This is a genomic window from Mesorhizobium album (genome assembly GCF_033977205.1).
Lineage (GTDB): Bacteria > Pseudomonadota > Alphaproteobacteria > Rhizobiales > Rhizobiaceae > Mesorhizobium > Mesorhizobium album.
The window spans coordinates 1-57,671 of record NZ_JAVIIW010000036.1 but is presented as its reverse complement, the minus strand read 5'-3'; the positions used below and the strand labels follow the sequence as shown (position 1 = coordinate 57,671).

Annotated in this window: 45 protein-coding genes (1 of these 45 running past the window's edge); 20 read left to right on the top strand and 25 right to left on the bottom strand. The window is 63.8% G+C overall.

Annotated features, from left to right (window positions below; all coding sequences use genetic code 11):
- The 3 genes from RFN28_RS25310 to RFN28_RS25300 all read right to left on the bottom strand — a co-directional run.
- Nucleotides 1-227 carry the 5' portion of a DUF4170 domain-containing protein gene (locus RFN28_RS25310; protein WP_320289908.1) on the bottom strand. It extends 19 nt beyond the left edge of the window, so only the first 227 of its 246 coding nucleotides appear in the window; its start codon is at nt 225-227; its stop codon lies off the left edge, out of view.
- A 75-nt stretch (nt 228-302) separates the two neighbouring features.
- A complete protein-coding gene (locus tag RFN28_RS25305; RefSeq protein WP_430678833.1) occupies nt 303-1,097 on the bottom strand; it encodes a 3'(2'),5'-bisphosphate nucleotidase CysQ in 795 nt (264 codons plus the stop codon).
- Nucleotide 1,098: 1 nt separating this feature from the next.
- The gene (locus RFN28_RS25300; protein WP_320289906.1) at nt 1,099-2,442 is read right to left on the bottom strand and encodes a TldD/PmbA family protein; all 1,344 of its coding nucleotides are present in this window, start codon (nt 2,440-2,442) and stop codon (nt 1,099-1,101) included.
- A 192-nt stretch (nt 2,443-2,634) separates the two neighbouring features.
- Between RFN28_RS25300 and RFN28_RS25295 the strand changes: the two genes are divergently transcribed.
- Nucleotides 2,635-3,051, top strand: coding sequence for a VOC family protein (locus tag RFN28_RS25295; protein WP_320289905.1), 417 nt, complete (start codon nt 2,635-2,637; stop codon nt 3,049-3,051).
- A gap of 64 nt (nt 3,052-3,115) precedes the next feature.
- On the opposite strand, the gene RFN28_RS25290 is transcribed toward RFN28_RS25295, so the two are convergent.
- On the bottom strand, nt 3,116-4,381 hold the full coding sequence (locus tag RFN28_RS25290) for an NAD(P)/FAD-dependent oxidoreductase (RefSeq protein WP_320289904.1): 1,266 nt from the start codon (nt 4,379-4,381) through the stop codon (nt 3,116-3,118).
- Between the two features lie 3 nt (nt 4,382-4,384).
- Nucleotides 4,385-5,773 carry an aminotransferase-like domain-containing protein gene (locus RFN28_RS25285; RefSeq protein WP_320289903.1) on the bottom strand — a complete coding sequence of 463 codons (1,389 nt, stop codon included), beginning with the start codon at nt 5,771-5,773 and terminating at the stop codon, nt 4,385-4,387.
- A 297-nt stretch (nt 5,774-6,070) separates the two neighbouring features.
- Here RFN28_RS25285 and RFN28_RS25280 point away from each other — a divergent pair, with 297 nt between their 5' ends.
- From RFN28_RS25280 to RFN28_RS25265, 4 genes are read left to right on the top strand one after another with little or no spacing between them, the layout of a single operon-like run.
- On the top strand, nt 6,071-7,252 hold the full coding sequence (locus RFN28_RS25280) for an ABC transporter ATP-binding protein (protein ID WP_320289902.1): 1,182 nt from the start codon (nt 6,071-6,073) through the stop codon (nt 7,250-7,252).
- Nucleotides 7,249-8,298, top strand: coding sequence for an ABC transporter substrate-binding protein (locus tag RFN28_RS25275; RefSeq protein ID WP_320289901.1), 1,050 nt, complete (start codon nt 7,249-7,251; stop codon nt 8,296-8,298). The genes RFN28_RS25280 and RFN28_RS25275 overlap by 4 nt, the downstream gene beginning before the upstream one ends.
- Nucleotides 8,299-8,306: 8 nt before the next feature.
- A complete protein-coding gene (locus tag RFN28_RS25270; protein WP_320289900.1) occupies nt 8,307-9,587 on the top strand; it encodes an ABC transporter permease in 1,281 nt (426 codons plus the stop codon).
- Nucleotides 9,588-9,589: 2 nt separating this feature from the next.
- Nucleotides 9,590-10,417 (top strand): ABC transporter permease, encoded by an 828-nt coding sequence (locus RFN28_RS25265; protein WP_320289899.1) that lies wholly within the window; start codon nt 9,590-9,592, stop codon nt 10,415-10,417.
- 6 nt (nt 10,418-10,423) lie between these two features.
- On the opposite strand, the gene epmA is transcribed toward RFN28_RS25265, so the two are convergent.
- The gene (epmA, locus tag RFN28_RS25260) at nt 10,424-11,470 is read right to left on the bottom strand and encodes an EF-P lysine aminoacylase EpmA (protein WP_320289898.1); all 1,047 of its coding nucleotides are present in this window, start codon (nt 11,468-11,470) and stop codon (nt 10,424-10,426) included.
- A gap of 129 nt (nt 11,471-11,599) precedes the next feature.
- Between epmA and efp the strand changes: the two genes are divergently transcribed.
- Nucleotides 11,600-12,169, top strand: coding sequence for an elongation factor P (gene efp, locus RFN28_RS25255; RefSeq protein ID WP_320289897.1), 570 nt, complete (start codon nt 11,600-11,602; stop codon nt 12,167-12,169).
- Between the two features lie 1,219 nt (nt 12,170-13,388).
- Nucleotides 13,389-15,383, top strand: coding sequence for a BTAD domain-containing putative transcriptional regulator (locus tag RFN28_RS25245; RefSeq protein WP_320289895.1), 1,995 nt, complete (start codon nt 13,389-13,391; stop codon nt 15,381-15,383).
- Here RFN28_RS25245 and RFN28_RS25240 read toward each other — a convergent pair whose 3' ends face one another.
- Nucleotides 15,384-16,049: an ArsR/SmtB family transcription factor gene (locus RFN28_RS25240; protein ID WP_320289894.1), complete on the bottom strand. Its 666-nt coding sequence runs from the start codon at nt 16,047-16,049 to the stop codon at nt 15,384-15,386.
- Between the two features lie 102 nt (nt 16,050-16,151).
- On the opposite strand from RFN28_RS25240, the gene RFN28_RS25235 reads away from it, so the two are divergent.
- The 3 genes from RFN28_RS25235 (at nt 16,152) to RFN28_RS25225 (ending at nt 19,313) form a co-directional block, all read left to right on the top strand.
- Entirely contained in the window at nt 16,152-16,883 is a 732-nt protein-coding gene (locus RFN28_RS25235) for an MBL fold metallo-hydrolase (protein WP_320289893.1), read from the top strand.
- Nucleotides 16,880-18,112, top strand: a complete 1,233-nt coding sequence (locus RFN28_RS25230; protein WP_320289892.1) for an MFS transporter — start codon at nt 16,880-16,882, stop codon at nt 18,110-18,112. Before RFN28_RS25235 ends, RFN28_RS25230 begins: the two co-directional genes overlap by 4 nt.
- Nucleotides 18,113-18,224: 112 nt before the next feature.
- Complete coding sequence (locus tag RFN28_RS25225) at nt 18,225-19,313, top strand: acyltransferase family protein (protein WP_320289891.1); 1,089 nt, start codon at nt 18,225-18,227, stop codon at nt 19,311-19,313.
- 38 nt (nt 19,314-19,351) lie between these two features.
- Here RFN28_RS25225 and RFN28_RS25220 read toward each other — a convergent pair whose 3' ends face one another.
- Together RFN28_RS25220 and RFN28_RS25215 are read right to left on the bottom strand one after the other, a co-directional pair.
- Nucleotides 19,352-20,005, bottom strand: a complete 654-nt coding sequence (locus tag RFN28_RS25220; protein WP_320289890.1) for a Vgb family protein — start codon at nt 20,003-20,005, stop codon at nt 19,352-19,354.
- 49 nt (nt 20,006-20,054) lie between these two features.
- Nucleotides 20,055-21,275 (bottom strand): helix-turn-helix domain-containing protein, encoded by a 1,221-nt coding sequence (locus RFN28_RS25215; RefSeq protein ID WP_320289889.1) that lies wholly within the window; start codon nt 21,273-21,275, stop codon nt 20,055-20,057.
- A gap of 124 nt (nt 21,276-21,399) precedes the next feature.
- Here RFN28_RS25215 and RFN28_RS25210 point away from each other — a divergent pair, with 124 nt between their 5' ends.
- The 4 genes from RFN28_RS25210 (at nt 21,400) to RFN28_RS25195 (ending at nt 26,471) form a co-directional block, all read left to right on the top strand.
- Complete coding sequence (locus tag RFN28_RS25210; protein ID WP_320289888.1) at nt 21,400-22,149, top strand: DUF899 domain-containing protein; 750 nt, start codon at nt 21,400-21,402, stop codon at nt 22,147-22,149.
- An 89-nt stretch (nt 22,150-22,238) separates the two neighbouring features.
- On the top strand, nt 22,239-22,511 hold the full coding sequence (locus RFN28_RS25205) for a hypothetical protein (protein WP_320289887.1): 273 nt from the start codon (nt 22,239-22,241) through the stop codon (nt 22,509-22,511).
- Nucleotides 22,512-22,823: 312 nt separating this feature from the next.
- Nucleotides 22,824-23,918, top strand: coding sequence for a branched-chain amino acid ABC transporter substrate-binding protein (locus RFN28_RS25200; protein ID WP_320289886.1), 1,095 nt, complete (start codon nt 22,824-22,826; stop codon nt 23,916-23,918).
- Nucleotides 23,919-23,999: 81 nt separating this feature from the next.
- On the top strand, nt 24,000-26,471 hold the full coding sequence (locus RFN28_RS25195; RefSeq protein WP_320289885.1) for an adenylate/guanylate cyclase domain-containing protein: 2,472 nt from the start codon (nt 24,000-24,002) through the stop codon (nt 26,469-26,471).
- A gap of 522 nt (nt 26,472-26,993) precedes the next feature.
- Here the strand turns inward: RFN28_RS25195 and RFN28_RS25190 are convergent.
- Both RFN28_RS25190 and RFN28_RS25185 read right to left on the bottom strand, forming a co-directional pair.
- A complete protein-coding gene (locus RFN28_RS25190) occupies nt 26,994-27,176 on the bottom strand; it encodes a hypothetical protein (RefSeq protein ID WP_320289884.1) in 183 nt (60 codons plus the stop codon).
- 152 nt (nt 27,177-27,328) lie between these two features.
- Nucleotides 27,329-30,697, bottom strand: coding sequence for an adenylate/guanylate cyclase domain-containing protein (locus tag RFN28_RS25185; RefSeq protein ID WP_430678824.1), 3,369 nt, complete (start codon nt 30,695-30,697; stop codon nt 27,329-27,331).
- A 414-nt stretch (nt 30,698-31,111) separates the two neighbouring features.
- On the opposite strand from RFN28_RS25185, the gene RFN28_RS25180 reads away from it, so the two are divergent.
- Together RFN28_RS25180 and RFN28_RS25175 are read left to right on the top strand one after the other, a co-directional pair.
- Nucleotides 31,112-32,572: a phospholipase D-like domain-containing protein gene (locus RFN28_RS25180; RefSeq protein ID WP_320289883.1), complete on the top strand. Its 1,461-nt coding sequence runs from the start codon at nt 31,112-31,114 to the stop codon at nt 32,570-32,572.
- A gap of 24 nt (nt 32,573-32,596) precedes the next feature.
- The gene (locus RFN28_RS25175; RefSeq protein WP_320289882.1) at nt 32,597-33,394 is read left to right on the top strand and encodes an endonuclease/exonuclease/phosphatase family protein; all 798 of its coding nucleotides are present in this window, start codon (nt 32,597-32,599) and stop codon (nt 33,392-33,394) included.
- A gap of 5 nt (nt 33,395-33,399) precedes the next feature.
- On the opposite strand, the gene RFN28_RS25170 is transcribed toward RFN28_RS25175, so the two are convergent.
- Nucleotides 33,400-33,924 (bottom strand): quercetin 2,3-dioxygenase, encoded by a 525-nt coding sequence (locus RFN28_RS25170; protein WP_320289881.1) that lies wholly within the window; start codon nt 33,922-33,924, stop codon nt 33,400-33,402.
- Between the two features lie 76 nt (nt 33,925-34,000).
- Here RFN28_RS25170 and RFN28_RS25165 point away from each other — a divergent pair, with 76 nt between their 5' ends.
- Nucleotides 34,001-34,630, top strand: coding sequence for a TetR/AcrR family transcriptional regulator (locus RFN28_RS25165; protein WP_320289880.1), 630 nt, complete (start codon nt 34,001-34,003; stop codon nt 34,628-34,630).
- A gap of 100 nt (nt 34,631-34,730) precedes the next feature.
- Here the strand turns inward: RFN28_RS25165 and RFN28_RS25160 are convergent, their stop codons facing one another.
- The gene (locus RFN28_RS25160) at nt 34,731-36,698 is read right to left on the bottom strand and encodes a BTAD domain-containing putative transcriptional regulator (protein ID WP_320289879.1); all 1,968 of its coding nucleotides are present in this window, start codon (nt 36,696-36,698) and stop codon (nt 34,731-34,733) included.
- A 425-nt stretch (nt 36,699-37,123) separates the two neighbouring features.
- Between RFN28_RS25160 and RFN28_RS25155 the strand changes: the two genes are divergently transcribed.
- From RFN28_RS25155 to RFN28_RS25145, 3 genes are all read left to right on the top strand, one after another.
- Nucleotides 37,124-39,715 carry an MFS transporter gene (locus tag RFN28_RS25155; RefSeq protein WP_320289878.1) on the top strand — a complete coding sequence of 864 codons (2,592 nt, stop codon included), beginning with the start codon at nt 37,124-37,126 and terminating at the stop codon, nt 39,713-39,715.
- Nucleotides 39,712-40,716: an ABC transporter substrate-binding protein gene (locus RFN28_RS25150; RefSeq protein WP_320289877.1), complete on the top strand. Its 1,005-nt coding sequence runs from the start codon at nt 39,712-39,714 to the stop codon at nt 40,714-40,716. Before RFN28_RS25155 ends, RFN28_RS25150 begins: the two co-directional genes overlap by 4 nt.
- 167 nt (nt 40,717-40,883) lie before the next feature.
- Complete coding sequence (locus RFN28_RS25145; protein ID WP_320289876.1) at nt 40,884-41,747, top strand: DUF1194 domain-containing protein; 864 nt, start codon at nt 40,884-40,886, stop codon at nt 41,745-41,747.
- Between the two features lie 64 nt (nt 41,748-41,811).
- Here the strand turns inward: RFN28_RS25145 and RFN28_RS25140 are convergent, their stop codons facing one another.
- From RFN28_RS25140 to RFN28_RS25085, 12 genes are all read right to left on the bottom strand, one after another.
- Nucleotides 41,812-43,803, bottom strand: coding sequence for a glycoside hydrolase family 127 protein (locus RFN28_RS25140; protein ID WP_320289875.1), 1,992 nt, complete (start codon nt 43,801-43,803; stop codon nt 41,812-41,814).
- Between the two features lie 18 nt (nt 43,804-43,821).
- Nucleotides 43,822-44,679 (bottom strand): carbohydrate ABC transporter permease, encoded by an 858-nt coding sequence (locus tag RFN28_RS25135; protein WP_320289874.1) that lies wholly within the window; start codon nt 44,677-44,679, stop codon nt 43,822-43,824.
- Entirely contained in the window at nt 44,679-45,605 is a 927-nt protein-coding gene (locus RFN28_RS25130; RefSeq protein WP_320289873.1) for a carbohydrate ABC transporter permease, read from the bottom strand. Before RFN28_RS25130 ends, RFN28_RS25135 begins: the two co-directional genes overlap by 1 nt.
- 336 nt (nt 45,606-45,941) lie before the next feature.
- Nucleotides 45,942-47,180 (bottom strand): ABC transporter substrate-binding protein, encoded by a 1,239-nt coding sequence (locus RFN28_RS25125; RefSeq protein ID WP_430678838.1) that lies wholly within the window; start codon nt 47,178-47,180, stop codon nt 45,942-45,944.
- A 74-nt stretch (nt 47,181-47,254) separates the two neighbouring features.
- Entirely contained in the window at nt 47,255-48,307 is a 1,053-nt protein-coding gene (locus RFN28_RS25120) for a LacI family DNA-binding transcriptional regulator (protein WP_320289871.1), read from the bottom strand.
- 201 nt (nt 48,308-48,508) lie between these two features.
- Nucleotides 48,509-49,585, bottom strand: a complete 1,077-nt coding sequence (locus RFN28_RS25115) for an adenylate/guanylate cyclase domain-containing protein (protein ID WP_320289870.1) — start codon at nt 49,583-49,585, stop codon at nt 48,509-48,511.
- A gap of 3 nt (nt 49,586-49,588) precedes the next feature.
- On the bottom strand, nt 49,589-50,083 hold the full coding sequence (locus RFN28_RS25110; protein WP_320289869.1) for a Rab family GTPase: 495 nt from the start codon (nt 50,081-50,083) through the stop codon (nt 49,589-49,591).
- Nucleotides 50,084-50,096: 13 nt separating this feature from the next.
- Nucleotides 50,097-53,144 carry an OmpA family protein gene (locus RFN28_RS25105; protein ID WP_320289868.1) on the bottom strand — a complete coding sequence of 1,016 codons (3,048 nt, stop codon included), beginning with the start codon at nt 53,142-53,144 and terminating at the stop codon, nt 50,097-50,099.
- 7 nt (nt 53,145-53,151) lie between these two features.
- Nucleotides 53,152-53,817: a hypothetical protein gene (locus tag RFN28_RS25100; protein ID WP_320289867.1), complete on the bottom strand. Its 666-nt coding sequence runs from the start codon at nt 53,815-53,817 to the stop codon at nt 53,152-53,154.
- A gap of 464 nt (nt 53,818-54,281) precedes the next feature.
- The gene (locus RFN28_RS25095; RefSeq protein WP_320289866.1) at nt 54,282-54,929 is read right to left on the bottom strand and encodes a class I SAM-dependent methyltransferase; all 648 of its coding nucleotides are present in this window, start codon (nt 54,927-54,929) and stop codon (nt 54,282-54,284) included.
- 61 nt (nt 54,930-54,990) lie between these two features.
- On the bottom strand, nt 54,991-55,284 hold the full coding sequence (locus tag RFN28_RS25090; RefSeq protein WP_320289865.1) for a hypothetical protein: 294 nt from the start codon (nt 55,282-55,284) through the stop codon (nt 54,991-54,993).
- A gap of 118 nt (nt 55,285-55,402) precedes the next feature.
- The coding region (locus RFN28_RS25085) for a hypothetical protein (protein ID WP_320289864.1) at nt 55,403-57,671 on the bottom strand (2,269 nt) is incomplete at its 5' end.

Sequence of the window (57,671 nt, the reverse complement as noted above, 5' to 3'; positions counted from 1 at the left end):
TCCGGGTCGAGCAACCGGTGCAGGTGAACGACGAAATAACGCATATGGGCATTGTCGACACTGGCCTGCGCCTTCGCCTTCCATGCGGCGTGCGCCGATTGATAGTCGGGATAGATGCCGACGATGTCGAGCGCATCCAGATCACGAAACTCGGTTCCACCCAGCTTTTTCAGCTCGCCGCCGAACACCAGGTGCAAAAGCTGTTTCTTTCCGTCTTCCACGGCCATGCCGATCCTTCGCAGATTCATGAGTTTTGTGAATGGTCTAGACCAAAGCCGCCGGTTTTGGAACCGTGGACAGGCTCACCCTTCGTCAGCTTCGGCGATGACACCGGCAAGGACGCCGAGCAGTTCGCCGCTGCCGGCGGCAAGTGCGCCATGGTTGATCACCTCGCCGGCATAGCGCGGCGGCTTGCCGCTGCGGTCGAGCAAAGCGCCGCCGGCCTCAGTGAGGATAAGGTCGGCGGCGGCGATGTCCCAGTCATGCGCGTTGGGCTTGACGAAGGTCGCGTCGATCCTGCCGCTGGCGATCATTGCCAGCCGGTAGGCCAGCGAAGGGATATAGGCGATGCGGCGCATCCGGCCCTGCCAGGTCTCGGGCATGCGGTCGACCAGCGGCTTCGGCCCACCGATATCGACTGTCTCGCCCTGCCTGCGCACCTGGATGCGCTCGCCGTTGAGGAAAGCGCCCTCGCCCGGCAGCGCCCAGTAGGTCTCGCGCTTGGCCGGGCATTCGAGCACGCCGGCTAGCGAGCGGCCTTCCTCGACCACGGCGACGCTGACGCACCAGGAATGCAGGCCGTCGAGAAAGCCGCGCGTGCCGTCGATCGGGTCGACCACGAAGGTGCGGCGCGCCGACAGCCTGGCATGATCATCGGCGGTCTCCTCCGACAGCCAGCCATAATCGGGCCGCGCCCTGAGCAAGGTGTCGCGCAGATAGGCGTCGGCGGCATGGTCGGCTTCGCTCACCGGCGAGGTGCCGCCCTTCATCCAAACCTGCGGGTTGTTGCCGAAGTAGCGCATGGCGATCGCGCCGGCCTCACGGGCGGCGTCGCGCAACAGAGCGAGGTCTTCGTAAGCCCCGGCTGAGATGACCATGTCAGGCGCCGGCAAGGGTCATCCCCTCGATCAGGAGCGTCGGCGCGGCGGTGCCGAAATTGCGGTCGAGGTCGCTCGCCGGCACCATGTTGAGAAACATGGTCTTCAAATTGGAGGCGATGGTCACCTCGGCCACCGGATAGGCAAGCGCGCCGTTCTCGATCCAGAAGCCGGATGCGCCGCGGCTGTACTCGCCGGTCACCATGTCGACGCCCTGGCCGAAAACCTCGGTGACGTAGAAGCCGCGCTTCAGCGCGCCGATGATCTCCTCCGGCGTGCGCTCGCCGGGCTCGATGGCGAGGTTGGTCGAAGACGGCGAAACGGAAGAGCCGCTGCGCGAGCCGCGCCCGTTGGTGGTAAGGCCGAGCTCGCGCGCGGCCGAGGTCGACAGGAACCAGTGGTTGAGAACCCCCTTCTCGACCATCAAGAGCTTATCGCCTTCGACGCCTTCGCCATCGAAGGGGCGCGATGCCTGGCCGCGACGGCGCAACGGCTCATCGGTGACGGTGATCGCGCCTGAGGCCACCTGCTTGCCCATCATGTCGCGCAAAAAACTCGTCTTGCGCGCAACCGCTGCGCCGTTGATGGCGCCAGCGAGATGGCCGGCAATGCCGCGCGCCACACGCGGATCGCACACGACATCGACCGGGCCGGTCGCCGCCTTGCGGGCGCCAAGCCGACGCACGGCGCGTTCGCCGGCCTTGCGGCCGATGTCTTCCGGCGCGTCGAGATCAGCGAAATGCTGGCGGGACGAAAACTCATAGTCGCGCTCCATCGCCGTGCCTTCGCCGGCAATGACGCTGGTCGAGCGCGAGAAGCGCGAGGCGACGTACTGGCCGAGGAAGCCATGCGAGGTGGCGAGCACCAGGCCGCCAAGGCCGGCGCTGGCATTGCTGCCGGAAGAATTGGTGACGCCTTTGACGGCAAGCGCCGCCGCTTCGGCGGCAAGCGCCGCTTCCTTCAGCTGATCGGCCGAGACCTCGGTCGGATCGAAAAGGTCGAGATCGCGCAGATTGCGGGCAAGCAGCGCCGGATCGGCGAGCCCCTGATAGGGATCCTCGGGCGAGACCTTCGCCATGGCGACGGCGCGCTCGGCGAGCGCCTTCGGGTCGGAAGCGGCGGTCGCCGAAACGCTCGCCACCCGCTGGCCGACGAAGACGCGCAGCGAGACATCCTCGCTCTCCGACGATTCGGTGCCCTCGACCTTGCCAAGCCGCACCGACACGCCGGTCGAACGGCCACGCACGGCGACCGCGTCGGCAGCGTCGGCGCCGGCGCGCTTGGCCGCCTCGACGAGCGCCGCGACGCGGTCGGTCAGTTTCGCTGCGTCGAGCGTGTCGGTCATGCGGGTTGTCCTGTTTGTTCGAGCCGTCCTGGAGAGCAGACGCTGCCGCACCATCCATGGATGCTGTCGCACCATCTATTGTTCCACTGGCGCTTGTGCAATGGGCGAAGGCCAATCAGGATGCCGCGACCAAATCGCCCAAAGGCGCCGGAACGGCCGCTTGCGGCACAATTGCCTGTTCGGAGCTTGCGCATGACGCCTTTCCACCTCGCCTTCCCGGTCCGTGATCTCGACGAAACCCGCGCTTTCTATGGCGAGGTGCTGGGCTGCGCGATCGGCCGCTCATCCGCCACCTGGGTCGACTTCGACCTCTATGGCCATCAGATGTCGGCGCATTTGCGGCCGCAGATGACTGACGCGGCCCGCGACGGCAAGGTCGACGGCGTCGCGGTGCCGATCCCGCATTTCGGCGCGGTGCTCCTGATGGACGAATGGGAGCGGCTCGCCGCGCGGCTGGAAGCCCGCTCCGATATAGACTGGCTGGAGCGGCCGATGGTGCGCTTCAAGGGCGAGCCCGGCGAACAGGCGACGCTGTTCATCCGCGATCCCTCAGGCAATGCCTTGGAATTCAAGGGGTTCCGCTCGCTGGAGCAGGTATTCGCGCACTGAGAGCAACTCCGGGAAACTGTCTAGCGTTTTCCGTCCGGGATTGCATAGAACAAGAATTACCCGATCAGAACCGGTCCGCTGCAAAGGGCGCCGCACGCGTTTGATCGCCGCGTCCGGCGATCACGTCGGCAACCAGCCGCGCGGTGATCGGCGCCAGGGTCAGCCCGAGATGGCCATGGCCGAAGGCATGGATGACGCCGGGGCTGTGGCAGGACCGGCCGATAACCGGACGCGAATCGGGCAGCGACGGCCGGAAGCCCAGCCATTCGGATGACGGGCGGCCGAGTTCAGGAAAGAACTGCCGCACACCGCGATCGAGCAGCGCCAGCCGGCGCGGGCTGGGAGGTGCAGTAAGTCCGCCGAGCTCGACGGTGCCGGCAACTCGCAGTCTGCCCTCCATAGGCGTCATGTAGAAGCCGAGGTCGACCGGGCATACTGGCCGGTTGAGCAAAGGCGCGGCGGTCGGAAATTCCAGATGATAGCCGCGCTCGGTGTCCAGCGGGATCCTATCGCCGGCCTGCGCGGCCAGCGGTCGCGACCGGGCGCCGGCCGCGATCACCACCGTTCGCGCGACGGCGGAAAAACCGGGGCCGCTTAGTCGGACGCCGACGGCATCTGCCGCGAGACCGGTCGCGGTTGCTCGCAGCATCTGGATGCCACGGGCTGACGCGACCGCAGCCAGCCGCTGCATCACAGTCTTGGGGTCGCTGACATTGATCGAATCCGGGAAAAGGAGGCCCTGGGCCTCGGCCTTCGCCAGTCGCGGCTCCAGCGCGGCCACCTGCTCTGCAGTCAGGACTTCCTGGTGGACGCCAAGCTTGTCACGCATGGCCCGTCCGGCGGCCGCGGCGGCGAAATCGCCTTCATGCCGATAGATATAAAGGCAGCCATTGCGGCGCAGCAGGTCGGCGAGGCCAGCCTCCGCCGCCATCTCCTCCCAGGCCGGCAAAGCCTCAGCAAGGAGTCCGGCGAGCGCCATTGCGTTCGCGCGGGTGGCCGCCGGAAGAGATTGCCGGACGAAGCGAACCAGCCATGGCGCGAGCTGGAAGAGTGCCGCCCAGCGCAGCGCGAATGGACTGTCGGGATCGAGGAGCAGCTTCGGCAGCGCGCGCAGGACCCCTGGATTGCCGACCGGCATGCAGGCGTATTCGGCGATCGTTCCGGCATTGCCGAACGAGGCGCCGGAGCCCGGTTCATTGGGGTCGATGAGCAGCACCTCGCGGCCTTCGCCGGCAAGGCGCAATGCCGTCGCGAGGCCGACGACGCCGGCGCCGACAATGGCGATTTCGGCGGTTTTCGGCGCCGCTCCCGCCGCGGATCCGGGTGTCATGGTCTAGACGAAGCCCGGGAGTTGCAGATGACCGGCCGCAAGCAGCTCGGCCATCGTGGTGAGCGCGGTGCGGAGGTCGTCCTGCGAACGCGCCGCGCCCACATTGATCCGCACGCCGTGCTGCACCGGTTCGCGCCCGACGGCAAAGGCGTCGCCCGGCAGCACGGCGACACCGCGCTCCAGGCAGGTGCGGGCGAAGCCGGCGCCGCGCCATGGCTCAGGCAGGCGCAACCAGGCATGCGTCGAGGTCGGGTGGCTCTGGACGTCGAAGCGTCCCAGGATCTCGCTCAAGATAGCCTGGCGCTGGCGCAGCTCCTGCTTCTGGATCTCGATGATGCGGGCTGCCGCCCCCTCCTCGATCAGCCTTGCGCCGATCAGCGCCGTCAGCGGGCCGATGCTCCAACAATTGATGCGCAGCGCCGCCGCGATCTGGCCGGCGATCGGGCGCGGCGCGATGACGAAGCCGAGGCGCAGGCCAGGCGCCAGGCATTTCGACAACGCGCCGAGATAGATCGTCAGCTCAGGCTCAAGGCTGGCGAAAGACGGCGGCGGATCGTCGGCGAGCGGACGGTAGACGTCGTCCTCGATGATCAGCACGTTGTGGCGCCGGGCGACAGCGGCGAGTTGGTGCCGGCGCTCCTCGCTCAGTGTGATAGTCGTCGGATTGTGCAGCGTCGGCACGAGGAAAACCGCGCGCGGACGCAGTTGCGCGCAGGCGGCTTCGAAGGCGTCGGGACGCATGCCGCCGCGATCCATGGCGACGCCCCGCAAGTCGAGTCCATGCACGCGGCAGAGCGCGTTGATGCCCTGGTATGTCACCTCGTCGGCAAGCACGACCTCGCCATGCCTGGTGACGGCGCCAAGAATGCAATCCAGCCCATGCTGGGCGCCGGCGGCCAGCACGACGCGGCCCGGATCGCCATCGCCGGCGACGGATTTCAGCCAGTCGGCTATCGCCGCGCGTCCCCAAAGCGGCCCCTCCGGCGGGTGGTAGTCCTGCAGAGCGGCATAGTGCCGATCCTTTGATAGGCGCGGCAGAAGCGTCGCGACCGCGTCAAGATAGGCGGTGGTGGGCGGGCGGTTGACCGAAAGATCGATGATGCCGCTCTGGTCGCTCGGCGCCGACGCGAAGCCAGGCCGCTCAACCGCGTCACGGGCGGCGACCGTGGTGCCGCGCCCGGGCCTTGCCTCGAGCAGGCCCTGCTCCTGCAGGGTCGAGAGCGCGCGCGTCACCGTCGTAACGTTGATGCCCAGTGCCCGCGCAATCTCGCGCTGCGGCGGCAGCCGGTCGCCCACCGCGAGCGTGCCGGCGGCGATGCGTTCGGCGATCGCGTCGGCAAGACGGCGGTAGACCGGACTTTCATCCTCCGTGAGGCGAAGATCTTGGAGCATACGGGATCCGAACTTGGGCTGACGTCTCAACTTGTGGGGCATCTAGCATAAGACATTGCCTCGCACAATAGAGCTTGTCTGACATATACCCGCAAGATGACGGGTCAAAATAATCACACAACTCTGCAAAAATTCCCTTGACGGGCAAAGTTGTCCGCATCTATGGTCGATTTCAGGTTAATTGTGTGACCGTACAAGTCGGACGACCTGCCGAACGGCAGGCTGGTTCCCGGGAGGACGAGGCATGGATCGCAAACCGCTGCTCGAATCGATCAGCCGCATCCAGGATTGCGGACAATGAGCGCCGGCCAGGCCGCAATGCCGGCCACCCCGGCCATGGTCTCGCTAGCCGCGCTGGCCAGTGCCGCCGGCCACGGATTCGTCGAGTTCACCGACGTCGAGAAATCCTATGACGGGCGCACCTTCGCCGTGACCCGGATGAACCTCAACGTCGCGCGCGGTGAGTTCCTGACGCTACTCGGCCCCTCCGGCTCCGGCAAGACGACGACGCTCAACATGCTCGCGGGCTTCGAGCGGCCAACGCATGGCACGATCACGCTGGAAGGCCAGCCGGTCGACCGCCTGCCACCTTACCAGCGCAACATCGGCATGGTGTTCCAGAACTACGCGCTGTTTCCACACATGACGGTCGAGGAGAACGTCGCCTTCCCGCTCTCCGTCCGCCAGGTGAGCAAGGCCGACATCGCAGCCCGTGTGGCGCGTGCGCTCGACATGGTGCGGCTCCAGCAATTCGGCGACCGCCGGCCGACGCAGCTTTCCGGCGGCCAGCAGCAGCGCGTGGCGCTTGCCCGCGCGCTGGTTTTCCAGCCGAGCCTGGTGCTGATGGATGAGCCGCTCGGAGCGCTCGACAAGAAACTGCGAGAGCACATGCAGCTCGAGATCAAGCAGCTGCACACCATGCTCGGCGTCACGATCGTCTATGTCACGCACGACCAGAGCGAAGCACTGACGATGTCCGACCGCGTCGCGGTCTTCAACCAGGGCGCAATAGCCCAGCTCGGCTCGCCCGACGATCTCTACAACACGCCGCAAAGCTCGTTCGTGGCGAGCTTTATCGGCGAGAACAACACGCTGGTAGGCGTGGTCGATCGCGTCTCGGGCGGGGAATGCCGCGTCCGCCTGAACGGCGGCGGCGAGATCACCGCTTTGGCCATCGGTGTCACGCCAGGCAGCGCCTGCCATGTCGCTATCCGGCCCGAGCGGTTGAACCTGACGCCCGCGCCCGCAGGCGGCAACGCGCTCCCCGCAACCGTCGACGGGCGCATCTATCTCGGCGACCACCTGCGCCTTCTGGCCAGGCTCGCCAACGACCAGGTGCTGACCGTGAAGGTCGGCCCCGAAGCGACCATGGCAAACGGCGAGCCGGTGACGGTCTCCTGCGCGCCCAACGATTGCCGCGCCTTTCCGGCTGATGCCGGAACGGGCGGCGCCACTCCAGAACAGGGGAAGACGACATGAAATATCTGAGGAAACATCTCATCGCGCTCGCGGCCGCCACCGCCTGCATGACGGTCGGCCACGCGTTTGCCGACGAACTCTCCATCATGGCGAGCGGCGGCGCCTGGCAGGACGCGCAGCGCAAGGCGTGGTTCGAGCCGTTCAGCAACGAGACCGGCGCCAAGATCCTCGAGCAGGAATATCTCGGCGATCTCGGCAAGGTCAAAGCCATGGTCGAGACCGGCAACGTGCCGATCGACCTGGTGACGGTGGAGACGGCGACCGTGCTGCAAGGCTGCGACGCAGGCATCCTCGAACGGCTCGACTACTCCAAGATTGCGCCGCGCGACAAGTTCATCCAGGGCTCGGCGCTCGATTGCGGTGTCGGGCTCGACGCTTACGGCGATATCCTCGCCTATGACCCGACCGTGCTCAAGGAGGCGCCGACCTCGGTCCTCGATCTGTTCGATACGACGAAGTTCCCCGGCAAGCGCGCCATGCGCAAGTTCCCGGCGCAGAACCTCGAATGGGCGCTGATGGCGGACGGCGTGGCGCCGGCCGACGTCTACAAGGTGCTTGCCACGCCGGAAGGAGTCGACCGTGCCTTCAAGAAGCTGGACACGATCAAGAAGGACATCGTCTGGTGGGATGCCGGCGCGCAGCCGGCGCAGCTGCTCGCCTCCAAGGAAGTGGTGATGACCACCGCCTGGAACGGCCGCATCCAGAACGCCATCGACAACGACAAGAAGCCGTTCAAGATCATCTGGAACAACCAGATCCTCGAATACGACATGATCAGCATTCCGAAGGGCGCGCGCAATCCGGAGCTTGCCTACAAGTACCTCGCCTATATCAGCAAGCCCGAGAATAACGCCAAGCTCGCCAGCTACATCACCTACGGGCCGGTGCGCACGGACGCGGCATCCTTCGTGGCAGCGGACGCGCTGCCGAAGCTGCCCAACGCTCCGGACCATCTCAAGGGCGCCTATCTTGTCGCCGACACCGAGTTCTGGGGCGACTACGGCGAAGATCTCGTCAAGCGCTTCAACGCCTGGCTTGCCCAGTAGGACCCTGGATGTCGGCGCTCCAACCCAGCGAACTCGACCGGCCGACGCTGGCCCGCGACCGGTCAGCCGCCGACGCGGAACTCAAATCCGTGTCGGCGGCGCTGCGCCGCGCCGAATTCGGCGACCGGCTGCGCTCGCTGCTCTTGGCGGCTCCTCTGCTCATACTTTTGGCGCTGAGCTTCGGCATTCCGATCGTGCTGCTGCTCTCGCGCGCCGTCTACGATCCGACCATTGCCGACGCCTTGCCGCGGACCGCTGTGGCACTCGCCGGCTGGAACGGCCAGGGCCTGCCAAGCGACGATGCCTTCACCGCGCTCGCCGCGGATCTCAAGGAAAATCAGGCCAAGGGCACGGCCTATGAGCTGGCCAAGAGCCTGAACGCCCGCCTGCCGGGCGCGCGCAGCCAACTGCTGAAGACCGTGCGAAAGCTGGAAGACGGCGGCGGCCAGCCGCCGCTCGCGGCCATTAAATCCATGCCCTTCTGGTCGGCGCCGTCGACATGGCCGGCGCTCCGTAACGGCACCAGGAGCTTTACCTCCTTCTATCTGCTCAGCGCACTGGACCTGCGCTGGAATGCCGACGGCGGCATCGAGCGTGTGCCGCCCGAACAGGCGATCTTCGTCCAGGTGTTCGCGCGCACCTTCTTCGTCGCGGCGGCGGTGACGCTCGCCACGCTGCTTCTCGGCTTCCCGCTCGCCTATCTCATCGCCAATGTACCGAAGGGGCTCGCCGCCATCCTGATCGTCGCCGTGCTCCTCCCGTTCTGGACATCGATCCTGGTGCGCACTGCCGCCTGGACGGTGCTCCTGCAGAAATTCGGGCTGGTCAACGACCTGCTGCTTTGGCTCGGCGTCGCCAGCGACCGGCTCGACCTGATGTACAGCCGCATGGGGCTGATCATCGCCATGACGCATATCCAGCTGCCGTTCACGCTGCTGCCAATCTACAGCGTCATGCGCACCATCCCGCCCTCGCAGATGAAGGCCGCCTACTCGCTCGGCGCCAGGCCCTTCACCGCCTTCCGCCGCGTCTACATTCCGCAGGTCTTCCCTGGCGTGATGGCCGGATGCCTGCTCACCTTCATTCTCTGCCTCGGCTACTACATCACGCCGGCGCTGATCGGTGGCGCGAGCGACCAATTGATCAGCAATTTCATCGCCAACTACGTTAATGTCGAGCTGAACTGGGAAATGGCGGCGGCGCTGAGCTTCATATTGCTGGTCTTCACGCTGGCGCTGTTCGGCATCTTCGCCCGGATCCTCGGCCTCGACCGCCTGAAGCTGGTGTAGCCATGCTCCTGTCCCCCTACCCGACAACCGGCGAACGCATCCGCATCACCCTGCTTTGGCTCTGGTGCGGGCTGGTTATCCTGTTCCTGCTGGTGCCGATCCTCATTCCTGTGCCGCTCTCCTTCAACAGCGGCGCCTTCTTCATCTTCCCGCTGGAGGGAATCTCGACGCGCTGGTACGCGGTGGTGCTCGGCACGCAGCGCTGGCAGTCGGCAATCGGCAACAGCCTGATCGTCGCCTTCGGCACGACGGTGATCGCAACGACGCTCGGCACGCTGACGGCGATCGCGCTTTCCGACGAGAAATTTCCCGGGCGCCGCATCATCATGCCGCTCTTGCTCTCGCCGCTGATCGTGCCGGTGGTGATCACCGCCGTTGGCTCGTATCTGTTCTACGCGCGCGTCGGGCTGGCCAGCACCTATGCCGGCATCATCCTGGCGCATACGGCTTTGGCCAGCCCCTTCGTCGTGGTGACGGTGGGCGCGAGCCTCACCGGCTTCGACCGCAATTTGATGCGCGCCGCCGCGATCTCGGGGGCGAGGCCAGTGACTGCTTTCTTCCGGGTGATGCTGCCGCTGATCCTGCCCGGCGTGCTCTCGGGCGCGGCCTTTGCATTCGTCACCTCCTTCGACGAAGTGGTGGTGGTACAGTTCCTCGCCAGCGCCAGCCAGCGCACCATGCCGCTCGAAATGTTCATCGGCCTGCGCGAGAAGCTCAGTCCCGCAATCACCGCCGCCGCGACTCTGATGATGGCGCTGTCGATTGTGCTCCTGGTCGTCGCCAACCTTCTGGCGCGGCGCGGCCAGAAGCGCCCCGGCGCGGCAGGGTAATCGAATCTACGCGCCGGCCACCGGCGCCCAGATCACGTCCTCGATCTTCTGCGCGCCGGTGGCCAGCATCACCAGCCGGTCGAAGCCGAGGGCCGAGCCGCTCGCCTGGGGCATGATCGCAAGTGCGGCGAGGAAATCCTCATCCAGCGGATAGCGTTCGCCGTAGATGCGCTGCTTCTCGTCCATCTCGGCGATGAAGCGGCGGCGCTGCTCGGCCGGGTCGGTCAGTTCGCCGAAGGCATTGGCGAGCTCGACGCCGCAGCAATAGAGCTCGAAGCGCTCGGCAACGCGCGGGTCGACTGCGCTTGGCCGCGCCAAGGCCGCCTCCGAGACCGGATAGCCGTAGAGGATCGTCGCCCGCCCCTGCCCCAGCGCCGGCTCGATTTTTTCCACCATTACCCGGCTGAACAGGTCGGCCCAATTGTCGTCGGGTGCGGTGCGCACTCCCGCACCAACCACCGCCTCGTGGAGCGTTTCGCGCTCGGCGCTGCCATCGGCGGCGACGCTTGCCAGGAGATCGATGCCGGCATGGCGCATGAAGGCCTCCGCCACGCTCAGCCGCTCCGGCTCGGCGAACGGATCGGCCTCGCGGCCACGAAAGCCAAAACTTTTGGCACCGGCCTTCTCCGCCGCGAGCGCCAGGAAATCGGCGCAGTCATCCATCAGGCTCTCATAGGTCTCGGCGACGCGGTACCATTCGAGCATGGTGAATTCCGGATGGTGCAGCAGTCCACGCTCACGATTCCGGTAGACCGCGCCGAGGCTGAAGATGCGCTTCTCGCCAGCGGCAAGCAGCTTCTTGCAGGCGAATTCCGGCGAGGTGTGGAGATAGAGCGGCTGGCGCGACGCGTCGGGCCCGATCGCCTCGGTGGCGAAGGCCGAAAGATGCGCCTCGTTGCCGGGCGAGACCTGCAGCGCCGATGTCGTCACCTCGACGAAATCACGCTCCGCGAACCAACCGCGAAGCGCCGCGGCAATGGCGTTGCGCGCCATCAGCCTTGGCCGGCGATCGGCATGAATATGCGGCGTCCACCAGGGCGAAGCGTCGGTCATGGGCAGGAAAATCGCGCGGAAGGCTGGCGGTTCGGCGCAAGATGCGCTAGGGCGCACGCGAAGGCCGCCGCTGCCGATTTGCGGCAATCAACGCTTGCAGGCCGAAAAACTCGATTAGGATTGAATACCGTGGTCAAGGTCATCGCCAGTTCCTTACGCAAAGGCAACGTCGTCGATAAGGACGGCAAGCTCTATGTCATCCTCTTTGCCGAAAACATCCACCCTGGCAAGGGCACGCCGGTGACGCAGCTCGACATGCGCCGCATCGGCGACGGGGTGAAGGTTTCGGAGCGTTACCGCACGACCGAGATGGTCGAGCGCGCCTATGTCGAGGAGCGCGAGCACACCTTCCTCTATTCCGACGGCGAAGGCTTCCATTTCATGAACCCGGAAAGCTACGACCAGGTCGTGGCATCGGAGAGCGTGGTCGGCGACATGGCCCCCTACCTGCAGGAAGGCATGGCGGTGCAGCTGGCGCAGTTCAACGGCGCGCCGATCTCGCTGGTGCTGCCGCAGCGCGCCACGTTCGAGGTGATCGAGACCGAACCGGTCACCAAGGGCCAGACGGCATCGTCGTCCTACAAGCCGGCCGTGCTTTCCAACGGCGTCCGCACCGCCGTGCCGCCACACATCACGACCGGCACGCGCGTCGTGGTGATGACCGCCGACGGCTCCTACGTCGAGCGCGCCAAGGACTGAGGCTCACAACGCCGCCGGGTTTTACCACAGCTCGCCTGCGACCAGGCGGGCCGTTCGGCCGCGAGCTGTTCGCCAGGCGGTGGGTTTGGCGGGCTGCTCGCGAACATCCCGTAGGCTTGCGTAGGTCGTGAGGTCTCCTTGTGCACGCTCTCAGCGCCACGTTCAGCTGAACCCACACCGGCCTTATCTCATTGACATCAGGTCCGTGATCAGGCCGACTCTGACGAAGAATGTAGGTCTTGGGGCCTCCGAACAGCCGATATCCCTCAACTGATCGGGCGTCAGGTCCGCTAGCGCCCTTCGTCCTGCAACGGATTTCCGCCAGGCCGTGAAGGCAGCGAGCGCTGTCGCCGCGCTTTTCGACGCTGCCCCAAGCAGCCGGTGTTTCGATGCGCGGGTCTTCGCGTGGGTTTCCGTGTGAGTCATTTTTGCTCTCCGTTCCAGGTTGCGGCCAGAGCTTGTCAGGGGGCCCCACCGCGGGAGGGCAAATGTCGGCAAGTCAAGTCCGCAAGAGACTGCGCAGGCGAGACCACAGCCGGGGGCGATCGACTGACGGTTCGGTGCCCGTCTCGTTGGATGCTGGCTCGCTGGGCGGCAGCAGGTAGAGCCAGGCCAGCATCTCATTGGCCTCGCCACAGCAGGGCCCTGCAATGCCGGCCGAAAGGAGGCTCAGCGCTTCCCCCCGCGAAAGTGTCGTGGGTGCAATCGGCGAGTCAGCCCTCACATGCATGATTACCCTCCATGATTGGCGGTGGCAGCGACGCGCAGGTTTTCGAGCGACGCGAGATAGGTGGCGAACCTCATCTCATGGACATCAGGTCCGTCATGAGGCCGACCCCGACCCTGACGACGAACTTCGGCGCAAGGGGCTCCAGACAGCCGATATCCTTCAGCTGATCGGGCGTCAGGTCCGCTAACGCCCTGCGTCCCGCAACGGCCCGCCCCCACGCCGTGAAGGCAGCGACCGCTGTTGCAATGCTGTTCGATGCTACCCCAAGCAGCCGATATATCGATGCGCGGGTCTTCGCGTGAGCTTCCGTGTGAGCCATCTTGCTCTCCCGTTCCAGATTACGGCCGAAGCTTGTCACGGGGGCGATTTGCTGCTGTTCAGCCAGGCGTGAACCGTCGAGGAAAGACCGGCGGGCCCCCGTTAAATCCGCGTTAAATCGACCGGCGAAGATGCTATTCTCTCGACGCGTTCGAAATTCGGAGAGGCGGCGTGCGCATCCGGTTGCTTGGCGGTCTCGAAGTGACTTCCGCAGACGGCCAGCCCGTCCGCTTCGCAACGCGCAAATCGGCGCTTCTTTTTGCCGCCCTGGTGCTGGCAGGTCGCCGCGGCCACTCTCGCGAACGGCTTTGCGAAGGGTTTTGGCCCGGACGAGGCGATACGCAGTCGCGCAACAGCCTGCGCCAGGCGCTGGCCGAGATCAGGCGTTGGTTTCCCGCCGCCGGCAATGCAGCCATTTCCATCGACGGGGACCAGGAAACGGTTGCGCTGACGGCCGGCCCGGATGAGGCCGATGTCTGGCTCTTCGAGCGCAAGCTCGCTGACGGCGGGACGGCGAACCTCGCCTTCGCCGCGGACCTCTACCGTGGCGATGTGCTTGCGGGCGAAGTCATTCCCGACGGTCTGGATGAATGGTTCGGCCCGTATCAGGAGAGATACCGGCAGAAGGCGCAGCAGCTGGTGGAGCGGCTGAGCCTAGCGAAGCCCGAAGCCGGATCCGCGGACGAAGCGGCTTGCGAACGGCTCGCCGAAAGGCTGCTTGCCTCGGATCCGGCCGCCGAGCCGGCGCATCGGGCGTTGATGCGGATCTACGCCGTGAGGGGCCACGAAAACGCGGCCTTGCGTCAGTTCGAGACCTGCCGCGCGCTGCTGAAGAAGCATCTGGGCGTGGAACCCGAGGCACAGACGAACGCACTGGCGGCGTCGCTGCATTCGCGGGACCGGCACCATCAGGCACAATCGGCGCACGACACCGCTCAGCCGCTTCAGCCTGTCTCAATACCAGCGAGGCCGCATGACCAGCCCTCGGTGGCGGTGATGGCCTTCGACAACCTTGGCGGGGCGGAGGACGAGTATTTTGCCGACGGCGTTGTTGAGGAGATCACAGCTGCGCTTTCGCGGATCCGGGACTTCTTCGTCATCGCGCGCCAGTCAGCCTTCACCTACAAGGGACGCTTCGTCGACGTGCGCGAGGTGGGCAGGGAACTCGGCGTCAACTACGTGGTCGAAGGCACCGTTCGGCGGGGCGGCGACCGGCTGCGCATTTCCGTGCAGCTGGTCGATGCCGAGACGCGGGCACAGCTCTGGTCCGAGCGCTACGAGGGTGCTACCGAGGACGTTTTCGAGTTCCAGGACAGGATCGCTGCGCAGGTGGCGGGCGCCATCCATCCGGCCATCCGCGGTGCCGAGATCGAGCTGGCCAGGCGCAAGCCGCCAACCAGCCTGCGGGCCTATGATTTCGTCATGCGCGCCTATCCGAACATTTGGGGCCGCCGCAAGGATACCAACGAACAGGCGATAGAATTGCTCAAGAAGGCGATCGCGGTCGATCCGGCCTATGGCCGCGCCCATGCGCTCCTGGCCTGGTGCCACGCCTCGAATGCCTCGTATCTGTGGGCCGAGAAGCCGCAAAGCGAGCTGGAAAAGGCGCGCGCAGCGGTCGACGCCGCCGGCTCGATTGGCGACGATCCTACCGCCCTGGCCGCCGCCGGCTCGGCATTGAGCATGTGCGGCGACCAGGAGCGCGCCGCCACCTTCATCGAACAGGCGCTCAAGCTCGATCCGAACAATGCTTGGGCATGGGCACGCCACGGGTGGATCGCGATCTACAAGGACGAAGCCGCCCAGGCGCCGGAACGGTTCCAGCGGGCGATGACGCTGAGCCCGATGGATCCCTTCGCTTTCGCCATGAGACTGGGAATGGCCACCGCCATGGCCAAGACGGGTTCTCTCCCCCAGGCAGTCGCGATCGCCCGCGAGGTGATCGCCACCTATCCCGACATCATCATGTCCTATCGGTACCTCACCGCCTGGTCGGCGATGAGCGGCGACCTGGAGACCGCCCGATGGGCCGCGCAAAAGCTGCTCACCGCCCAGCCGAACTTCACGATCGAGCGATACCGATCGCTGCCTTTCTTTACGCACATGTCGGAATGGGCAGACCGGGTGGTCGAAGCCTTGAAGCTGGCGGGATTGCCCGAACGCTGATCAGGCGGCCATTTCCACCGGCAGGCCGGCGGCTTTCCATTCCGGCATGCCATCCTCGAGACGACGCGCGGAATGCCCAAGCGAGCGCAGCGCTGCTACCGCCTCGAAGGACATCACGCACCAGGGACCACGGCAGTAGGCGACGATTTCCCGGTTGGTATCGGCGCTTTCGGACCAGGATTTGATTTCACCGAGCGGGACATTGATCGCGCCCGGCACATGACCAAGCGCGAACTCGTCCGGCGGGCGGACATCGATCAGCGTCACCAGCCCGTCGCATATCAGCGCCTGGAGTTCGTCCCGGCTGACGGGCCGCATATGGTCCCGCGCGTCGAAATAGCCGCGAACGATGCGCTCGACCTCGGCAAGGTGCCGCTCGGCAACGCCGCGCACGGAGGCAAATGCTGAAAGCACGCTGTCGTCGGCAAGCGCATAGCGGACGAACTTGCCGTCGCGTTCGCCCGAGACAATGCCGGCGCGGCGAAGCGCCTGCAGATGCTGGGAGACATTGGCGACCGGCTGGCGGAGCTTCGCGGCAAGAGCCTCTACGCTGCGCGGACCTTGCGAGAGATGCTCGATCATCTCCAGGCGCAGCGGGTGGCCGAGCGCCTTGGCGACAATCGCGAACTGCTCGTATAGCACCTGTTTCGGATTGCGGATTGACATCAGACTTTTCGCGACGCATCGTCATTCAACAGAGTAATTGAATGACGAATGTGAGCGGCTGTCAAGCCGCGTTCGCGCAGCCGCCTGTTCGGAGGAAAAGCGATGATTCTCAGGCAGTTCCTGCATACCGACCCGGTCGCAGCCTCCTATTTGTTCGGCTGTGGCGGCAAGGCTTCCGCCGCGGTCGTCGATCCGGTCGGCGACATCGCGCCCTATGTCGAGGCGGCGCGCGCGACAGGCATGCGCGTCCTTTATGTCATCGACACGCATATCCATGCCGACCACATCTCGGCCGGACGCAAGCTCGCTGAGGCGACCGGAGCCGAATACGTGCTGTTCGAGGGCGCCGAGACCGGCTTCCCGTTCCGCCGCGTGAAGGACGGCGAGATGCTTGAGCTCGGCAATGTCACGGCGACCGTCATCCACACGCCCGGCCACACGCCGGAGCATCTGAGCCTCCTCGTCACCGACCGGACGCGGTCGAGCGAGCCCTGGTTCGTGCTCACCGGGCACACGCTGATGGTCGGCGATCTCGGCCGCACCGAGCTTGCGTCCAGCGCCGAGGACGGTGCGCGCGCGCTCTACGCAAGCGTGCGCCGGCTGAAGGAACTGCCCGACCACATCGAGGTGCTGCCGGGCGCCTATTCCGGCTCGGTCTGCGGGCGGTCGCTGAGCGGCAAGCCGACATCGACCATCGGCTTCGAACGGCGCTTCAACAAAGCCTTCCGCATCGAGGACGAGGACCAGTTCGTCGCCGCCATGACCGCCGACATCCCTCCCCCGCCGCCGGATGCCGCCCGCACCCGTGCCGCGAACGCCGGAGCGAAATCTTGAGCGCAGCCGCGTCCGGCGTCGCGCTCGGCCTCAAGGCCAACTGGAAGCAGTTCGCGCTGCTGGTGCTGATCAACGCCTTCGTCGGCGGCATGGTTGGCATCGAGCGGACCGTCGTGCCGCTGATCGGCGCGGAGGAGTTCGGCATCGCCTCGACCACGCTCGTCACCTCCTTCATCGTCAGCTTCGGCGTGGTCAAGGCCTGCGCCAACCTCGTCTCCGGCCAGCTTGCCGACACATGGGGCCGCAAGCGCGTGCTGATCCTCGGCTGGCTGTTCGGCCTGCCGGTGCCCTTCATCATCATCCTGGCGCCGAGTTGGGGCTGGATCGTCGCCGCCAACGCGCTGCTCGGCATCAACCAGGGCCTCGCCTGGTCGATGACCGTGATCATGAAGGTCGACCTCGTTGGGCCGAAGTCGCGCGGGCTCGCGGTCGGCCTCAACGAGTTCGCCGGCTATCTCGCGGTTGGCGTCACTGCTTTCCTCACCGGCTATCTGGCGAGCCGCTACGGACTGCGCCCGGTACCGATCTATCTCGGCGTCGGCTACGCGATCCTGGGTGCCGCGCTCTCGATCCTTCTGGTGCGCGACACGCGCGAGCATGTGCGGCTGGAGCTGTCCAATCACGCCAAGCAGGCCTCGCCGCTCGGCTTCCGCGAGATCTTCATGCTCACGTCGCTTCGCGACCGCAATTTGTTCGCGGCCTCACAGGCGGGCCTGGTCAACAATCTGAACGACGGCATGAGCTGGGGGCTTTTTCCGCTCTTCTTCGTCGCCAACGGGCTCGGCGTCGAACGGATCGGTATCCTCAAGGCCGTCTATCCCGGCGTCTGGGGCGTGCTCCAGGTCGCGACCGGGCCATTGAGCGATCGGTGGGGCCGCAAGGGCCTGATCGTCGCCGGCATGTGGGTGCAGGCCGCAGGACTTCTGCTGACCGCCATGACGCGCGACTTCGGCTGGTGGCTACTGGCCAGCCTGCTGCTCGGCCTCGGCACGGCGATGGTCTATCCGAGCCTGATCGCCGCGGTGTCGGACGCATCGCATCCCTCGTGGCGGGCACGTTCGCTCAGCGTCTACCGCTTCTGGCGCGACCTCGGTTATGCGATCGGAGCGCTGTCGGCGGGCCTGATTGCCGATTTCTTCGGCTTCGTCGCGGCGATCGCGGCAATCGCGGCGCTGACATTTCTCTCGGGCGCGATTGTGGCGGTAGCGATGCGGGAGGCTGCGCGCTGACCCGGCGCGAAGCAACGGCCGGCAGTGTCGCGTTTACGATATCCGAAGCTTCGTGCTGCCAGGGACGCGCCCGTCCGATACTATGGCGCCGGGTGCCTTCTCGGGGTCGTTCATGAACAATTCGACACGCATGCCGTGGGTGGATACGGCAAAGGGTATTTCGATCATCCTGGTGGTGATGATGTATTCGGCCTACAACACCGGCGAATATACCGGCGGCGTCGGCTTCCTCCATTATGTCATCGGCTTTGCGACGCCCTTCCGCATGCCGGAATTCTTCCTCATCTCAGGACTGTTCCTGGCGCAGGTGATCGACCGGCCATGGCGGCGCTACATCGACCGGCGCGCCGTCCACTATCTCTATTTCTACGTCCTGTGGGCGATCATCTCGATCGGGCTGAAGATCGGCATCTACAGCCGCGACCTCGACGGCATGCTGCACGACCTCGCCATGGCGGTCGTCCAGCCCTATGGCGTGCTGTGGTTCATCTACATGCTGGCGGTGTTCGGCCTCGTCGCGCGCATCTTGCGCGAGCTTCGCGTGCCGCATTGGGCCGTCATCCCGATCGCTGCCGCGCTGCAGATGTGGGCGCCGCATCCGGACAGCTATGCGCTCGAGCAATTCGCTGCCTATTTCGTGTTCTTCTATCTCGGCTTCGTGATCGCGCCGCTGGTCTTCCGGCTGGTCGCGTGGACACAAGATCGCCCGGCTATGGCCGTGGCGGGGCTGCTCGTCTGGGCGCTCGTCAACGGCCTGCTCGTCTATTCGCCGGGTTATTCAGTTCAGCCGGTCGGCACGCAGATGGGCCTGGCGGCATGGCCGCCGCTGCATCTCGTGCTCGCCGTCGCCGGGGCGCTGGCGCTTTGCGTGGTCGGTGGATTCCTGTCGAAATTCGCGTCCATGGAGTGGCTGCGGTGGCTCGGCGAGCATTCGCTGGTCGTCTATGTCGCCTTCACCATCCCAATGTCGCTGTTCCGGGGTGCTGCGCTCTCAAGCGGCCTTCTGACGGAAACCGGCATGCTGAGCCTCGCGGTGCTGCTCGTCTCGGTCATCAGCCCGGTCATTCTCTACGCAATCGTCAAGCGCACCGGCCTCGGCATGTTCCTGTTCGAGCGTCCGGCCTGGGCGCATATCGACAGACCGAATGCCGGGCAGGTCTCCAACAAGGGCATTGCTCGGCCGGCGCGCGAGGCGGCCTAAGGCCGCCTGTTTCGCTTCAGCGTGCTAGTGACCCGTGGCTATTTGCCGGCGGAACCCTTGTATCCGGGACGGCGCACGGCCCTGACTTTGCCGCTGTTGCCGCCGCCGCAGAAGAAGCAGCCCTTGCCATCCGATTCCAGCCCCGACACGCCGGTTCCGGCCGGCATGTCCAGCGTTTGCAGCACCTCGCCCGAGCGCGGATCGACGCGGCGCAGATCGCTTTCGTCACCTTCCCAGGTGCCGTGCCAGAGCTCGCCGTCGACCCATGTGACGCCGGTGACGATGCGCTTGGATTCGATGGTGCGGAGCACCTTGCCCGTTTCGGGATCGATCTGATGGATCTTGCGGGCCCGATGCTGCCCGACCCAGAGCGAGCCCTCGGCCCAGGCGAGACCGGAGTCGCCACCATTGCCGGGGGCTGGGATGCTGGCGAGCACCTTGCCCGTCGCCGGATCGATCTTCTGGATGCGATTCTCGGCGATCTGGTAGAGATGCTTGCCGTCGAAGGCGGTGCCGGCATGCGCGGCGACATCGATCGAGCGCGTTGTGGCGCCCGTCCCAGGGTCGAGCGCATTGAGCTTGTCGCCGGAGGCGAACCAGATTTTCTCGCCGTCGAAGGTCACGCCGGCAACGGTCTTGACGCCCGGAAAGGGCCCGTATTCACGCAGGATTTCAGCGGTTGCTCGTTTCATCTTGATCTCCATCGATCTGAACAATGCGGGCTCAGTTTCAGGGACATGCTTAATCGCTCGGCAGCGGACCCGGGAGTAACAAGACAGTCGGGAATCCGGTCACCGGCGGCATCATCCAGCGGCGCGCCCGGCCGTGGCCGACAGCCAGCACCTTGCTTTGAGCCGACAGCTCTTCCAGCGCGCGCTGCACGGTGCGCGCGCTGGCGCCAAGCGCGATCGCCAAGGCCGAGCTCGACCATGACTCGCCGTCGGCCAGGAAAGCCAGCACCGCGCCATGCTCTTCCTCGACAGGCGGCGCCAGAACCATGACCTCGGCGGCGCTCAGCGGCGTCAGCGCGAAGCCGGCGGCCGTCGCGTTGATTTCGGCGAGCGCGCCAAGCTCGGCGCGCAGCCGGCCCATCTCGACCCTGAGCCGCGCGCGATGCGATTCGTCGGCGTGCCTTGCCCGGAAGGCGCGTCTCAACAGCGTCTCGCGCGAGGCATCCGCCGGCCAGGCTTCGGCGAGCGCGCGCGCCAGCGCAAACAGCACCGGCCGCGTCGCCAGCGAGACGACCGTATCGGCCACACGCACGACATTGCGGCAGGCATCGATGACGAGAGCGCCCGAGGCGAGCAGCGCTTCGACCTCTTCGAGCAGAAGCGGCTTCTCCCCGCCCTTGGCGATGAGCCGCGCCACGGGCGCGTTCAGCACAATCGAAGCATTTTCCACTTCCGCCTTCAGCGCAGGGATGTTCGCCTCGTAGGCGGCAAGCGAAGCCCGGCCGAATGCCGAGCGCGCCGCCTTCGTCCTCAGGCGCCGCACCGCGATGCCGGCGGCGGCGAGCTCATGCGCGACGCGCGCAACCGGCGGCAGCGGCGCCGGATCGAAGCCGGCAAGCAGACGCTCGGCCTCGTCGAGACGGCCGATCAGGATAAGGCGTCGCGCTTCGAGGCTGCCGGCATAGGCGGCGTTCACGCGGTCACCGTGCGACTGCAGCGTCGCGCGTGCGGTCCGCAGCGCCTTCTCCGGCCAGCCAAGATCGCGCGAGACCAGCGCGATTTCTGCCTCGGCGACGACGCAGCGAGCGCGCGCCACGGCCTCCCTGGGGCTGAAGGCGCGGGCCGCGCTTTTGAGCAACTCCTTGGCCCGCTCGAGGTCGCCGAGCTGCGCCATCGCGATGCCGCGCAGCGCCAGCGCCGGCGCGTCGTCGCGCAGAGCGACACGCTTCAGCGCGCCGAGCGGGTCACCCGCGGCGAGCGCGCGGCCGGCGGCGGTGATCAGCGAGTCCATTCAAGGTCCGCCTCAGGGATGGCCGGATCAAATCGCGTCACACTTGTAACTCTCACCATCGCGCCGTCCGGCCCTATGTCTGTCCGCGTCACCCTCAACCAACCCAAAGAACGGGACAAGAGCAATGACCCAGCACATGAAGACACCACCGGTCGTTTCGCAAGAAGCATGGGAAGGCGCGCACGAAGAGATGCTCGTCAAGGAAAAGGCCCTCACCCGCGCCCGTGACGCGCTGGCCGCCGAACGCCGCCGCATGCCGTGGATGCTTGTCGAGAAGGACTATGTCTTCGAAGGTCCGAACGGCAAGGCGAGCCTGCTCGACCTCTTCGAAGGCCGCCGGCAGCTCATCATCTACCGCGCCTTCTTCGAGCCGGGCGTCTATGGCTGGCCGGAACATGCCTGCCGCGGCTGCTCGCTCGGCGCCGACATGGTCGGCAACCTCGCCCATCTCAACGCCCGCGACACCACGCTTGCCTATGCCTCGCGCGCGCCACAGGCCGACATTCAGCGGCTGAAACAGCGGATGGACTGGAAGATGCCCTGGTACACCATCACCGACAGCTGGGATAAGGATTTCGGCGTCGACGAATGGCACGGCCACAACGTCTTCATCCACGACGGCGACCGCATTTTCCGCACCTATTTCGTCAACAACCGCGGCGACGAGGCGTTCGGCACGGTGTGGAGCTATCTAGACGTCACCCCGCTCGGCCGCCAGGAGGTGTGGGAGGATTCTCCCAAGGGCTATCCGCAGACGCAGACCTACAAGTGGTGGAACTGGCACGACAACTACGAGGAAGGCGCCGCCCCCGACCAGAGATGGGTCGAGGTGTCGGATGCCGGCGAGGCGGCGTTCCGCAACAAGAACGCCTGAGCCTGAAGCGACTCTGGCGGCGTCGCCCGCGCCGCCAGAGCCGATTTTTCCCAAGCCTTGAAAGTCCGGCCAATTGGAAGGTGGATGAGATGAGCACCGAAGACCCAGACCTTGCGATCGAAGCGGCGAACGTCCCTCGCCCGTCCGGCCTGAGCGGCTTCGGCCTCGCCGACCGGCTCAGCCTCGCCGCGGCGCCCACCTTCGCGACCATGGCGCTGCTCACCGCTGCTTATGGTGGTGAAGGCATGATGTGCATGTCCGGGCCCGGAGCTTCCATGCTCAGCGGCATGGTGCCGATGTATCTCCTGATGGCGGCATTCCATCTCGCGCCGTGGCTGCGGCTGCTCGGCAGGCGGGCGTGAGGTTTGCACCGCGGCGGGTGCCAGTTCTCGAATGACCGAGGCGCGGCCGACAGCGGACTGGCAGCTTCAGGTTGCGAATCTTCAAGAGCGAACATTGTGCTCGGCGTTAGCATCGTCATGACCTGACCCGATCACGATGTTCACTCCGGCTAGTGGAATATCTGGATTTGGCGCGCGATTCCGACTTCAGCGAACGAAGTTATGACGCGTTGCCAATTGCACTGCAATAACATCCGAGACACTCGCGCTTGCGGAAGGGGCTGTCGGCTCTGACGGGATTGGCGTAAGCTACTGTCCACAAGGCGTGCACGCATGCACCGTATAATCGCCATAGCGATCGTAGTTCTCGCGGCCGTGTTCAGTTCCGCGAGGGCCGAGGTGCTGATCGGGGTTTCGTCCGCGATGACGGGACGGCTTGCCTGGATCGGCGAGCAGGGACAGCGCGGCGCGGAGATGGCGGTGGCCGACGTCAACGCGGCGGGCGGCGTGCTCGGTCAGAAGGTGAGGCTCATCTCGGTCGACGATTTCTGCGATGCCAAGCAAGCGGTCGCGGCCGCCCAGAAGCTGGTGGCTGACGGGGTGGTGCTCGTCGTCGGGCATTATTGCTCCGGGGCCTCGATCCCCGCATCAAAGGTTTACGCGGAGGCGGGCGTCGTCGAAATATCCCCAGGCTCGACCAATCCGCAGCTGACCGAACAGGGCCGTAGCAATGTCTTCCGCACCATTGGCCGCGACGACGCGCAAGGGTTTATCGCCGGCAACTACCTTGCCGATCGCTGGGGCGACAAGAAGATTGCAATCCTTCACGACAACTCGACCTATGGGAAGGGTCTCGCCGATGAGACCAGGAAGCAGCTGAACAAACGGGGCGTGACTGAAGCTGTTTACGACGCGTACACGCCCGGAAAGGACGACTATTCGGCCGAGGTCGCTGCCTTGCAGACCGCCGGCGTCTCAGCCTTGTATGTGGGTGGGTACCATACCGACGTTGCGCTGATTGCTCGCGCCGCACACGACCGTGGCTACACGGTTCAGCTCATATCCGGAGATGCCTTGGCTACCGAGGAATTCGCCCTGATCGCAGGCTCAGCGGCGGAGGGAACCCTGTTCACCTTCCCGGCGGACCCGCGGCGAAATGCCGGCGCGGCCGCGATCGTGGAGCGGTTCCGCGCGGAGAACTTCGAGCCCGCGGGCTACACGCTGTTGAGCTACTGCGCGGTCCAGGTCTGGGCCCAGGCGGTCGCGAAGGCAGGTTCGCTGGAGCCGAAGGCGGTCATCGCGACGCTGCACGAACAGCAATTCGACACCGTCATTGGCCGGGTCGATTTCGACGACAAGGGTGACCTCACGAGGCAGAGCTGGGTTTGGTACGTCTGGCGGGGTGGAGAGTACGTGCCGGTTGAATAGGCTTCGCCGAACGCCGGCGTGCCGCCTGAGACGTCTAGTCCGATGCAGACCAGTGTGGCTGGATTGTTCCGACTCACCGCGATGCTTGAACGCCTTGGCATACGTGGCCGGCTGTTGCTCGCCTTTTTCGGGATCAGCGCCCTTGCGGTGCTGGCAACCGCTGCGGCGCTTTATGCCTTCCTCCAAGTCGGCGACGTCGTCGACCGAATTACCACGGATCGGGTGCCGTCGGCGCTGGCCTCCCTCCAGCTGTCGCGCCAGGCCGAACGGGTCGCTGCTGCCGCGCCGTCGGTGCTGGCGGCGACAAGCAGGGCTCAGCACAGCGAGGTCTCGGCTGCCGTCGCGCTGGAGATGTCCCGCCTCGAGGCCCTGCGCACGGACCTCAGGGGTGCCACACTGGGCACAGTGCCTTTGGCTGAGATTGAGGAAGCCGCGGTTGTTCTGAGGCGCAACCTGAAGGAGCTCGACTCTCTCGTTGTCGCCCGCCTCGATGTGGTCGCCCACAAGGAGGAGCTCCTGAACCGCCTCGCCGCGACGACGACCGGAAGCCAGCGCCTTCTGGCCACCGGCATCCTGGTGATGGATTCCAGGCTCCCGCAATGGCGGGCGGTCGCGGCCGATACGTCGCTGTCGCCCGATCGACGCGCAGCGGCAATGGCCGACATGGTCCGGGCGATTGCGGCTTACATCCCCCAGCAGAAGGCGCTGCTGGATATTTCGGCGGTCAACGACGCGCTGGTGAAGGCCGCGACCGCGCCGACGCGGGGCGACCTGGCATTGATCCTGTTTCCGCTGCGCCGCTCGCTTGCCGCTCTGGAAACGGCTTCCTCGGAGATCGACGAAAAGCTGCAGACCCGTTTCCGGCAGCGAGTGGACGAGTTCAAGGCACTAACCGATGGCGAGAACAGCATCCCGAAGGCCCGGGAGGAGGAGCTTGCCGTCCTCGCGCAGGGCGAAAAGCTTCTGGCCGAAAACAATCGGCTGTCGCGCAGTCTCACCGCTGCCGTCGACCGTCTTGTCGCAGCAGCGGACCGCGAGATCGCTGCCTCCGGTCGCGAAGCCGCGCTCGTCCAGCGCTACGGCACCGGAGTTGTCCTCGGCTCCGCCTTTCTCAGCCTGTTGAGCTCGGTTCTGGTCGTCTGGCTCTATGTGGACCGCAGCCTTCTCGCCCGTCTGGGAGCGGTGAGCCAGGGCATGCTCGCGATCGCGGGCGGCGATCTTCGTGCGCCGCTGCCGGCCGCGGGCAGCGACGAAATCGGGCGCATGGCCGAGGCGCTGAGCCTCTTCCGGGATACCGCTGTCGAGGTCGAGGAAAAGAACCTGCGCGACGTTGCAGAAGCGCGTCAGCGGCTAGTCGATGCCATCGAAAGCATTTCCGAAGGTTTCGCTCTCTATGACAGAGAGGACCGGCTTGTCCTTAGCAACAGCCGCTACCGCGAACTGCTATACGCCGGTCTGGAGGCCGAGCTAAGCCCTGGCACGGCGTTCGAGGAGATCATCCGCCGATCCGCCGAGCGCGGCTACATCAGGGATGCCGAGGGGCGGGTCGATGAGTGGGTTGCCGAGCGCCTGTGGCGGCACCGCAACCCTGGCGAACCATGGGTGCAGCGGCGGGGCGACGGACGATGGATCATGATAAGCGAGCGGCGGATCAGCGCAGGCGGCACGGTCGCCGTCTATTCGGACATCACCGAGCTGAAGCAAAGGGAGGAGAACCTTGCCGAGAAGTCCGCTGCCCTAGAGGCGCTTTCCAGCAAGCTGGCCAAATATCTGGCGCCGCAAGTGTACAGCTCGATATTCACCGGCCGCCAAGACGTTAGAATCGCCAGTCAGCGCAAGAAGCTGACCATATGCTTCTCCGACATCGCCGGCTTTACCGAGACCACCGACAAGATGGAGTCCGAGGATCTCACCCAGCTCCTCAATCACTACCTGACAGAAATGTCGAAAATCGCGTCGGATCATGGTGCCACGATCGACAAGTATGTCGGCGACGCGATCCTGATGTTTTTCGGCGACCCCGAGACGCGCGGCGTCAAGGAGGACGCGCTGGCTTGCGTACAGATGGCGCTTGCCATGCAAAAGCGGATCAGCGAGCTTACCGAAGTCTGGCGGGACATGGGGATCGAAACACCGCTGCGCTGCCGCATCGGCATCCATACCGACTACTGCACCGTCGGTAACTTCGGCAGCGAGGACCGCATGGACTACACGATAATCGGCGGCGCCGTGAATCTCGCCTCGCGCCTGGAACAGGAGGCGGCACCGGGGGCCATCCTCATTTCCTACGAGACGTTTGCGCAAGTGAAGGACACGATCGATTGTGAGGAGATGGGGCACGTCCAGGTCAAGGGGATCGCCTATCCCGTCGCCACCTACCGCGTTATCGATCTGAAGGCCAATCTAGCGGGCGCTTGTCGCGCCGTTCGAACCGAGCTGCCGCACTTCAGGCTGGAACTTGAACCGGAGCTGATGTCCGCCGACGAGCGTGGCGGTGCCGCCACTGCGCTTCGAAATGCGCTGGATCGGCTTTCCCACAAGCCCGGGCAGTAGGGCTTGGTTCACTTCCTGGCCGATCGCAGACGAAGGAGGAGAAGAGCAAATGTCCGTGGACGCGGGACCGAGAAAAGTGGACGCCGAATATGCAATTGAGTACCTCCAGGAGCATCCGGAAGCCGGGCTATGCTGCGAGGATCGTCGCTGCTGGATTACGCCGAACGCAAACGAGACCGATCAGCGGATCCTGCTTCTTGATGTGGTTGAGGCTGACCGGGTCAAAGATGATCCTCGCCTTCGACTCGTGTCCGGAATCGCTCATGCGGGCCGGTCGCTCTGGGTCGTTCGGAGAATGACATAATTACGTGCAGCCCTCGCCCTGGCTGGTGTCTGCGGTTACGATGGAAGGATATCGCCCTGCAAGCACCGCAGGACCCGGAACCAATGTCGCGCGGCAAGGCGGTCGGTTATGCGGTCTCATACGGGCGAAAGCGTCCTTCGCCAGCAAGGGCGTCAGCCAGCCAAGCTGGGCATTGCCACTCCGCAATGAGCGGGAAGCACAGAACCGCGCCGAGCATTTCAGTCTTCCTTCAAATCTTCGGCTTCGTCTTTGAGCTTGGTCCAATCGGCACCATGCTTGCGCAACAAAGCGCGCGCCTGTTTCGGCGAGACGTCAGCAATTTCCGTAAGGTGCTCAACCTCCAGTTCTTGTCCTTTCACCACGCGGCTCGCCTTCTTCTTTTTCTTTTCTTTGGTAGCCATCTCTCAGTGTCCTTCTCTTGCATCATCGGATGAACGAGGACTGAGAAGCGTTTCCAGGTCGCGCATCGTCGTTAGCCGGCCTGAGGTCCGGCCCCTGTAGGGTCAAGCGGGCGGTTGTTTGTGACAGTCTTATGGGCAGCATAAGGACCGCTTCAACACGGGCAGCCGGCCTTCTCCAAATCCTCCAAAAGCAGTTTCGCCTCCATGAGATCTGGCGTTTCGAAACCTTCGCTGAACCAGTGGTAGATTGGCGCCAGCAGATGCCGGCCTTCATGGCACCGGCCCTGCTCCAGCCACAAGCGGGCCAAGCTGCTTGCCGCTCGGAGTTCGAAGGACTTGGCGCTCTGGCTGCGTGCAATTGAAAGAGCTCGCTCGAAACATGCCTCCGTTTCAGCCGGCGAGCCACCTTGTAACCGCCGCAACTCCCCCTCAAGCCGTTGAAGTTCTGCGGCCCACATGTGTTCGCTGTTTTGCACGATCAGGTCATGCGCTCGGGCAATGACGTGCAATCCTTCTTCAGCCTGTCCTAGCTGTGCATGGGCTGCCGCCAGCATGCTAAGATAGCGGGCCTGATACCAGTTCACCCCAAAAGCTGCGCGGTCGGCGACGCTCTGCCGCATAAGAGCAATCCCGGCTTCTCCGGCACCCTCTTGCACCCGCGTCCAGCCCTGAAGGATCAGGGCGTTTAACCGCCAATAATGCAGGCTGTGGCGCTCGGCCAGCTCTATTATGGCCTCGGCGTGCCCACGGACACCGGCGACATTACGGAGCAGTTCATCGAGTCCTGCGCCCGCATAATTGTGGACATGGGCTGTGAGGTTCGCCTGGTTCAACTCCGCAGCGCAGGCGAACGCCGCGATGCTGACGCGGCGTGCTTGGTCAGGAAAGCCCAGGATCCAGAGCACCAGTGCAAGATAGGTGAGAGCCGAGACCATAGGGTCGTGCACATAGTGGACCGGCTGTCCTCGATGCTGGCTGGGGTCGTACAGCGCGAGGATTGCTTCGAACTCTAAGCGAGCGTCAGCAAAGGCCCCACCATGTGTAGCCGTGATCCCAGCGAGACGATGACTGGCGAGCCGAACCAACGGGTTCGGCGAGCGCTCAGAGATCTGCCGCGCCTCCTGCACGAGCCGCTGCATCATAGGATGGTCGCCACGTACGAAGTGAAAGGCGAATTCCCCACTGAGCGTGGCGACGAGCGGCTCCGGCTCGCCCAGCCGTTCGCAAAGAATCCGGGCGCGGCTGTACGCAGCGCCTGTTTGCGGAGCGGAATAACCGTGGACCGCGATCAAAGGCGTGCCGATCGCGACTTGAAACGCCAGTTCCCGCCTATCTCGCTCGACGCCTTCCGGGAGTGTCTCAAGCGTCTCCAACCCGCGCGTCAAGTGCCGGATTGCCTCGACATTGGCTGAACGCTCGACCGCCCGCGCACCAGCCTGCAACATGTAGTCGAGGGCACGTTCAATCTGGCGGGCCTCGGCGAAGTGATGGGCCAACAACTCCGGCTCGCGCTTACATCGCTCGGGAAAGCGCAGCTCCACGGTCTCGGCGATGCGGGCATGCAACCGCTGCCGATCAGCCCGCAGGAGCGTGGTATAAGCCGCTTCCTGAATCAAGGCATGTTTGAAGGTGTAGATCGTGTCCGGCCGCGTGCCACGTTCGAACACCAGTTCAGCGGCAACGAGCCGGCTGAGCTGTTCGTCCAGTGCTTCGTCGCTCATCTTTGCGACGGCGCGGATGAACTCATATGAGAAGTCCCGACCGAGTGCCGCGCCGACCTGCGCAGCCTCCTTTGCCGCCGTACCCAGCCGGTCAAGGCGCGCCATCAGAGATGCGTGCAAGGTCGCAGGGATCCCGGACAGGGCCGATATTGGACGCCCCTTATTTGTTGAGGTGTCAACTGCGCCGGCTTCCAGCACGGCCTTCGTCAGCTCCTCCAGGAACAGAGGAATGCCGTCTGTACGATCAACAATCTCATCGACCAGCTGGTTAGCGAGCGACGATCTCGTGCTCTGTACAATGCGCCGAACGAGGGCAGCCGCCTTGCTCGGACCGAGCCGGTTCAGAGGCCGGAGCGTGACGTGCGGACAACTCACCCACGGCGGCTGGAACTCAGGCCGGCAAGTTATCACCGCCAGCAGGGGCAAACGCGCTGCATGGATGACGATGTCGTCGAGGAGCTCGCGCGAGGTCGGGTCAGCCCAGTGAGCATCTTCGAAGACCATGAGCACGGGCGCATTTCCTGCCAGGACCTCAAGCTGATGCCTGAGAGCGGCAAAGATCCGCTCCTTCTTCTTTTGCGGCGCGAGCTCGAGCTGCGCCGCATTCGCTTCCGGTGAGGACACGGACAGCAATTCGGCCAAGAGCGCGAGGTCCGTCTCAGTCGCTGCCGTAGGCTTAAACAGGGTCGCCAGCTTGTCGAGCTTTGCTACCGGGGTGTCGTCGCGCTCGAATCCCGCTGCTCGTTCGAGTTGACGGATAATCGGATAGAGTGGGCTGTCTTGGTGGTGTGGTGAGCAGAAATGCCGCAGCCGTGTGTGCCGTTCACCGCGGAGCTGTTCCAGCAGAGCGGTGATTGTGCGCGACTTGCCGATCCCCGGCTCGCCCGAGAGCACTACTACCTGGCCCTCGCCGTCCTTCGCTTGCGCCCATCGCTCCAGGAGCAGCGCAATTTCCTCTTCACGCCCGACGAGAGGCGTCAACACTGACGCGTGGAAAGCTTCGAAACGGCTCTCGATAGCGCTTGGTCGCAAGACCTGCGCTACCCCTACGTGCCCGACAAAGCCCCGGATAGCAATCTTACCGAAGTCCTTGTACTCGAAGAGGTTCCCAAGGAGACGGCGTGTTGTTGGACAGATCATAACGCTGTCGGGTTCAGCGAGTGTCTGGAGGCGCGCGGCCAGGTTCGGCGTCTCGCCAACGATATCGCGCTCGTGAGCGCCCCCTGAGCCAACGAGGTCGCCGACGACGACCACGCCTGTGGCGATTCCGACGCGCACCTGCAGCGGTTCCGGGGCTGGGAGCTGCCCGACTGCGTCAACAAGATCAAGGCCGGTGCTTACGGCTCGCTCGGCGTCATCCTCGTGCGCCTCAGGGTAGCCGAAGTAGGCGAGCACACCATCGCCCATGTAATGTGCCACGAAGCCCTCGTGCTTTCCTACAACGTCCGCCACGCGTGCGTGATAAGCGCCAATCACCCCGCGAAGATCCTCAGGATCGAGACGCGCCGAGAGCGTTGTCGAGCCCACCAGGTCGCAGAACATGACGGCGATCTGGCGGCGCTCCGCTCCGGAAGAGATAGTGTCGGGCGCGGATGGAAGAGAAGGATATTCGACTGGCGCTGCTCTGCTTACCTCATGTGAGCCCGGGCCGGTCAGGGGGGACCCGCAATCGCCGCAGAACTTCTTGCCCGCTTGGCTCTCGGCCCCGCATGCCGGACACCGCTGCGGCAGCGGCGTGCCGCACACGTCACAGAAGATCTTGCCGTCCTGCGTGGCGGCTTGGCATTGCGGGCACTGCACGGTTGGTCCCGCCTCGATAACTGATCCAGTATACTGTTACTTCCGGATCGCCACCAAGGTACCAACTCTGGCAGGTATTGCGACCGCGTTGGTTAGGAATCGACACTGGCCATTACGCAAAGTGTCCGCTTCGGCGAGGCGTCCAGCGTTGTCGCCGGTAATGTCCGCTATAGCGCGGTGGCAGGCGTGATTTCAACGGCCGATATTGGGCGCGAAGTGGGCGTCCAGCGAGCCCCGCAGGGAAGTCCGCGACTATCGGAAGCTGCAATTCGACAAGGTCAGCTCCCCGCTGCCCAGAACGAACATTCGGCACCTGCTTTATCGGCTCCGGACGGAACCCACTGCAGCCAGTTTCCTGGATCGCCTTGACCCACCGCATTGCCTTCCGCTCGTCCCCGCACAATAGTCGGGCCGATGTTGCAGGCGATTGCGAGTCACTGGTCGGAGCTTATTCTTCTGCTGTCCCTGGCGATGGCGGCCGTCGGTATCGTCCATGCCATCATGACGAAGGAGGACGTGCGCGCCGCCACCGGCTGGGTGGGCGTGATGCTCTTGTCGCCCTTCCTCGGCGCCATCATCTATGCCATCGCCGGCATCAACCGCATCCGCCGCGCGACGATCAGCGCTCTGCGGCCCGTCACCGGCGAGGCAGCCGAGGCAGGGCACGACCGCGACGTGGCCATGGAAGCCTTGATCGACGCCCATTACGGTCAGCACTTCATCGGACTGAAGACGCTGGGCGACAGGGTGGCGCGGCGTCCGCTGACCTCTGGCAACACGATCGCCGTGCTCGAAACCGGCGACGAGGCCTATATGGCCATGTGCCAGGCCATCGACGGCGCGCAAAACAGCGTGCTTCTCGAAACCTATATTTTTGACAATGACGCCGTCGGGCAGATGTTCGTCCAATCGCTCTCCGGCGCGGTCAAACGCGGCGTCGCGGTGCGCGTGCTGATCGACGCCGTCGGCGTGCGCTATTCGGTGCCCAGCATTTTGAAGCAGCTCAAGGACGCCGGCGTCGCCGTCCACCTCTTCAATGGCGCCATCGTCATGGGCTTGCGACTTCCCTATGCCAATCTCAGAACCCACAGGAAGATCCTGGTTGTCGACGGCGCGCTGGCGTTCACGGGAGGGATGAACATCCGCAAGGGATTCTCTACCGAATTCGCCGGCTCCGACAGTTCCAGGGACACGCATTTCGAGGTCGCCGGGCCGGTGGTGGCCGACCTGTTCGCGGTGGCGGCCGAGGACTGGCGTTTCGCCGCCAAAGAGGTTTTGAAAAGCGATGTCTGGCAGATCGAAAAACTCCTGCCGCCGCCCGGTCAGCCGATGCTGGTGCGCGCGGTGGCGACAGGGCCAGATGCCTCGAATGAAACCAACCACAAGCTGCTGATGGGAGCGTTCTCGGTCGCGCGCAAATCGATCCGCATCATGTCGCCCTACTTCCTGCCGGATCGGGAGTTCATCAGCTCGCTGACCACGGCGGGCCGGCGCGGCGTCGAGATCGACATCGTCGTGCCAGCGGTGAACAACCTCTTCCTCGTCGACCATGCCATGATGGCGCAGTTCGACCAGGTGCTGAAACACTATTGCCGCGTCTGGCGCCACGAAGGTCCGTTCGACCATTCGAAATTGATGGCGATCGACGGCGTATGGGCCTATGTCGGCTCTTCCAATCTCGATGCCCGGTCGCTGAGGCTGAATTTCGAGATCGACATGGAGATCCTTGATGCCAATTTCGCCGCCGAGATCGAGGCCCGCATCGGCGCCGCAATCGCTTCCGCGCAGCCGGTGACGCTGCAGACACTGAAGGCCCGGCCCTTCGTCGTTCGCGTTTTCGACCGATTGCTGTGGCTGGGATCGCCCTATCTATAGACGAGGAAGACGAGCATCAGAGCAATGGAGAGAAACGGACGCAGCCTTCCGGAGACCGTGCTCCTGTCGATCCGCGGCAGAAATGCACGCAAGGCCATGTCGACGCCGCGCAAGCCGGTCGAGGGCGCCGAGATGGTGGTCGCCTCCTACAACGTCCATAAATGCATCGGCACCGACCGGAAATTCGACCCCGAAAGGACCGCGCGTGTCATCCGCGAAATCAGCCCCGACGTGATTGCGCTGCAGGAGGCCGACAACCGTTTCGGCGACCGCGCCGGGCTGCTCGACCTCAACCATCTCGAAATCGAAACCGGGCTGGTGCCGGTGCCTGTCAGCGGAAACGGCAAGGCGCATGGCTGGCGCGGCAACGTGCTTCTGTTCAAGCGCGGCACGGTGCGCGACGTACACCAGATCAAGCTGCCCGGCCTGGAGCCGCGCGGGGCACTGGTCGCCGAGATCGATCTCGACGAGACACGGGCGCTGCGCGTGATCGCTGCCCATCTCGGCCTCCTGCGCCGTTCGCGCTCGGAACAGGCCCGCGTCGTGCTCGACATCATGAGCAGCGCCGATGAAAGGCCGACGCTTCTGCTCGGCGACCTCAACGAATGGCGGCTGGGCAACCGTTCGGCGCTGAGCACGCTGCACACGACCTTCGGCCCGCCGCCGGCGGTGCCCACCTTCCCATCGGGCCTGCCGGTGCTGGCGCTCGACCGGATCATGGGCAACCGGCACGGCATGGTCTCGGCGGTGGAAGCGCATGACACGCCGCTGTCGCGTGTCGCCTCCGATCACCTGCCGCTCACGGCTTACGTGCATCTGTAGCGGAGCTAGGCGCCGGCCGCCACATGGCTGGCCGTCGGCGCCATCGGCGGCCCGACGATTTCGGCCTCATAGCGGGCGCTCACGCGCTTGAGAGCCTCGATGTCGGGCGGCGTCGCCGGCGGCAATCCTTCCGCCTCCGCCGGCCGGCCGCCGTCGATGAAGACGCCCTCGCCGCCGCCCGGCGTCAGCAGGGTCAGCATCCGCGCCGGCTTGTCGCCTTCGACCACGAAAGTGTGGGGGACGTTTCTCGGCAGGAACACGAATGAGCCCGCGGTGGCCCGGAAGGTGCGATCGCCGCATTTCATCGTCAATTCCCCTTCGAGCACATAGAAGGACTCGTCCTCGCGGTGATGGACGTGCAGCGGCGGCGAGAAGCCCGGCGCAATCAGGGATTCCAGCAGGCCGAAGCCGCCTCCGGTGCTGGCCTCGGTCGCCTTCACCGTCATGCGGTTTCGCAGGAACCAGATCGCCTCCCCCTCATCCGGTCCCAGGAAACGTGCGTCGTCGGCGGTATGGCTGGAGATTGTCATGAAAGCCCCCTTTCAAGGTGTCTGCTGCTATATTGCACTCTTGTGCAATTAATGCACTTCGGTATACTCAGCTTGCATGAATGTCAATCCACACTCCCGCACCGCGCAGAAGCGGCGCACCCGCAAGGCGATCGTCGATGCCGCGATCGCGTTGCTCGCCCGCGGCGAGACGCCGACCGTGAACGACGTGGCGGCCGCCGCCGACGTTTCGCGGCGAACCGTCTATCTCTACTTCCCGAGCTTCGATCAGCTGCTGCTCGATGCGACCGTCGGCGCGCTCAGTCAGGCTTCGGTCGATCGCGCCATCGAGCAGGCGAGCGATGACGGCGAAGCGCGCGTGGAGCATCTGGTCCGCGCGCTGCACCACGTCAGTCCGGAGATCGAAAAGCTCGGCCGCTCGTTGATCAGGCTTACGGTCGATGGAGAGCCGCCAGCGGAGGGCATCCAGCGCCGCGGCTATCGCCGGATCGAATGGATCGAGCAGGCGTTGTCGCCGTTGCGGGACCGGCTGACCCCGGACCGCTGGAACCAGCTCGTCCGGGCGCTTGCCATGGTGATCGGCTGGGAGGCGTTGATCGTCCAACGCGATGTCTGCGGCCTCAACGCGGCGGAGGGCGAGGCCCTGTCGGTGTGGGCGGCGAATGCGCTGGTGCGGGCCGCGCTCGAGGACGAGCGCGATGCCGGCGCCCCGGCATCACGGGGCTAAGGCATGTCTCCCGAAAGTGGGAACCGGTCTCGGGATAAAGACATGCGTAAAATCAAAAACCTAAAGCGCATGGAGCGAATCTGAAAGATCGCGACGCGCTTTAGGAACTCGGAAGACCGGCTTTCGCCAGCATTTCCAGGAACCGGAAGTGATGATCATCCCGCACATAGCGCGGCATAAAGCCGGGACAGACATTGCCCAGGTTGAGATGTGGAAGCTGTGACAGGCAATGATGGACGGCGCGTGAGGCTTCTTCATTGTTGCCGGTCGCTGAAGCAGCGGCCGCCCAATAAAGGGCGCCGCGGACGAAACCCGGCTTTGTCCTGACCACCTTGCGGGCGACTTCGAGCGCCCTACGGTCGTCGCCGCCGGCGAAATGCGCCACAGCCAAACCATGATGACGCCAGAAGTCGATGACATCATGCGCGCCGAGCCGGATAGCCTCATTGGCCTCGCGCAGCGCCTCGCTCACCTGGCCGCGCAGGCCATAGAGCTCGCCAAGATCGCCGTGGCCGCTGGGATAGCTTGGATTGAGGCTGACGGCGTGGCGGCATTCAACGATCGCCTCGTCGATCCGGCCATCATGCAAATACGCAAACGACAGGATGCAACGAGCGATTTCATCGTCAGGGACTGCCCTTACCGAGTCTTCGGCCAGGCGCAGGGCATTGTCGACGTGCTCCTGCTTGGCAGGCAGCGCGCCGAATGCCAGCCCCATGGTCGTCGCGATGGAGAGCGTACGTTTTGCCCGCGCATTTTCGGGCGCAATCAAAAGGGCTTTCTCGGCAAGTTCCTTCGACACCAAGAGCGAATCCCGGGTCATCTCGAAATACTTCATCAGAGCTTCATTCACCAATCTGCGCACTTCGGGGGCGCCCGGCGGGCTCTTGTCGCGAACCTTCCAATTGGTCAGTTGAAGTTCGAGGCTCACCGCCAGCACAACCGACTGCGCGATCCTGTCCTGGAACTCGAGCGCATTTTCCGAGTGGCCGTCGAATTTCTGAGCCCAGACATTGTGGCCACCGGCGGCGTCGACCAGCTGGATGTTTACCCTCAGTTCGTCTCCGGATCTCTGGATGCTGCCGCTGAGCGTATAGCGCGCACGCACGGCACTCTCCTCAGCGTTTTTCTCGAAGGGCGGAAGGCCCGAAAGCACGACATAGTCGGCTACCTCCGAGAGCGCCGTTGTGATGTCATGGACCAGACCCTTGGCGAAAAAGTCATCGCCTCGCTCTCCCGTCAGATTGACGAAGTCGGCGACGCTGATGGATGGGCGCCCCAGGCGCTGGCTGGCAGGGACGCCGTTTGCCGGTTGCTTGGTAGATGGAATATCGGCAGCCGAGAGGGATTGCCAAAGCGCTCGTGTTTCCGGGCTGACATCGACGCCGAATTCCTTCTTCAGGATGCTTCTGCAGGCTTCGAACGTTCGCAGGGCCTTGTCTCGCTGACCGCGGGCAATGAGCAGTTCCATCTTCAGCCGGTAGGATTCTTCCCGCGTCGGCTCCATGGCCAGAATTCGATCCGACACGACCAGCCCGCTTTCAGCGTCCACGAGGCGGGCGAGCTTTTCCAACGACTGAAGCGCGCGGCTCAGCAACCTTTCGCGTTCCAATGCCGCCCAATCGTCGAAAGCATTGCTCCCGAGGTAAAAGCCGTCGAGAAACGGCCCCGTGTAAAGCGCCAGAGTGGTCTCGAGCTCCGACGCGGACCGGGCGGCCGACAGGCCGGCTTCGAAGTCCTCCACATCGACCCGCACCGCATTCGGCCTGATGCCAATCAGCTCCTGGTGGGAATGGATGATATCCATGCCCGCTCGCGACAGATCCCGGCGCAGGACACTGAGCGTTTGCCGCAGACTGTTGCGCGAGTGTTCGCTGTCGCTATCGCCCCACAGCAGGTCGGCCAGCCGCTCCCTTGGCGCCGCCATACCCGGGCAGCGGGCCAGATAAGCGATGATCGCCGCACCTCGCTTTCCGGTCAGCCAAACCGGACCGCCGGCTTCCTTTTCAATCTGGAATCCGCCGAATAGCGAGATATTGCCGACGGCGACGCCGTCCCAACTTACCATGGCTTAACGGGCCCCAGCCTGACGGAATCCTAACTCAAAACTAACGCTTCGCAAACGGTAAGACCGCGCGTTCAAGCGCTGTCGTGACGGCGGATCAACTATAGAACTGCCATGGAGGGCCTAGCGTAGTGGTATGCAGCCGGAGCCGTCGATCGTTCGGCCAAATTTCGGAGAGCTCCTACTACATATGAATTACCCAATTATATCCTTAAATAGAATCGACGTTGGTAATTCTACGGCACACAACAACCATGACTCTAATTACGCGAATCTGGCTTTCTCTAACTATTGTGCTAGCTATTGTTATTACTACCTTGTCTGTACTTGTCAAATTACAGAATGAGGCTGTCTATTCGCAGCTTCTGCGACAGCGCCTTTCGGTCATCGCAGCGGCAACCGCCGCCCCTTTCAGGTCAGTCTCGGAGTTGGGTCTGCCGATCGCTACGATACGCAATGCAGAGGACCTGCTGAACCGGGCCTCTCAGACAGACCCAGCCATTTCCAACATCGTGTTGCTCGATCCATCGGGCAAGGTCGTCTGGTCAGTGTCGGACGAACCCATTCCATTCACCGCACGGCAAATGGGGCGCGCCATGGAAGAGGGCTCAAATGGCATGTGGGATCTTGAGACAGCAGCCGCATTGGTCAGCGGCGCGAGCATACTGGACGAGAGCGGTGAACCGTCAGGTGCGTTAGCAGTCATTTACCCGACGGAGGAATTGCGCACGCACAATAGCCTGATCAGTTCGCAGATTCGGATGTCGGCGGTGGCGCTCCTGGCCGCATTCTCGGCACTGGCCTACGTTGCGTTGCGCTACCGGCTGCGTGCGACCGTTCGAACCCTCGACGATATCGCCAGCCACGCCGAAGATGACACCATAGTGGCGGCCCGCGATTTTGCCGATTTTCACACCGCGCTTGTCGCCGGCACCGCAAAATACCGCATGGCACTGGCGAACCTTACGGCGCTGATGCCAGCCGACCGCGCAGGCAGTCCACCGGCAGGCGTGCAGAGCGCTGACGTGATCTCGGTTCCTGACTGCCCCATGGCTATTGCAGTATCGCGGCGGCTCACGCTGCTCATTGCCGCCCTGGTATTGGGGGTAACCGTGTCGCTCGGCGCCCTCGCCTACCGGAGCATAGATCAATCCTTCGCCCCCGAACTTGAAAGACGTACAAAGCTTATCGGCACCATAGCCAATGACGCCATCGCCCGCACGCTCAAGGCCGGCGTGTCGCTCGACATGATGGTTGGGGGACGGGATTTCTTCATATCCCTGCTTCACGACTTTCCCGAAATCTCCAACTTCGCGCTTGTCACCAACCGCCCTATCCTGGAGGTGGGCGATGGGCCCCCGACGCCTACGATGCTTGAGACCGGGACCGTGGTACCGATCGTCGTCGACGGCAAGGCGATCGCCAAACTCGTCGTCATCAAGAATGCCGGCTACCTGTCGCGCGAGTTCCGGGATGTGGTTCTCGACCTCCTGGTCGTAACTCTGGTCACAATTCTTTTGGCGGTCGAGCTGGTCTCGGTCATGACCAACCACTCGCTGGCCGGACCGCTGAACCGCCTCGACTATATTCTGAAGCTACAGGCGGCCGGTGATTTCTCCCGCAGCATACTGGCACACGGGATCAGCGCCGTCGATCGGCTGGGCCAAGCCCTTTCTTTGAGGGCGGAGCGGCTTGGGGCAATGATGGCGGCCGTTCGTGGACTGCCCGATGGCAACCGCGCGCTGCAACTGGAACCAGGTCTCGTCATCCCGGCCGGCAGGCCGTTGATCATGAGGTTCTGCAGCCTCAGCGATGTGCGGCTTCCCCTCTTCCTGATCGCAGCGGCCGACTCCTTTTCGCTGTCGTTCTTTTCGCTTTATGTCCGCGACGCTGACAACCCGTTGACCTGGCTCAATCCAGGCATCGTCATCAGCTTACCGCTGGCCGCCTATCTCATCGCCATCGTTGCCGGTTCACCCTACGCGCGACCGCTATCCAAGCGCTTTGGCCACCGCAGTCTGTTCCTGTTTGCCGCGATCCCAGCGGCTCTCGCCAACATCGGCTACTTTATTTCCAGCAACGTAGTGGAAATCATCTTTTTCAGTGTTCTCAGCGGCATCGGTTATGCCTTTGCTTCGCTCTCCTGCCAAGACTACGTCATCGACGCTGCCCCAAAGGAGCAACGCGGCCAGGCGCTCGGCCTGTTCCATGTGGCACTGTTTGGCGGCTTTTATGCCGGAACTGCATTGGGCGGCGTGATGGCCGACCGCCTGGGCGAGCGAAGTGTATTCCTGGTCTGCGCAGCTTTGATCCTGACTTCGGCTGCCATGATCACCCAGATGCTGCCCGCAGCCAGCCACGTTTCGGCGACGGTCAAAACGGGCGACCGCGCCAGCCTGGGGCAGTTGCTTGGAACGATGGCTGACGGGAAATTCGCGACACTGCTGTTTGGCATCATCCTGCCCCAGACGATCCTCGATCAGGTCTTCATCTCGTACCTGCTGTCGCTGCAGATGAATGCACTGGGCGCCTCCGCAGCCGATACCGGACGGATGATGATGATCTATTTTCTCATGGTCATCCTGTCGGGGTCGCTTTACGGACGGCTGCCGGCGGACAAGGTCCCGGCTGTGATGATCACCATAGCCGGAGCGCTGCTTGGCGGAGTGACGCTGCTCGCGGCGGCGGCGGTTACCACCGGCTGGACCATGGTAACTGCCGCAATCGGAACCGGTCTCGGCTACGGGCTGGTGACCGGGCCGCGGACGGCCACGGTGCTGGAATTGGCGGAAGGTCGGCTGGCCCATATCGGCTCGGAAAGACTCCTCGGCACGGTAAGGGTCATGGAGCGACTCGGCAGCGTGGCGGGCCTGATCGTCATTGCCGGCGTCGCAGGAAGGTTTGGCTACTCCGCCGGAATGGGCCTCATCGCCGTTTTGGTCCTGGCCGGCGTTGGCACGTATTTCATCCACCACGTGGCGAGCCTCGGCTTGCCGATCATCGACGGGAGGAAAGCATGAAATTCGCAAATCGCATGTTGATCGGGGCCGTTTTGGCTGCTTGCGTCGTTCTCCCGCCTCGGGCGGAAGCGGCGAAGAAGACTGTCGTGATGATCACCTGGCTTGGCTGCGAGGATGTCTGCAAAGGCCTGAAGGATTCGCTCGCGGAAAAGAAAGTCGATGTCAGCTTCATCGTTGACGATGCGGCACAGGACAAGGGCAAGCTGCCCGGCTTCATCACGGACGCACGCCAGCGCAAGGCCGACGTCGTGGTCACCTGGGGCACAAAGACCACACTCGGCATGGTCGGCACGTTGAAGGACCGGCAGAATCCCGAACTTCTCAACGACATCCCAGTGGTGTTCACTGTCGTGGCCGACCCGGTCGGGGCGGGCATCATCGAGAGCTACGACAAAACCGGCCGCGCCAATGTGACCGGCACCCGAAACAGGGTCCCCGAAAGCGTCAATATCAAGAGCATCAAGCGCTACCTGCCGAGCTTCGACCATCTGGGTCTCCTGTTCGATCGCAGCGAGCCCAACTCCGTGAAAAAGATGGAAGAACTGACGGCGTTGTCGCAGAAAATGAAGTTCGCTTTCGACGCCTTGCCGCTCCAGACACTCCCCGACGGCACACCGGATCCCGCCAAGCTTCCTGACGCCGCCGCCCAGTTGAAACGTGCCGGCGTGCAGTTCGTCTATCTGGGTTCAAGCACGTTCCTGGAGAAGAACGCCGACGCCTTCACCAAGGCTGCCGTGGCTAACGGCCTGCCAGTGCTCAGTCCGTATGAGCATATGGTCAGCGAGTCCCAAGCGCTGATGTCGGTGGCTGCCCGCGACTATGACGTTGGCAAGCTTGCGGGAGACCAAGTGGCCAAGATCCTGACGGAAAACGCCAAGCCCGGCGACATGCCGGTCGTAGCTATCGACAAGTTTGCCTATCTGGTGAACATGAAAGTTGCCAAGCAGCTCAACCTGTTTCCGCCGGTCGAGTTCCTGCAATTTGTGGAGAAGGTGGAGTAGCTTTGGGAGGAATTGCCTGCCTCCTTCTCCAAATTCTAACTCAAAACTAACGCTGTGGAACTTCCGGGGGCCCGCCTCCAAGCGCTGCCGTGACGGTAGATCAGTTAGATTTCGCTGAATTAGTTGTGTCTGAAACCTGTCATGGGTTTCCGCCCGGAGTACAGCGAATGTCGAAGCTCAGAGCCAACTTGCTGTTCCTGCTTGCGGACGCCGCCTTCTGTCGCGCACAGGCGCGCGACAGACTTCCTGCGTCGCCGGACCGGCAAGCCGGAAAGCGCGCCCACTCGTTGCTGCGGCTGGCGACGCTCGCGGCCGCGGCACTCTGGGGACCGACCGTGCATGCCGCCGACGTCGGTGCCGCAAAGATGAATGTCGACGTCGCGGTCGTCTTCGCCGTCGACTTCTCCTCCTCGATCGACCCCAAGATCGCCGATCTACAGCGTGAGGGCCATGCCGCAGCGCTCACCTCGCCCGAGATCATCCGCGCTATCTCCCAGAATTACATTGGCTGCATCGGCGTGGCCTATTTCGAATGGTCGAGTCCCGGCCACTCACACACCGTGCTGCCGTGGACCCGCATCTGCGGCCTGGAAGACGCCAAGGCAGCGGCGGCGGTGATCAGAAGCAAAGGCGACACCGGATATCTTCGTCGAGGCAGAAGCGGAACATCGGTTTCGGCTGCCATCGATGTCGGAAGCCTTCTGCTCGACCAGTTCCCGGGCAATGCGATGAAGAAGGTGATCGACATCTCTTCCAATGGCGAGAACAACGACGGGCTTCCCGTCCAACCCAGCAGGGTGAATGCCATTGCCAGGGGATACACGATCAATGCGATCGTCATTCCACCGGCGGACGAGGACCCCAGGCAGCCGCTTGCGTCCTATTTTGCGCAGTCCGTCATCGGCGGCTCCCAGGCCTTCGTGATGTCACCGACGGGACCGCGCGACTACATCACGGCGCTGCGCCGCAAGCTGGTGACGGAAGTCAGCATGAACGTGAACGCGCTCATTTCGGCAACGGGCATTCAATAGGCCTGCGGTCGCGTTTTTAATCAGCATGCCGCCGCGCCCGATGCGGATGCGGGCGCCGGCCGCCCTACCCTTCCCTCAGCCACACCAGCATCTCGCCGGGATCGCGATTGTCCCAGGCGAAATAGGGAACCGCCTTGAGCTTCGTCTCCTCGGTCGCCGGCGGCTCGGTACGGTAGAGATCGCTGCCCCAGTGCTCCGCCTCGGCCCGGCTGCCGATCGCCGAGAGTGTGACGATGCCGCCGAGCAGGTTCGGTTCTTCATGCGCCTCCAATTTGGCCTCGCGCGGCAGGGCGATGCGGTGCAGCCCGCCGCCATTGTCGGTCTCCTCGACGCAGTAGATCAGCGGGCCGCGGGCCAGCGCCACGCGGCCGATATCCTGGCGCACCTGCGGGTTGGCGAAGAGCCTGGACATCGACATTTCGAGGTCGAGCTCGACCCGGTCGCCCTGGCGCCATTCGCGCCGGATCGCGGCATAGCCGTCGCTTGTCACCGCATCGAGATCGACCAACTTGCCGTTCACTTGCAGCGCCGCGTTGCGGCACCAGGCGGGTATGCGCAGGCAAAGCGTAAACTCCACCGGCGTCTCGGCCTCGATATCGATCGCGACTGCGCCCTCCCATGGATAGTTGCTGGTCTGGACCAGGCTGACCGACCGGCCGGCGATCTCGAAGCGGGCCGTCGAGTCGCCGTGGAGATGCACGGCCAGCGCATCGTCGGCGAGGCCGTAGAAATAGCTGCCGATGGAGGCCACCATGCGGCCGACATTGGGCGGGCAGCAGGGGCAGCGGTGCCACTTCCAGCGGTGGTGGCCGCCCCGGCTTTCCAGCGGATTCTCGTAGAAGAACAGCGAGCCGTCGAGCGACAGGCCCGAGATCGAGCCGTTGTAGAGCGCGCGCTCCATCATGTCGGCATAGCGGGCGTTCGGGCCCATGCCGAGCATGCGGCTTGCCCAGAACACCAGACCGACCGAGGCGCAGGTCTCGGCATAGGCGGTCTCGTTCGGCAGGTCGTAGTCGCTGGTAAAGCCCTCGTTGTGCGCCGACGGCCCGATGCCTCCTGTGACGTAGAGGCTTTTCGTCGTGAGATCGTCCCAGAGCCGCTCGAGCGCGACCTTCAGCGTGTCGTCGCCATATTCGGTCGCGATGTCAGCCATGCCGGAATAGAGATACATCGCCCTGACCGCGTGACCAACGACCTTGTCCTGCTCGCGCACCGGCTTATGCGACTGGTTGTACTCGTAGGTCTTGAAATGATAGGCCTTCGGGTCGGCACCGCGCGCGCGCGCCTCCTCGTCGAAATAATGCGGCTGCTGGCCACGCTGGTCGATGAAGTATTTTGCCAGCTTCATATATTTGCCGTTGCCGGTGACGCGGGCGAGCTTGACCAGCGCCAGCTCGATCTCCTCATGGCCGCAATAGCCCTTCCGCTTGCCGGGCTCCGGTCCGAAGGTGTCGGCGATGTGGTCGGCGTAGCGGCTCATGATGTCGAGCAACTTGCGTTTTCCCGTCGCCTGAAAGTAAGCGACCGCGCCCTCGATCAGATGACCGGCGCAGTAGAGCTCATGGCAGTCGCGCAGATTGGTCCAGCGCAGGCTGGGCTGGATGCGCTGGTACCAACTCGACAGGTAGCCGTCCTCCTGCTGCAGCTTGCCGTACATGTCGATGACGGCGTCGATCTTCTTTTCGAGATCCGGGTTGCGGCGCCGGTAGAGCGAATAGGCCGCGGTCTCGATGGTCTTGCCCCAGTCGGAGTCCCAGAACATCTGGGTGGTTACCGTCGAGCCGGTGAACTCGGCGCCCTGGGTGTCCGCCTCGTCCGGCGACGGCGAATGGAAGGGAATGACGACGCCCGGCGAAGGCCGCTCCGGGTCGATCTGCTCCAGCATCCGCGCCTCGACGCAGCGGTCGTAGAGGATGCCGGCGGTCTTGGTTGCCACCGCATCGACGCGGTCGCCCCAGAAGCCGCGGACATCGACCTGCGGCACCGGCAACGGCCGGAAGGCGAGCTTCGGCTTGGCAAAGGTGCCGATCTGCGTGGCGGGTTGCGGTGCGGTCATAGCGTCACTCCATTCGAATTATTTGACGGCCCCGGCCATGAGGCCGCGGATGTAGAAGCGCTGCAGCGCCAGGAACAGGATCAGGCAGGGCACCATCATCACCGTGACGCCCGCCTGCACCGCGCCCCAGTCGATGGCGCCGAAGCGGCCGGACTGGAGCGCGGTCATCATCACCGGCAGGGTGAACTTGGACTGGTCGGTCATCAGCACGAGGGCCGCCAGGAATTCGTTCCAGGCGCCGAGGAAGGCAAACAGCGCGATGGTGACGACGCCCGGCCAGACCAGCGGCAGCATCACCTTGACCAGCATGGTGACGTTGTTGGCGCCGTCCATCCGCGCGGCCTCCTCGATCTCGCGCGGCACGGCGTCGAAGGCGTTGCGCATCATGAAGATCGAGAAGGGCAGCTGCAGCGTGACGTAGACGCAGACCAGCCCCGTCAGCGTGTTGTGGAGGCCGAGCCTCGTCAGCACCAGGAAGATCGGCGTCAGGATCGACTGGAACGGGATCATGATCGTCGATAGGATGAGGACGAAGAAGAAATCCCGGAAAGGAAAGCGGAAGCGCGAGAAGCCGTAGCCGGCGAGCACGCTTACCAGCACCGACAACAGCACCGTCATCACCGAGACGTAGATGCTGTTTTGCGCCGAGGCCCAGAGCCCGTCGCCGAAGGTGTTCAGCGTCTTGTAATTCTCGACCGAGAAGCCGGTGGTCGGCCAGGGCGGCAGCGGCGGCTGGCGCGCTTCCTGCGCCGGCTTGAAGGTGGAGAGCACCGTCCACACGATCGGCGCCAAAAACAGCACCGAGGCGATCATGCCGGTGGAATGCCTGGCGAAGAGGAAGGCCGCCTTGCGGTTCTGCGACATCGCCTCGGCCATCAGTCGAGCCCCTCGGGCTTGCGCAGCAGCCAGAGCTGGATGAGGCTGAGCGCCACCAGGATGACCAGCAGCACCATGGAGAGCGCGGCGCCGTAGCCCAGTTTGAACGACACGAAAGACTGGTTGAAGATCCAGTAGACCGCCGTCAGCGTCTGGTTGCGCGGGCCGCCGCGCAGGATGATGTAGAACTGGTCGAAGGCGAGGATCGAGCCCGCCACCGACAGGATCAGCGCCAGCGCCAGCGTGCGGCGCATCAGCGGCAGGGTGATCGCCCTGAACCTGGCGAACGGCCCTGCCCCATCGATGACGGCGGCCTCCTGCAGGTCCTGCGGGATCGACTGCAGGCCGGTCATCAGGATGATCATGGTGAAGCCGGCGACCTTCCAGACCACCATGGCGATGATCGACCAGAAGGCCGGCTGGAAGGTGGCCAGCAGATTGACCTTCTTCTCGGTCAGGCCGAGGTCGAAGGCGGCGGGGCTGAACAGGCCCGAGTCAACGTTGAGCAGCCACGACCAGAGCAGGCTCGCCGAGGCGAAGCCCACCACCGCCGGCATGAAGAAGGCGGTGCGGTAGAGATTGGTGAGCGGCCGCGGCCGCTCGATGAAGATCGCCAGCGGAAAGGCGACGGCGAAGATCGCGATGGTGACGATCACCGTGTAATAGGTGGTGAATTTGAGCGCGTTCCAGAAGCGGATATCGCGCAGGATCGCGAAATAATTGTCGAGGCCGATGAAGGCATGCTCGCCCATCAGCGGCCAGTTGTTGAGCGACATCCAGGCCGTCATGCCGAGCGGGATGACGAAGAAGACGGTGACGAAGGCGACGGCCGGCAAGACATAGAGCAGGCCCACCCATTGCCGCCGGCTGACGCCGACGAGTCTTTGGGCGCGGGCGGGTGCGGAGGCGGCGGTGATGGCGGTCATGGCTGGGCCTCCCTTTCTCCCCTTGTGGGAGAAGGTGTCGCCGAAGGCGACGGATGAGGGGTGTTCCAGCGGAGTGAGACGCTGGTGTTCCCTGGAACACCCCTCATCCGTCTCGGCGCTGCGCGCCGATCCACCTTCTCCCACAAGGGGAGAAGGGGGAGCGAACCTCGCGGCGCCTCTGATTGGATGCTAGTGCGAATGAGCTTTCTCAACGCGTCAGTCCCTGCCATTCAGCGATGCAGTGCCCGGCCGCCCGGCCAGGGAGACGGGGCGGGCGGCCGGTCAGAGCCTTGGCGGCGAGGCGTTGCGCGATCCCGCCGCCGGCTGGCCCTGGTGTTACTTGTTCGGCGCCTGATCGATGATCGACTGCATGGTCTCCTGCGCGTTCGAAATAGCGCCGTCGACATCGTCGCCGAAGAACACCTCGTTGACCATCTGCGTCCACGGGCCGTTGGCGGAGTTGATCAGGTCGTTGAACACCACCGTGTAGGGCGTGCGGCCCTTGGCCATCGCTTCGGCCGCCACCTGGTAGCGCGGATCGAGATCCTTCAGCGCGTCCTTGGCGATGTCGCCGCGCACCGGCAGGCTGCCGTATTTGGCAAGGATGGTCTGGCCTTCCAGCGAATAGGCAAAGTCCAAGAACTCCTTAACCACGGCGATCTTCTTGGTGCCCTTGGTGACGACGAAATTATCGCCGCCGGCAAAGGACGACCAGCCGCCATCCTTGCCTGGCAGGAAGGTGATGCCGTAGTCGACGTCCGGATATTGGGTATTCAGCGCGCCGATGGCGAAGGCGCCGGACGGCGAAATACCGATCTTGCCGCCGGCGAAGGCGGCGAAGAAGTTGGCGCCGGTGTCGGTCTGCGCGCCTTCGGGCACCAGGCCCTTCTTCACCATCGAGCGGTAAAAGTCGATCGCGCCGCGCAGCTGCGGGCTGTCCAGCGTCGCCTTCGAACCGTCCTCGGAGAGGATGTCGCCGCCCGAGGCCCAGATCAGCGGCGTGAAGGTGAAGATGTTGCAGCCGCCGCAATTGCCGGAGAAGTAGAAGCCCTTGATGTCGCCGCCGAGCGCGTTGACCTTCTCGGCGTCGGCCTCGATCTCGGCCCAGGTCTTCGGCCCCTTCTCGGGGTCGAGGCCTGCCTGCTTGAACAGCTTCTTGTTCCAGATCAGCACCGAACTATCGGCCGAGAACGGCAGGCCGTAGATGTGGCCCTTATAGGTGCCGGTCTTCACATGCGCCGGCGAGAGGCTGGAAAAATAGGGCAAGGATTTCGCCCAGTCGGTGATGTCCTCCAGCTGGCCGGCGGCGGCGAAAGACGGCGTGTAGATCAGGTCGAGCGATAGCGCATCGGGCGCGGTGCCGCCGGCGGCCGCCGCGCCGTATTTCGGGATGATCTCGGCGTTCGGAATGATGTCGAGCTTGATCTGGTCCTTATGCGCCTTGTTGAAGGCGTCGACGATGCGCGGCATGAAATTCGAGCCGTCGGCGCGCACCCAGATGTTGGCGGTCTCGGCGGACGCCGCCTGCAGGCCGCCGCCGATCACGGCCGCGGCCAAAGCCAGCTTGGCAAACATGGTCTTCACGATATTCCTCCTCATGGTTCTCCTCCCGGTTTGGCCGTTGCGTGGCGGCCGTTTCGTTCGATGCCTCAGCCGCCCGGCGGACGGCCGCATGACTGACGCACCACCAGCCGGCACGGCAGTTTCCTGATGCCCGGCGCGGCCGGCTGGCCGCCCACGAGCGAAAGCAAAGCAAGCCCGGCCTCGCGGCCGAGCGTCGAAAGATTCATGTCGACCGAGGTGAGCGGCGGTCGCGTCGCCTCGGCCACGATCTCCCAGTTGTCGAAGCCGATGACGCCGACATCGTCGGGCACGCGGATGCCGCGTTCGCGCAGCGCGTCGATGACGCCGCGCGCGATCTGGTCGTTGCCGCAGAAGACGGCATCCGGCCACCCTTCCCTGCCCGCCTTGCCGAACAGCTTTGCCACCGCATCGTGGCCCCAGGCTTCCGACCACTGCCCAAGCAGCGGCTCGCCGACGGGCAAGCCGTGCTCTTCGAGCACGTCCCGGTAGGCCTGCGCCCGCGTATGCACCACCGCGAAGCTCTCCGGGCCGCTGACATGGGCGATGCGGCGACGCCCGAGCCGCAAGAGATGCTCGACCGCCAGCCGCGCGCCGCCGGCATCGTCGGAGACGAGGCCGACTGCGCCGGGATCGGGCTGGGTGAAGGCATAGACGACGGGCACGCGCAGGTTGGAGAGGTCGACCGGCAGGTGGCGGTCGATGCGTTTTCCGGTGGCGATGATGCCGTCGACGCGCTTGTCGAGCATGGCCTCGACATGCAGCTGGCCGAGCCGCGTGTCGTCCTCGACATTGCACAGGAACACCGACACGCCGTTGTCGACCAGCGCATCCGAAACGCCGGCCATCAGCGGCAGCGAGAAGCGGCCATAAGTATCGTTGGTGAGCAGGCCGACGGTAAAGCTCCGCTTACGAAGAAGGCTCTGCGCCAGGCTGTTCGGCCGGAAGCCGAGCAGCCGCGCCGTCTCGCGGATGCGCTCGCGCGTCTCGGCGGTCATCCGCCCCTGCCCGTTCAACGCCTTCGACGCCGTCGCCACGCTGACCCCGGCCGCAGCCGCCACCTCGCGCAGCGTGACCGGCGGCTTGGCGGAAACTGGCGCTGGCTCGGCGTCGGCGGACATGGGCGCGGCGGATTCCCTGAGCTGGGAAAAGGTTTTCTCTTATCGCCCTGCGCGGTGATGACGGGTGAGGTCAGCACGTGCCGGGCGATTTGGGAAAAGGTTTTCTCAAGGGGGAGACTAGGGGAAGGTGGCGGGGTTGGCAAGGGGGATGGGCAATAGTAGGCGGCGGCTGTCCCTCAATGTCGCCTTGCGGCGGGGCAATCAGTCACAGGCCGGGAGCCGCCACATTCGTACACGACCGGTGCCACGCAGTTCCGTTTCCCCGAGCGGGTCGCAAGCAAAATCCGGTCCGAGCAATTGGTGGGTTGCATCCGAAATACGGATTTCATCAGGCTCCGCGGCCTTTTGAATACGCGCCGCGAGATTGACGGTGTCGCCCCACAGGTCATAGACAAACCGCCTTTTGCCTATGACGCCCGCCACGATCGGTCCGGAGTGAATTCCAATTCTGAGACTTAGCGGTTCGCCGGCGAAGCGCTCTCGCCTGGCCGCCTCCCGCAGCTCAAGCGCATAGTTCGCAAGGGCTTGCGCATGATCGGATCGCGCGGTGGGCAGGCCAGCGACCGCCATGACACAATCGCCGATGGTCTTGATCTTTTCGCAGCCGTGTTGTTCCGAGAGCAGATCCGCCGCCTTGAAGAAGTAATTCAAGATTGCGAGCGTCGTCGTGGCTCCGACGCTCCGCGCCCTTTCCGTAAAGCCGACGATGTCGGCAAAAAGCACGCTGACCTCCGCGTGGTTGTCTGCAATTTGCTCGTCCGCTTTCAGCCGCTCCGCGATCGACGCGGGAAGAATGTTGAGGAGCAGGGATTCGGCGCGCCGGTATTCGCGCGACAAACCCTCCTGGCTCTCCCTCAATGCCTCGTTCGTCGACTGCAGCTTCGCATTGAGTTCACGCTCCCTCTCCTGCAGCAGCGTCATTTCATAAGCCTTCTGTTGAAGCCGCTGCTGGTTGTCGCGTTCGGGAGTGGCGTCGAGAAAGAGCAGCCACACCGAGCCGCCGTCGCCAAAGAGATGAAGGTCCGCGACACGCCCGCCAGGCAGTTCCACCATGGGCATTTGATATGGAAGCTCCGCGCAAGGAAGCAGCCCTTCCATGAATTCAAGCTGATCGGCAACGGGCTTGCCAATGCGAAGCGACGAGAGCCCGTAATGTTCAATGTTGCCGCCCTTCGCAACTATGTATTGGCGGGCGTCAATTTTCAGGTATGCGGCAGAGCGCTCATTATAGAAGAAATCGTATATCCAGCTTCTGACTTCTTTCGGCACTCTGGGCATGGTCTACTTGGCGACCATCGAAGCAAGCTGACGAAACGCATCATCAACATGTTCGCCCGAAAGCGCGCTTGTCAGATAGATTTGCCATCCACGTTGCTTCAGTTCGTCAATCTCACCATCCGATATCGCCCACCGATCGGCCAGATCGGATTTGTTGAACAGCAATACGAACGGCATGGCGCCGAATTCGGCCTCGGCCCGCTCGCGCAGCGTGAGCGCCACGGCAAGAGTAGCGGGCCGGGTTCCATCGACGACAAGCACCAGCCCGGTCGCGCCTCGTACATAGCTGACGCGGAATGAACCGATATCGTCTTCGCCGGCCAGATCCCACAAAATCAGGTCCACTGTCTTGTCCGGAAACGCGACGCTTTTCTTGTCGATCTTCACGCCGACCGTGGTCAGGTAGTTTTCCGAGAAGATGCTTTGGACAAACCTGCGCACCAGGCTCGTCTTGCCGACAGCGAACCCGCCCAACATGCAGATCTTTTTTTGCAGCATCCTGGGCTCCGCACTACTCCAGGTTCACCGTAACCGAAACCCGGCGATTGGTGGAGTTCCCAGTTCGACTATTTTCATTTTCGGGCACCGCCGGCTCAAAGGTGCCGGCGCCCCGAACCAGCAGCAGTTCCGGAGCGACGCCGCGCTTGTTGAGAAGCGCGCGAACTGTCTCGGCGCGGGCGGCGCTGATCGATGCGTTGGCCGTCTCACGGCCCGTTGTGTCCGAATGGCCGGTCAACATGAACCGCGCTGTCACGCCTGCCTTGCGGGCATTTTCGGCGAATTCCTTCAACTGATCAGCCAATCTGTCGAGCACCGGCGTCTGCTCCGGTCCCGGGACAACTCTACCGGAAGAGAAGAAAATATCGGTCGTCTGGATGGCCTCTCGCAAATGATTAAGTTCTGCAAGGTTCAACTCGCGCAGCTGCGAGACATCCAGAACCACTCCGTCCGCAGAAAGTTGGTCGGCGGCGGCCTGCGCCCGGCTGATCCAGCCGGCAGGAGCCTCGCCCACGACAACGATGCGACCCTGGACGATCGAAAGCCGAACAGATTTCGGCGGGGACAGCGACGCCGTCAGCCGCTTCACCACGAACTTCGGATCAAGACTCTGATAGAATTGCCACTGTGAATGAACGCGGGCAGGATCAACCTCCGTTCCGGACAGCAGAGCTTGCGGGTCGGCGGCAAGAGGGTCTCTCAGACCGGAAATGTAGAAATGTCCGCCCCTCGCCGTTTGTTGAGCAACGATGATTCCCGGTTGGGCCTCAAGTCGCGACACATAATACTGCCAATGCTCCGCCGCGCGTGCATCGGGGCTCACATCACGAACCTTGGAGATGTCGAACTCCGGTCCGCCTACTGAAAGCTGTCGTGCCGCTGCGCGCGCCCGATCTATCCAGGTGTCGGGAGCCTCACCCTCGGCAACGATGCGGTCGTTGACGATCGAAAGTCGCACTGTATCCGTCGGATACAGCGACGCCGTCAGCCGCTTCAACACGAACTCCGGCTCAAGGCTCTGATAGAATCGCCAGCTTGCATGAACACGAGCGGGATCGACCTGCGTCCCGGACAGCAGCGACTGCGGGTCGACGGCAAGCGGGTCTCTCAGGCCGGTAATATAGAATTGGCCATCGCGCACATTCTGTTGGGCGACGATGATGCCGGGCTGCGTCTCCAGTCGCGACACATAGGCCTGCCAGCGCTCCTCTGGGCTCACATCACGGACCCCGGAGATGTCGAAGACCGGGCCGCCGGCTGAAAGCTGCTGGGCGGCGGCCCGCGCCCGGTTGATCCACGCAGTGGTGGCCTCGCCCGCGGCAACGATGCGATCATTGACTACCGAAAGCCGCACCGAATCCGGCGGCGCCAGCGACGCCGTCAGCCGCTTCAGCACGAACTGCGGCTCAAGACTCTGGTAGAATTGCCAGCTTGCATGAATACGCGCGGGATCGACCTGCGTTCCGGCCAACAGCGACTGCGGGTCGGCGGCAAGCGGGTCCCTCAGACCGGTAATATAGAATTGGCCGTCGCGCACATTCTGATCGGCGACGATGATGCCAGGCTGGGTCTCCAGTCGCGACACATAGGCCTGCCAGCGCTCCTCGGCGCTCACATCGCGGACCCCGGAGATGTCGAAGACCGGGCCGCCTGCCGAAAGCTGCTGGGCAGCGGCCCGCGCCCGGTTGATCCACGTGGTGGTCGCCTCACCCTCGGCGACGATGCGACCATCGACGACCGAGAGTTGTACCGAATCCGGCGGCGCCAGCGACGCCGTCAGCCGCTTCAGCACGAATTCCGGCTCGAGGCTCTGATAGAATTGCCACTGCGAATGAACGCGGGCGGGATCGACCTCCGTTCCCGACAACAGCGACTGCGGGTCGGCGGCGAGCGGGTCTCTCAGGCCGGCAATGTAGAACTGGCCGCCGCGTTTTTTTTGTTCGGAAACGACGATCCCCGGCTGGGTCGCCAGTCGCGACAGATAGGTCTGCCAGCGCTGCCCGGCTTGCCAGGAAAGAAAGAACCAGGCGCCTGCCGCAGTCAGAATCAGCAGGGCTGCCGTCACCACCAGCCACGGGAATCCCTCTTTTGAATCCGTATGCTGCAGCTCGACGCAGGTCTGCAACTGGGTCTCTACGCCGGGCAACTGCGAGGTGTCCCCGTCGAAGCGCTCCAAAGCCTGCGAGGACTGATCATGGATGCGAAGCAATACGTCGCGGATTACGTCGTGCAACTCCTCCGGCGGATTTCCCCTGATCACCGCAACCAGCGTCGCAAACGGTCCGACTTCCGACCAGAGGCGAAGCTCTCCGAACCGGATGGTGTCCAGGCCGCTGTTTTCTTTCTCGTTGAACGAGTCCTTCACAAAATCCTGGATTGCGCTGAGCATCGAGGAAATCAGTTGAGGGTCTTCGCTGGTCGCGTTTTCGGCTGTTACATGCGCGATCAAAAGCCCGGAGCTGCGGCTGATGAGAAAGACATGCTCCACGCGATAGACGAGAGAATGCTTGAGAACGACTTCGGAGAAGCTTGTTCCCGTTCTCCAGGCCTCAAATCTCCACTTGAGGCCATGCCAGGTAAATATATGCCTTAAAGATTCATTCAGCGACTGGAAGGTCTGGTCAATCTTTTCGCCAATCGACTTGCGAATGGCCGGCAGAAACACCGGATACAATATATCCGTCAGTGTGTGCGGGTTCTTCTGGATGGACCGTTGCGCAGCCCTTTCGACGGCCGGCGCGAGGGCCTCGCCGAGTTGCATATGAGACGCGCGCGCGGTCGCGTCGGGGAGAACGTTCCCTACAGCGGCCGCAAGCTGCTCAGGTTCGTCGAGCAGGTGCGTAACGCGTGAAAGTTCCGAGATTTCGCCGCCGACGAGCAGTTGGCGAAGCTTTTCCAGCCGATGATCGGCGGCTGGCACGCCTTCGTAAAGCGCATGGTTGTCCGGATCGACGTTCCGGGCAATTTCCACCAAAAGGCGGGCCAAAGCCTCGCGATCAATCCCGGTATCGTTCGAAGCTGGGCTTTGAGGAAGGCTGATTGGTTCGACGCTCGACGCCAACTTCCGATCAACTCACTTTCCAGCCACGCTCCGAATTGCCCTTGCTGCCGACGGGATCCTGATTGAGACATTTCGCGACCTCGACAAACAGGCCGGCCAAAAGATTTCGGTCGGTCTTGACGTTGCTGAGGTCGGAAAAGATCTTCTCCATCAGCATTTGAGCGCTTTCATTCTTTTGCTTGATTTCCTCGCGCAGCAAATGGTCGCTTCTGTTCATGCGATCCGCTATTTCGCGCTCGAGCTCGCTCAATTGATCAGACAAAGCGCGCACCTGCTTTTCAAGCGCCTGATTTTGATCGCGAAGATTGCGGTCGATCTCCTTGTCGGCCTCGGCTCGCACATCTTTTTCGTTCCGCAACTGCGTCGCCAGCGAGTCAACCTGCTTCTTGGCATTCGACTCGTAGGTCTCAAGATTGCGCTTGGCCTCGGATTCGACATCCTTGAACCGCTGCAGGAACCGTTCCTCAAGTTTGGAGAAGCGGCGATCATAGTCCTGCATCTGATTGCCGAACAGCAGATCGCGTATCTTGTCGACACCTGGAGCGTCACCGCCGGGCCCGCCCTCGCGCGCTTGGGGGGCCATAAAGTTCAGCCCGTTTCCCTCTGCATTACCTATCAGATTTGCTTCCGCTTTGCTTGCTGAAGAAGCGGCCGTCGAAGATTCCTTAGCCATCACTATGCCCCAATTGCCCAGTGTAAAACTTGGAAACGCGAAATTATGTCAGACAAATACCCGGCCCGCAAGCTGGAATCCTCTTGGCTTAAGCCGATTCATGCTTCCCTTGTTCCTCTCTTGGACTAGCAACGAATGCACTAGTTCTGATTGGCGTCTCTCGCGCACCTCTTCGCGAAAGCGGAAATAACCAGATAGTCTAATTGACAATTTGGCGCAATATCCTATTGAGTTTAGTAATACACGTTACCTATAGATAATGCACGAAATAAGTCGCTCAAAGTCTTTAGACGCATCGCAATTCGATGATCTATCGGCGCACATGCCGTAGCACACCCGGTTCCGATCCCCGTTGAGCCAATCTTTCCTCGCCCGATGCGCCGATTGGCTCGCGGAGCTGAACGCCGCGCGTGAGGACGGCCCCCTGCCCGGTTCTGCCTTGGCAGGTGCGGATTGACGCTGACCTACACCTTCCTGAAAAATCCCGACAAAATATTCGGCCCCACCTCCCCAGGCCGCAGCCTGATGCCGTCCTCGAAGCCGTTCAGCGTCACGCAGTCGAAGCCGTTATGCGCGAGCAGCGCCACCAGCGAGTCGCGGTCGAAATGGTGCAGGTGCTCGTTGGGGAGGCGCATGCGCCAGGTTTGGAACCAGGCGTCGCCGTCGGCGCCAAGCTCACGCCAACGGCAGTAAGGGACGGCGACGGCCAGGTGCCGGGTCTGAAGCCGACTAAGGAAACCCAGATCCGGGATGTGTTCAAGCACGTCGAACATGGCGACGAGATCCCACGAGCTGGCGAGCGCCTCATCCCAATCGACAAAGCGGACACCCGTGGGCAGCGGAAACTCAGCGATATCGCAGCCGGCGCAATCGGCGACGCCGGTTATTTTCGCGGCTTCGATAAATGTGCCGGTGCCGTATCCAATTTCCAGCACGGACCGAGGAATCTCGCCGGTTACTCCCAGCACCCAGCCAAGCCGCTGATAGCCGAGCTTGATGGTCCGGTCGCTCAGGTCCTCGTAATAGGAAATATATTGCTTGTCGTACTTGATCGGCGTGAAGTCGATCTGGTGGATCACGCCAAACCGATCCACCTCGTAGTTGTCCAACATTGCCCTGCTGTGCCCTCCGGAGCCCGGATTCTTACAGAGCGGAGCGGGATGCCTCGTCTGCTTATTCCACGAGGGGTTGTTGCACAGGCTTTTCGGCCTCGTGCACCTTTCCGGCCTGCGTCAGTCGCGCCATGGCCGCGGTCATCTGGTTGTAGAGCTCGACGAAACCTGCCGGCGGCATCGCCAGTTGTCCGACAACGACGCGGTTGACGTTCTGGCTGTCTCCGGCATCGACGCGATCCGAATAGAGCGTAAGGCGCAGCACGTCCTGGCGAAAGCTTATGGCAAGCGCGCCATCGCAAAAAATCTCCGGCGCGTCGGGCCGGTCGATGATCTTTTCAGCGCGCTGGTCCATATCGGCCCTCTTTGCCCTTGCCTGATTTCGATCGCGCGCGACCGGTGTTGATCGCGCAGGAACGATCGGGGGCAAGATGCCCCCGATCACTGTTTGGACGAGATTTGCGCACAGCTCGTCAAACGAGGAAGATGCTGGCGTCCGGATGAGTCTGGTTGTTCATCGCGTCGAAGGCGTTGGCGATATCCTCGATCCCCGGTTGGCCGGACAGGCCGAAGTTGGAGGTTGGGGCGCCGGTGTCGTTAAGGACGTCCCGCACTGCGGCGCTCACCTCGTCCGGCTGGAGCGTGTGGTCGTGGTTCGCGTCAATCTGATTGAGAATAGAGATGATGGCCGGGTTCGAACTGGTCGCCGCGGAGAAACTGAAATTGAGTTCCGGTTTACCGCCGGGGCCGTCAGGCACGGCGGTGACGGCAGCTGAGAGAAACGCCGCCGCCGAGGAGCGTTCGAGGTGGTTCACGCCACCACCCTTGGCCCCCAACGCATCCGCGATTGAGGGCGTCCCGTGTATCTTGTTCAGGTCCACGAAACCGAAGATGGTCTCAAAGGAGGTGTTGGAGTTCCAGCCCGGATGGAACTCACCCAACTCCTGATTCAAGATATCGATGTGGTTCTTCCAGAAGCCAGGCGTCAAGCCCTGGCCCGGCGGTGGCAGGAAGTTGGTGAAGTCGTTGCCGGTGTCAACGCCGCCGCTGCCTGGATTGTCGACCGTCTGCACGAGAATGCCGGTCTGCTGGGAGCCGGTCGGCACCACCTCGTAGATGCTCTTGCCGACATCGGCCAGCGTCAGCCCGCCGATCGACCAGTTGCCGCTGGCGTCGGTCGTCGTCGAAAGGTCGCCGGCGTCAAACACGTGGTTGCCGTTCTCGTCGATGAAGATCGTCACCGGACCATGCGTCCAGGCGACGTCGTCCGCCGTCTTGCCGTCGCCGGTCAGGTCCTCGTACTTGGTGCCGGAGACCGAGAAGTTGCGGAAGTTGGTGAAGTCGTTGCCGGTGTCGGTGCCGCCGCTGCCGGGGTTGTCGACGGTCTGCACCAGCACGCCGGTCTCTTCGGAGCCGCCGGGCACAACCTCATAGATGCTCTTGCCGACATCGGCCAGCGTCAGCCCGCCGATCGACCAGTTGCCGCTGGCGTCGGTCGTCGTCGTGCGGTCGCCCAAGCTCAGATCGCCGCTGTTGTCGTCGTCGATGAAGATCGTCACCGGACCATGCGTCCAGGCGACGTCGTCCGCCGTCTTGCCGTCGCCGGTCAGGTCCTCGTACTTGGTGCCGGAGACAGAGAAGTTGCGGAAGTTGGTGAAGTCGTTGCCGGTGTCGGTGCCGCCGCTGCCGGGGTTGTCGATGGTCTGCACCAGCACGCCGGTCTCTTCGGAGCCGCCGGGCACGACCTCGTAGATGCTCTTGCCGACATCGGCCAGCGTCAGCCCGCCGATCGACCAGTTGCCGCTGGCGTCGGTCGTCGTCGTGCGGTCGCCCGCGCTCAGGTCGCCGCTGTTGTCGTCGTCGATGAAGATCGTCACCGGACCGTGCGACCAGGCGATGTCGTCCGCGGTCTTGCCATCGCCGGTCAGGTCCTCGTACTTCATGCCCGAGATCGAGAAGTTGCGGAAGTTGGTGAAGTCGTTGCCGGTGTCGGTGCCGCCGCTGCCGGGGTTGTCGATGGTCTGCACCAGCACGCCGGTCTCTTCGGAGCCGCCGGGCACCACCTCGTAGATGCTCTTGCCGACATCGGCCAGCGTCAGCCCGCCGATCGACCAGTTGCCGCTGGCGTCGGTCGTCGTCGTGCGGTCGCCCGCGCTCAGGTCGCCGCTGTTGTCGTCGTCGATGAAGATCGTCACCGGACCGTGCGACCAGGCGATGTCGTCCGCGGTCTTGCCGTCGCCGGTAAGGTCCTCGTACTTCGTGCCCGAGATGTCGAACTTCTCGAAGTTGGCGAAGTCGAGCCCGGTCTGGTCGTGGCCCGAGGTGCCGTCGATGGTGTAGCCGGCCGCTCCGACCGTCTGCACATAGCCGCCCGGCAGGACCTCGTAGACCTTGTCTCCGGCGACCGTGTAGTCGAGGCCGGTGAACGACCAGGTGCCGTCGGCCGCCGTCGTCGTCGACAGGTCGCCGGCCGTCAGCGTGCCGGAGCCGTCCTTGTCGATGAAGATGGTGACGCCGGCCAGCGGGGTGTCGTCGGCCGTGACGCCGTCGCCGGTGATGTCGGTGTACTTGGTGCCGGAGATGTCGAACTTCTCGAAGTTGGCGAAGTCGAGGCCCGTCTGGTCGTGGCCAGAGGTGCCGTCGATGGTGTAGCCGGCCGCTCCGACCGTCTGCACATAGCCGCCCGGCAGGACCTCGTAGACCTTGTCTCCGGCGACCGTGTAGTCGAGGCCGGTGAACGAC

Bases quoted from the DNA above. Each gene is read 5' to 3' on its own strand.
- RFN28_RS25190 (WP_320289884.1), bottom strand. From the start codon at position 27,176: ATGGCTACCAAAGAAAAGAAAAAGAAGAAGGCGAGCCGCGTGGTGAAA.
- RFN28_RS25140 (WP_320289875.1), bottom strand. From the start codon at position 43,803: ATGACCGCACCGCAACCCGCCACGCAGATCGGCACCTTTGCCAAGCCG.
- RFN28_RS25200 (WP_320289886.1), top strand. From the start codon at position 22,824: ATGCACCGTATAATCGCCATAGCGATCGTAGTTCTCGCGGCCGTGTTC.
- RFN28_RS25120 (WP_320289871.1), bottom strand. From the start codon at position 48,307: ATGTCCGCCGACGCCGAGCCAGCGCCAGTTTCCGCCAAGCCGCCGGTC.
- RFN28_RS25130 (WP_320289873.1), bottom strand. From the start codon at position 45,605: ATGACCGCCATCACCGCCGCCTCCGCACCCGCCCGCGCCCAAAGACTC.
- RFN28_RS25175 (WP_320289882.1), top strand. From the start codon at position 32,597: ATGGAGAGAAACGGACGCAGCCTTCCGGAGACCGTGCTCCTGTCGATC.
- RFN28_RS25265 (WP_320289899.1), top strand. From the start codon at position 9,590: ATGCTCCTGTCCCCCTACCCGACAACCGGCGAACGCATCCGCATCACC.
- RFN28_RS25195 (WP_320289885.1), top strand. From the start codon at position 24,000: ATGCTTGAACGCCTTGGCATACGTGGCCGGCTGTTGCTCGCCTTTTTC.
- RFN28_RS25160 (WP_320289879.1), bottom strand. From the start codon at position 36,698: ATGGTAAGTTGGGACGGCGTCGCCGTCGGCAATATCTCGCTATTCGGC.
- RFN28_RS25280 (WP_320289902.1), top strand. From the start codon at position 6,071: ATGAGCGCCGGCCAGGCCGCAATGCCGGCCACCCCGGCCATGGTCTCG.
- RFN28_RS25165 (WP_320289880.1), top strand. From the start codon at position 34,001: ATGAATGTCAATCCACACTCCCGCACCGCGCAGAAGCGGCGCACCCGC.
- RFN28_RS25290 (WP_320289904.1), bottom strand. From the start codon at position 4,381: ATGACACCCGGATCCGCGGCGGGAGCGGCGCCGAAAACCGCCGAAATC.
- RFN28_RS25145 (WP_320289876.1), top strand. From the start codon at position 40,884: ATGTCGAAGCTCAGAGCCAACTTGCTGTTCCTGCTTGCGGACGCCGCC.
- epmA (WP_320289898.1), bottom strand. From the start codon at position 11,470: ATGACCGACGCTTCGCCCTGGTGGACGCCGCATATTCATGCCGATCGC.
- RFN28_RS25110 (WP_320289869.1), bottom strand. From the start codon at position 50,083: ATGCTGCAAAAAAAGATCTGCATGTTGGGCGGGTTCGCTGTCGGCAAG.
- RFN28_RS25095 (WP_320289866.1), bottom strand. From the start codon at position 54,929: ATGTTGGACAACTACGAGGTGGATCGGTTTGGCGTGATCCACCAGATC.
- RFN28_RS25225 (WP_320289891.1), top strand. From the start codon at position 18,225: ATGAACAATTCGACACGCATGCCGTGGGTGGATACGGCAAAGGGTATT.
- RFN28_RS25210 (WP_320289888.1), top strand. From the start codon at position 21,400: ATGACCCAGCACATGAAGACACCACCGGTCGTTTCGCAAGAAGCATGG.
- RFN28_RS25100 (WP_320289867.1), bottom strand. From the start codon at position 53,817: ATGGCTAAGGAATCTTCGACGGCCGCTTCTTCAGCAAGCAAAGCGGAA.
- RFN28_RS25240 (WP_320289894.1), bottom strand. From the start codon at position 16,049: ATGTCAATCCGCAATCCGAAACAGGTGCTATACGAGCAGTTCGCGATT.
- RFN28_RS25150 (WP_320289877.1), top strand. From the start codon at position 39,712: ATGAAATTCGCAAATCGCATGTTGATCGGGGCCGTTTTGGCTGCTTGC.
- RFN28_RS25270 (WP_320289900.1), top strand. From the start codon at position 8,307: ATGTCGGCGCTCCAACCCAGCGAACTCGACCGGCCGACGCTGGCCCGC.
- RFN28_RS25135 (WP_320289874.1), bottom strand. From the start codon at position 44,679: ATGGCCGAGGCGATGTCGCAGAACCGCAAGGCGGCCTTCCTCTTCGCC.
- RFN28_RS25300 (WP_320289906.1), bottom strand. From the start codon at position 2,442: ATGACCGACACGCTCGACGCAGCGAAACTGACCGACCGCGTCGCGGCG.
- RFN28_RS25275 (WP_320289901.1), top strand. From the start codon at position 7,249: ATGAAATATCTGAGGAAACATCTCATCGCGCTCGCGGCCGCCACCGCC.
- RFN28_RS25170 (WP_320289881.1), bottom strand. From the start codon at position 33,924: ATGACAATCTCCAGCCATACCGCCGACGACGCACGTTTCCTGGGACCG.
- RFN28_RS25285 (WP_320289903.1), bottom strand. From the start codon at position 5,773: ATGCTCCAAGATCTTCGCCTCACGGAGGATGAAAGTCCGGTCTACCGC.
- RFN28_RS25115 (WP_320289870.1), bottom strand. From the start codon at position 49,585: ATGCCCAGAGTGCCGAAAGAAGTCAGAAGCTGGATATACGATTTCTTC.
- RFN28_RS25220 (WP_320289890.1), bottom strand. From the start codon at position 20,005: ATGAAACGAGCAACCGCTGAAATCCTGCGTGAATACGGGCCCTTTCCG.
- RFN28_RS25205 (WP_320289887.1), top strand. From the start codon at position 22,239: ATGAGCACCGAAGACCCAGACCTTGCGATCGAAGCGGCGAACGTCCCT.
- RFN28_RS25125 (WP_430678838.1), bottom strand. From the start codon at position 47,180: ATGTTTGCCAAGCTGGCTTTGGCCGCGGCCGTGATCGGCGGCGGCCTG.
- RFN28_RS25215 (WP_320289889.1), bottom strand. From the start codon at position 21,275: ATGGACTCGCTGATCACCGCCGCCGGCCGCGCGCTCGCCGCGGGTGAC.
- RFN28_RS25295 (WP_320289905.1), top strand. From the start codon at position 2,635: ATGACGCCTTTCCACCTCGCCTTCCCGGTCCGTGATCTCGACGAAACC.
- RFN28_RS25180 (WP_320289883.1), top strand. From the start codon at position 31,112: ATGTTGCAGGCGATTGCGAGTCACTGGTCGGAGCTTATTCTTCTGCTG.
- RFN28_RS25305 (WP_430678833.1), bottom strand. From the start codon at position 1,097: ATGGTCATCTCAGCCGGGGCTTACGAAGACCTCGCTCTGTTGCGCGAC.
- RFN28_RS25090 (WP_320289865.1), bottom strand. From the start codon at position 55,284: ATGGACCAGCGCGCTGAAAAGATCATCGACCGGCCCGACGCGCCGGAG.
- RFN28_RS25235 (WP_320289893.1), top strand. From the start codon at position 16,152: ATGATTCTCAGGCAGTTCCTGCATACCGACCCGGTCGCAGCCTCCTAT.